The 47,467-nt window shown below is 53.2% G+C and carries 52 protein-coding genes; 20 read left to right on the top strand and 32 right to left on the bottom strand.

Features of this window, described 5'->3' with window-relative positions; genetic code table 11:
- The 5 genes from O6944_11295 to metG form a co-directional block, all read right to left on the bottom strand.
- Nucleotides 1-643 (bottom strand): RnfABCDGE type electron transport complex subunit D (locus O6944_11295; GenBank protein ID MCZ6719721.1); only part of this gene is annotated, 643 nt, incomplete at its 3' end.
- A gap of 56 nt (nucleotides 644-699) precedes the next feature.
- Nucleotides 700-2,280, bottom strand: coding sequence for an electron transport complex subunit RsxC (gene rsxC, locus O6944_11290; protein MCZ6719720.1), 1,581 nt, complete (start codon nucleotides 2,278-2,280; stop codon nucleotides 700-702).
- Entirely contained in the window at nucleotides 2,277-2,834 is a 558-nt protein-coding gene (gene rsxB, locus O6944_11285) for an electron transport complex subunit RsxB (protein ID MCZ6719719.1), read from the bottom strand. Before rsxB ends, rsxC begins: the two co-directional genes overlap by 4 nt.
- Nucleotides 2,831-3,412, bottom strand: coding sequence for an electron transport complex subunit RsxA (gene rsxA / locus O6944_11280; protein MCZ6719718.1), 582 nt, complete (start codon nucleotides 3,410-3,412; stop codon nucleotides 2,831-2,833). The genes rsxB and rsxA overlap by 4 nt, the downstream gene beginning before the upstream one ends.
- A 174-nt stretch (nucleotides 3,413-3,586) precedes the next feature.
- The gene (metG, locus tag O6944_11275) at nucleotides 3,587-5,638 is read right to left on the bottom strand and encodes a methionine--tRNA ligase (protein MCZ6719717.1); all 2,052 of its coding nucleotides are present in this window, start codon (nucleotides 5,636-5,638) and stop codon (nucleotides 3,587-3,589) included.
- Between the two features lie 184 nt (nucleotides 5,639-5,822).
- Between metG and apbC the strand changes: the two genes are divergently transcribed.
- The 3 genes from apbC to cysG all read left to right on the top strand — a co-directional run bounded on the left by apbC (nucleotide 5,823) and on the right by cysG (nucleotide 9,015).
- On the top strand, nucleotides 5,823-6,914 hold the full coding sequence (gene apbC, locus O6944_11270; GenBank protein MCZ6719716.1) for an iron-sulfur cluster carrier protein ApbC: 1,092 nt from the start codon (nucleotides 5,823-5,825) through the stop codon (nucleotides 6,912-6,914).
- Nucleotides 6,915-6,993: 79 nt separating this feature from the next.
- Nucleotides 6,994-7,560, top strand: a complete 567-nt coding sequence (gene dcd / locus O6944_11265) for a dCTP deaminase (GenBank protein ID MCZ6719715.1) — start codon at nucleotides 6,994-6,996, stop codon at nucleotides 7,558-7,560.
- A gap of 48 nt (nucleotides 7,561-7,608) precedes the next feature.
- Entirely contained in the window at nucleotides 7,609-9,015 is a 1,407-nt protein-coding gene (gene cysG, locus O6944_11260) for a siroheme synthase CysG (GenBank protein MCZ6719714.1), read from the top strand.
- Between the two features lie 72 nt (nucleotides 9,016-9,087).
- On the opposite strand, the gene O6944_11255 is transcribed toward cysG, so the two are convergent.
- From O6944_11255 to O6944_11210, 10 genes are all read right to left on the bottom strand, one after another.
- The gene (locus O6944_11255) at nucleotides 9,088-9,462 is read right to left on the bottom strand and encodes a 4a-hydroxytetrahydrobiopterin dehydratase (GenBank protein MCZ6719713.1); all 375 of its coding nucleotides are present in this window, start codon (nucleotides 9,460-9,462) and stop codon (nucleotides 9,088-9,090) included.
- 58 nt (nucleotides 9,463-9,520) lie between these two features.
- Nucleotides 9,521-9,934: a peptide-methionine (R)-S-oxide reductase MsrB gene (msrB, locus tag O6944_11250; GenBank protein MCZ6719712.1), complete on the bottom strand. Its 414-nt coding sequence runs from the start codon at nucleotides 9,932-9,934 to the stop codon at nucleotides 9,521-9,523.
- A 471-nt stretch (nucleotides 9,935-10,405) separates the two neighbouring features.
- Nucleotides 10,406-11,050: a hypothetical protein gene (locus O6944_11245; GenBank protein ID MCZ6719711.1), complete on the bottom strand. Its 645-nt coding sequence runs from the start codon at nucleotides 11,048-11,050 to the stop codon at nucleotides 10,406-10,408.
- 51 nt (nucleotides 11,051-11,101) lie between these two features.
- A complete protein-coding gene (locus O6944_11240) occupies nucleotides 11,102-11,605 on the bottom strand; it encodes a class I SAM-dependent methyltransferase (protein MCZ6719710.1) in 504 nt (167 codons plus the stop codon).
- 101 nt (nucleotides 11,606-11,706) lie between these two features.
- A complete protein-coding gene (locus O6944_11235) occupies nucleotides 11,707-12,348 on the bottom strand; it encodes a DUF938 domain-containing protein (GenBank protein MCZ6719709.1) in 642 nt (213 codons plus the stop codon).
- A 140-nt stretch (nucleotides 12,349-12,488) separates the two neighbouring features.
- Nucleotides 12,489-12,908: a type II toxin-antitoxin system death-on-curing family toxin gene (locus O6944_11230; GenBank protein ID MCZ6719708.1), complete on the bottom strand. Its 420-nt coding sequence runs from the start codon at nucleotides 12,906-12,908 to the stop codon at nucleotides 12,489-12,491.
- Nucleotides 12,908-13,165 (bottom strand): helix-turn-helix domain-containing protein, encoded by a 258-nt coding sequence (locus O6944_11225; protein ID MCZ6719707.1) that lies wholly within the window; start codon nucleotides 13,163-13,165, stop codon nucleotides 12,908-12,910. The genes O6944_11230 and O6944_11225 overlap by 1 nt, the downstream gene beginning before the upstream one ends.
- Before the next feature lie 1,278 nt (nucleotides 13,166-14,443).
- Nucleotides 14,444-15,499 carry a hypothetical protein gene (locus O6944_11220; GenBank protein ID MCZ6719706.1) on the bottom strand — a complete coding sequence of 352 codons (1,056 nt, stop codon included), beginning with the start codon at nucleotides 15,497-15,499 and terminating at the stop codon, nucleotides 14,444-14,446.
- Between the two features lie 2 nt (nucleotides 15,500-15,501).
- Nucleotides 15,502-15,819 carry a hypothetical protein gene (locus O6944_11215; protein MCZ6719705.1) on the bottom strand — a complete coding sequence of 106 codons (318 nt, stop codon included), beginning with the start codon at nucleotides 15,817-15,819 and terminating at the stop codon, nucleotides 15,502-15,504.
- Between the two features lie 300 nt (nucleotides 15,820-16,119).
- Nucleotides 16,120-16,617, bottom strand: coding sequence for a GFA family protein (locus O6944_11210; protein MCZ6719704.1), 498 nt, complete (start codon nucleotides 16,615-16,617; stop codon nucleotides 16,120-16,122).
- Nucleotides 16,618-16,946: 329 nt separating this feature from the next.
- Between O6944_11210 and O6944_11205 the strand changes: the two genes are divergently transcribed.
- Nucleotides 16,947-17,606 carry a peroxiredoxin gene (locus O6944_11205; protein ID MCZ6719703.1) on the top strand — a complete coding sequence of 220 codons (660 nt, stop codon included), beginning with the start codon at nucleotides 16,947-16,949 and terminating at the stop codon, nucleotides 17,604-17,606.
- 76 nt (nucleotides 17,607-17,682) lie between these two features.
- Here O6944_11205 and O6944_11200 read toward each other — a convergent pair whose 3' ends face one another.
- Entirely contained in the window at nucleotides 17,683-18,300 is a 618-nt protein-coding gene (locus tag O6944_11200) for a glutathione S-transferase (GenBank protein ID MCZ6719702.1), read from the bottom strand.
- A gap of 82 nt (nucleotides 18,301-18,382) precedes the next feature.
- The gene (locus O6944_11195) at nucleotides 18,383-18,631 is read right to left on the bottom strand and encodes an MFS transporter (GenBank protein MCZ6719701.1); all 249 of its coding nucleotides are present in this window, start codon (nucleotides 18,629-18,631) and stop codon (nucleotides 18,383-18,385) included.
- A 361-nt stretch (nucleotides 18,632-18,992) separates the two neighbouring features.
- Here O6944_11195 and ispG point away from each other — a divergent pair, with 361 nt between their 5' ends.
- Complete coding sequence (gene ispG, locus O6944_11190) at nucleotides 18,993-20,225, top strand: flavodoxin-dependent (E)-4-hydroxy-3-methylbut-2-enyl-diphosphate synthase (protein MCZ6719700.1); 1,233 nt, start codon at nucleotides 18,993-18,995, stop codon at nucleotides 20,223-20,225.
- Nucleotides 20,226-20,235: 10 nt separating this feature from the next.
- Here ispG and O6944_11185 read toward each other — a convergent pair whose 3' ends face one another.
- From O6944_11185 to tusD, 4 genes are read right to left on the bottom strand one after another with little or no spacing between them, the layout of a single operon-like run.
- Nucleotides 20,236-20,568 (bottom strand): TusE/DsrC/DsvC family sulfur relay protein, encoded by a 333-nt coding sequence (locus O6944_11185; protein ID MCZ6719699.1) that lies wholly within the window; start codon nucleotides 20,566-20,568, stop codon nucleotides 20,236-20,238.
- A gap of 29 nt (nucleotides 20,569-20,597) precedes the next feature.
- On the bottom strand, nucleotides 20,598-20,876 hold the full coding sequence (gene tusB, locus O6944_11180; GenBank protein MCZ6719698.1) for a sulfurtransferase complex subunit TusB: 279 nt from the start codon (nucleotides 20,874-20,876) through the stop codon (nucleotides 20,598-20,600).
- Between the two features lie 7 nt (nucleotides 20,877-20,883).
- A complete protein-coding gene (gene tusC, locus O6944_11175; protein MCZ6719697.1) occupies nucleotides 20,884-21,270 on the bottom strand; it encodes a sulfurtransferase complex subunit TusC in 387 nt (128 codons plus the stop codon).
- A 4-nt stretch (nucleotides 21,271-21,274) separates the two neighbouring features.
- A complete protein-coding gene (gene tusD, locus O6944_11170) occupies nucleotides 21,275-21,667 on the bottom strand; it encodes a sulfurtransferase complex subunit TusD (GenBank protein MCZ6719696.1) in 393 nt (130 codons plus the stop codon).
- A gap of 174 nt (nucleotides 21,668-21,841) precedes the next feature.
- Between tusD and O6944_11165 the strand changes: the two genes are divergently transcribed.
- From O6944_11165 to O6944_11155, 3 genes are read left to right on the top strand one after another with little or no spacing between them, the layout of a single operon-like run.
- Nucleotides 21,842-22,369 carry a hypothetical protein gene (locus O6944_11165; GenBank protein MCZ6719695.1) on the top strand — a complete coding sequence of 176 codons (528 nt, stop codon included), beginning with the start codon at nucleotides 21,842-21,844 and terminating at the stop codon, nucleotides 22,367-22,369.
- Between the two features lie 2 nt (nucleotides 22,370-22,371).
- Entirely contained in the window at nucleotides 22,372-23,739 is a 1,368-nt protein-coding gene (gene mpl / locus O6944_11160; protein MCZ6719694.1) for a UDP-N-acetylmuramate:L-alanyl-gamma-D-glutamyl-meso-diaminopimelate ligase, read from the top strand.
- Nucleotides 23,736-24,317 (top strand): LON peptidase substrate-binding domain-containing protein, encoded by a 582-nt coding sequence (locus O6944_11155; protein MCZ6719693.1) that lies wholly within the window; start codon nucleotides 23,736-23,738, stop codon nucleotides 24,315-24,317. The genes mpl and O6944_11155 overlap by 4 nt, the downstream gene beginning before the upstream one ends.
- A 74-nt stretch (nucleotides 24,318-24,391) precedes the next feature.
- Here the strand turns inward: O6944_11155 and O6944_11150 are convergent, their stop codons facing one another.
- Complete coding sequence (locus O6944_11150) at nucleotides 24,392-25,267, bottom strand: fumarylacetoacetate hydrolase family protein (GenBank protein MCZ6719692.1); 876 nt, start codon at nucleotides 25,265-25,267, stop codon at nucleotides 24,392-24,394.
- 141 nt (nucleotides 25,268-25,408) lie between these two features.
- Between O6944_11150 and O6944_11145 the strand changes: the two genes are divergently transcribed.
- Nucleotides 25,409-26,104, top strand: coding sequence for a class I SAM-dependent methyltransferase (locus O6944_11145; GenBank protein ID MCZ6719691.1), 696 nt, complete (start codon nucleotides 25,409-25,411; stop codon nucleotides 26,102-26,104).
- Nucleotides 26,105-26,148: 44 nt separating this feature from the next.
- Here the strand turns inward: O6944_11145 and O6944_11140 are convergent, their stop codons facing one another.
- A complete protein-coding gene (locus O6944_11140) occupies nucleotides 26,149-26,877 on the bottom strand; it encodes a hypothetical protein (GenBank protein MCZ6719690.1) in 729 nt (242 codons plus the stop codon).
- 181 nt (nucleotides 26,878-27,058) lie between these two features.
- Here O6944_11140 and O6944_11135 point away from each other — a divergent pair, with 181 nt between their 5' ends.
- From O6944_11135 to O6944_11105, 7 genes are all read left to right on the top strand, one after another.
- On the top strand, nucleotides 27,059-27,916 hold the full coding sequence (locus O6944_11135) for an SDR family NAD(P)-dependent oxidoreductase (protein MCZ6719689.1): 858 nt from the start codon (nucleotides 27,059-27,061) through the stop codon (nucleotides 27,914-27,916).
- 415 nt (nucleotides 27,917-28,331) lie between these two features.
- Nucleotides 28,332-30,578 (top strand): LPS assembly protein LptD, encoded by a 2,247-nt coding sequence (gene lptD, locus O6944_11130; protein ID MCZ6719688.1) that lies wholly within the window; start codon nucleotides 28,332-28,334, stop codon nucleotides 30,576-30,578.
- On the top strand, nucleotides 30,568-31,905 hold the full coding sequence (locus O6944_11125; GenBank protein ID MCZ6719687.1) for a peptidylprolyl isomerase: 1,338 nt from the start codon (nucleotides 30,568-30,570) through the stop codon (nucleotides 31,903-31,905). Before lptD ends, O6944_11125 begins: the two co-directional genes overlap by 11 nt.
- Nucleotides 31,898-32,953, top strand: a complete 1,056-nt coding sequence (pdxA, locus tag O6944_11120) for a 4-hydroxythreonine-4-phosphate dehydrogenase PdxA (protein ID MCZ6719686.1) — start codon at nucleotides 31,898-31,900, stop codon at nucleotides 32,951-32,953. The genes O6944_11125 and pdxA overlap by 8 nt, the downstream gene beginning before the upstream one ends.
- Nucleotides 32,950-33,744, top strand: a complete 795-nt coding sequence (gene rsmA / locus O6944_11115; GenBank protein MCZ6719685.1) for a 16S rRNA (adenine(1518)-N(6)/adenine(1519)-N(6))-dimethyltransferase RsmA — start codon at nucleotides 32,950-32,952, stop codon at nucleotides 33,742-33,744. Before pdxA ends, rsmA begins: the two co-directional genes overlap by 4 nt.
- Nucleotides 33,745-34,347: 603 nt before the next feature.
- The gene (locus O6944_11110; GenBank protein ID MCZ6719684.1) at nucleotides 34,348-34,884 is read left to right on the top strand and encodes a TRAP transporter small permease subunit; all 537 of its coding nucleotides are present in this window, start codon (nucleotides 34,348-34,350) and stop codon (nucleotides 34,882-34,884) included.
- Nucleotides 34,884-36,197: a TRAP transporter large permease subunit gene (locus O6944_11105; protein MCZ6719683.1), complete on the top strand. Its 1,314-nt coding sequence runs from the start codon at nucleotides 34,884-34,886 to the stop codon at nucleotides 36,195-36,197. The genes O6944_11110 and O6944_11105 overlap by 1 nt, the downstream gene beginning before the upstream one ends.
- A gap of 36 nt (nucleotides 36,198-36,233) precedes the next feature.
- Here O6944_11105 and aroE read toward each other — a convergent pair whose 3' ends face one another.
- From aroE to O6944_11070, 7 genes are all read right to left on the bottom strand, one after another.
- Nucleotides 36,234-37,091: a shikimate dehydrogenase gene (aroE, locus tag O6944_11100; protein MCZ6719682.1), complete on the bottom strand. Its 858-nt coding sequence runs from the start codon at nucleotides 37,089-37,091 to the stop codon at nucleotides 36,234-36,236.
- Between the two features lie 33 nt (nucleotides 37,092-37,124).
- The gene (locus tag O6944_11095; GenBank protein ID MCZ6719681.1) at nucleotides 37,125-38,180 is read right to left on the bottom strand and encodes a cyclic nucleotide-binding domain-containing protein; all 1,056 of its coding nucleotides are present in this window, start codon (nucleotides 38,178-38,180) and stop codon (nucleotides 37,125-37,127) included.
- 328 nt (nucleotides 38,181-38,508) lie between these two features.
- Nucleotides 38,509-39,816: an ammonium transporter gene (locus O6944_11090; GenBank protein MCZ6719680.1), complete on the bottom strand. Its 1,308-nt coding sequence runs from the start codon at nucleotides 39,814-39,816 to the stop codon at nucleotides 38,509-38,511.
- Between the two features lie 26 nt (nucleotides 39,817-39,842).
- Nucleotides 39,843-40,181, bottom strand: coding sequence for a P-II family nitrogen regulator (glnK, locus tag O6944_11085; protein ID MCZ6719679.1), 339 nt, complete (start codon nucleotides 40,179-40,181; stop codon nucleotides 39,843-39,845).
- A gap of 210 nt (nucleotides 40,182-40,391) precedes the next feature.
- Nucleotides 40,392-41,630, bottom strand: a complete 1,239-nt coding sequence (locus O6944_11080) for an ammonium transporter (GenBank protein ID MCZ6719678.1) — start codon at nucleotides 41,628-41,630, stop codon at nucleotides 40,392-40,394.
- 116 nt (nucleotides 41,631-41,746) lie between these two features.
- Complete coding sequence (gene glnK, locus O6944_11075) at nucleotides 41,747-42,085, bottom strand: P-II family nitrogen regulator (protein ID MCZ6719677.1); 339 nt, start codon at nucleotides 42,083-42,085, stop codon at nucleotides 41,747-41,749.
- A 60-nt stretch (nucleotides 42,086-42,145) separates the two neighbouring features.
- Nucleotides 42,146-42,922 carry a TorF family putative porin gene (locus O6944_11070; GenBank protein ID MCZ6719676.1) on the bottom strand — a complete coding sequence of 259 codons (777 nt, stop codon included), beginning with the start codon at nucleotides 42,920-42,922 and terminating at the stop codon, nucleotides 42,146-42,148.
- A 323-nt stretch (nucleotides 42,923-43,245) separates the two neighbouring features.
- Here O6944_11070 and O6944_11065 point away from each other — a divergent pair, with 323 nt between their 5' ends.
- From O6944_11065 to O6944_11050, 4 genes are all read left to right on the top strand, one after another.
- On the top strand, nucleotides 43,246-43,542 hold the full coding sequence (locus tag O6944_11065) for an accessory factor UbiK family protein (protein MCZ6719675.1): 297 nt from the start codon (nucleotides 43,246-43,248) through the stop codon (nucleotides 43,540-43,542).
- A gap of 174 nt (nucleotides 43,543-43,716) precedes the next feature.
- On the top strand, nucleotides 43,717-45,237 hold the full coding sequence (locus O6944_11060) for a YifB family Mg chelatase-like AAA ATPase (GenBank protein ID MCZ6719674.1): 1,521 nt from the start codon (nucleotides 43,717-43,719) through the stop codon (nucleotides 45,235-45,237).
- Between the two features lie 48 nt (nucleotides 45,238-45,285).
- Nucleotides 45,286-45,669, top strand: a complete 384-nt coding sequence (apaG, locus tag O6944_11055; GenBank protein ID MCZ6719673.1) for a Co2+/Mg2+ efflux protein ApaG — start codon at nucleotides 45,286-45,288, stop codon at nucleotides 45,667-45,669.
- A gap of 16 nt (nucleotides 45,670-45,685) precedes the next feature.
- Nucleotides 45,686-46,528, top strand: coding sequence for a symmetrical bis(5'-nucleosyl)-tetraphosphatase (locus O6944_11050; GenBank protein MCZ6719672.1), 843 nt, complete (start codon nucleotides 45,686-45,688; stop codon nucleotides 46,526-46,528).
- Here O6944_11050 and O6944_11045 read toward each other — a convergent pair.
- Nucleotides 46,525-47,013 carry a dihydrofolate reductase gene (locus O6944_11045; GenBank protein MCZ6719671.1) on the bottom strand — a complete coding sequence of 163 codons (489 nt, stop codon included), beginning with the start codon at nucleotides 47,011-47,013 and terminating at the stop codon, nucleotides 46,525-46,527. The two genes, O6944_11050 and O6944_11045, sit on opposite strands and share 4 nt — an antisense overlap.
- Before the next feature lie 16 nt (nucleotides 47,014-47,029).
- A partial coding sequence (gene thyA / locus O6944_11040; GenBank protein ID MCZ6719670.1) for a thymidylate synthase occupies nucleotides 47,030-47,467 on the bottom strand: 438 nt, incomplete at its 5' end.

Below are 47,467 nucleotides of genomic sequence, written 5' to 3'. Positions count from 1 at the left end.
GCCACTTGATGATTCTTTGGTACAACAACCACAGACCACCTACCAAATAGCCTATGCTCAACCACTCCCACCCTTTTCCACCGAATACACCAAAGATCGGTGCATCACGGGCCTCCGACACCGTTTGCATAAGTCCGAGCTCGGCTTTGATATGTGCCAGCGGTGTAGCGCTGCTCAATGCATCCAGGCTAAGTGCGCCTGCCGGGTGACCAGTAAAAATTATCAGCGCACTATCAATGAGACCCGGACGGATTTCACTTAAGATGTGCGGCAGCGGCCAAGTGGTCATCTGTGCCGGGAAAGAGATCAATGCTAATGCATAGCCGGCCATCGCCGGGTTAAACGGATTGTAACCGAGGCCACCAAATAGATGTTTTGCGACGACAATTGCGAAGGTAGTGGCAATGACCGTCGCCCACCACGGCACATAGGGCGGCATCGCCAGTGCCAGGAGCATGCCGGTAACCGCGGCGCTTCCATCGGTGAGAAATAGTTTAACGGCGCGCCTGCGAAGTCCCAGCATGATGCCCTCCAACGCAAGGGCCACGGTCACTGCGATCAGGCAATTGATCACAACGCCAAACCCGAAAAACCAAACGTAGATAACAACCCCCGGCACCAGCGCGTACAACACCTGGCGCATGATGGACGAGACCGAACGCGGCTCGGCGTCCCGTAGAGAGGGAGGTACGCTAGAGTTCATTCATCAGATCGAGAAGCCGATTTGCTGTCCGCGTCTATTGCAGTGCTTGGTTCTTTGCTGCGTCTAGCTTCACCGGCTCGAGCACGCTTTGCTTTCGTTCTTGCTATGGCTGCTTGAATATAGGCCCTTTTCTGTCCGCGATCCTCTTGTGTCCCACCAACTACAACTTCTTCCTTCTGCACAGGAGACTTGCGTGCCGGCTTTTCTTGCGCAAGGCGAACAGTCCTTGATTCGAACCGCCGACGCGCCAAATCCGCAGATTCCCTTGCCTCTTCTTCAACTGCGATTTCCGACTTTGCAAAGAAGAAATACTGGACGAGCGGGATGTTGCTTGGGCAAACGTGTGCACAACAGCCACAGTCAATACAATCAAAAAGATTGAAGTCTTGTGCTGTATCAAAGTCGTGCGCACGGGTGTACCAGTACAAATGCTGAGGAAGAAGATTGACCGGACAGACGTCAACGCAGTCACCACATCGAATACACGGCATCTCGGGACCCCTTTCAAGACTGTTGGTGACGAGGATGCAGTTCGTCGTCTTAGTCACGGGTACATTTTCATCGTGTACGGGAAGACCCATCATCGGACCGCCCATGATCACTTTCATAGGCGCACCGAGCTCACGTCCACACTGGTCAATCAGATCCCTAACAGGCGTCCCCAGGAGCGCCTGCACATTCCGGGGCCGCGCCACGCTACCGGTAACAGTCACATAGCGCGATACAAGTGGTTCACCGTATTCCAAGACACGGTAAACAGCCGCAGCCGTCGCCACATTGTGCATTACAATGCCAATGTGGATGGGCAGGCGCCCAATCGGCACCTCCTCACCGGTCAGCGTTAAGATCAACTGCTTTTCGCCGCCAGCCGGGTAGATGGCAGGAACCCTAGCCAGTTCAATGTCTGAACCTGACACTCGTTCCAGGGCCGCATAGGCTTCCGGCATATCATCCTCCACGGCAACGATACAACGCTTGGCCTTCACGGCATGAGCGATGATCCGCGCCCCACCAATGACCTCATCAGCCCGCTCACAGATCAGACGATCGTCACAGGTAATGTAGGGCTCGCACTCAACACCGTTGATAATCAATGTGTTCACAACATTCTCCGTACCCTCGTTAACCTTAACGTGGGACGGGAAGCCTGCACCACCCATGCCAACGATCCCAGCATCTCGAACGATATGGATGAGTGCATCCGGTTCCAACGATTCGTAGTCCTTCGGCGGCTTCTTTTCGATCCAAAGATCTTGGCCATCGGCTTCGATGACAACACACATAGCGCTGAGACCGGAAGGATGTGGAACGGGGTATTCTCCGACGTCTGCCACAGTGCCAGACGTGCTGGCATGGATAGGCACACTGACATAACTCTCGGCGCGTGCGATGACCTGCCCTTTTAAAACCTTGTCACCGATCTTGACGACGGGGTGAGATGTGATACCGATATGCTGTTGAAGGGGTAAATACAGGCGCACCGGGATCGCCGCCGGGATGGATGGCTCCCGATTAGATAGCGCCTTGTGCCCTGGAAGCTTTATCCCGCCGGGAAATTGCCACAGTTTCCGGCTCAAAAGCTGATCCTCGACGCATCTTGCGACCTTGGCCAACGCCAACTCGCAATCCCTTGGTTGACTTCCGTCATGCTTATGCAATCCACCGGGCAGGGCACGATACAGAGTTCACAGCCTGTGCATTCGGACGCGATCACCGCGTGCATCTGTTTCGGGGCACCCAATATTGCGTCAACGGGGCAGACTTGAATACATTTGAAGCAGCCTATGCACACGGCCTCATCGATAACGGCAACCTGCTTGGGCATCAAGGTGCCATAGTGCCGATCAAGAGGCTTGGGATCACGCCCGAGCAACTCAGCGAGGGCGATGATAGTGACAGCACCGCCAGGTGGGCACTGATTGATGTCGGCATCACCACGCGTAATAGCCTCGGCATAGGGCCGACAACCCGAATAGCCGCAGTCACCACATTGGGTTTGCGGTAGTAACGCATCGATCTTGTCGGTTAGAGATAAACTTCCCCTAGTAAACCGTGCTGCGGCGTAACCAAGTAACAAAGCCGCCCCAATCGCGAGCGTGCTCATTACCCAGAGTGCGCTGACGATGGTCATCCCTTCACTAGCCCGGCAAAGCCCATAAAGGCGATAGACATCAATCCGAGCGTTACCAACGCGATAGATGCTCCCTGAAACGGCCTTGGCACGTCGGCAACGGCAAGTCGCTCACGCAGACTTGAGAACAAAATCAACACGATCGAAAACCCAAGGCCGGCACCGAAGCCATAAACGCATGATTGGATGAAGCTGTGGGGCTCCTGAAGATTGATGAGTGCCACACCCAAGACCGCACAGTTAACAGCGGCAAGGGGCAAAAAGATCCCCAATAGATGATAGAAAGACGGACTTACCGCATCGATCGCCCACTGCGTGAACTGCGCTACAACCGCAACTACAAGGATAAATACAATGATGCGCAGATACTCAATACCTAGCGGGACCAAAAGGTACGTAAACACCAGGTAGCTACTTGCTGAGGCCAGCGTGAGAACAAACAGCGTCGCACAGGAAAGCCCGATGGCAGTTTCCACCTTACGCGACACCGCGTAGAAGGGGCACACACCGAGTAGTCGGTCGAGTACCAGATTATTTACCAGTACAGTGCTGGCGAGGATCAGCGCGTATTCGCTCACAAGATCGCATGCTACGGGGCCTTGATATTTCCAGCAAGTATGAACATCTGTTGTTACGGCGACAAGTACGATAGCAGCTGCTAGATACCCATTCTCCGCCACAAATCACAGACGCCCAATTTGGACAAACGTGTCCCGCCCCAAAGACACGCCAACTTCGGGAGTGATTCTAGCTTATTTGACCTTCATCCCAGGCTCGGCCCCGGGGTCCGGATGCAACAACCAGATGTCCTTGCCACCGGGCCCAGCGGCAAGCACCATGCCTTCGGATATACCAAAGCGCGTCTTGCGCGGCGCCAGGTTAGCTAACACGACCGTAAGCTTACCTTCAAGCTCCTCCGGTGAATAAGCAGCCTTAATACCTGCATACACAGAGCGCATCTCACCACCAAGATCTAACTCAAGGCGTAATAACTTGTCCGCACCCTCAACGTGTTCAGCCTTATTGATGCGTGCAATGCGCAAATCTAATTTGGCAAAGTCTTCGTGATTAATCTGCTCCACAGTTTTCTCGCTTACTTTCGAAGTAGGTGTCGGATTCGAGCCATTGTTCGATGAATCGCCCTCGGCGGCCGCAAGGTCGGACTTGGATGCCTCGATCATAGCGTTAACCTCTGAACCTTCAACTCGAGTCATTAACGGTTCAAATTTGCCAATGACATGATTAGTAAGAGGCTCTCCAATGCTATCCCAAGTCAATGGTTCAATCTTCAAGAATTTTTCGACCTTTGAAGCCATCACGGGTAAGACAGGCGCAAGGTAGCCCATCAGCACACGGAACAGATTGAACCCCATCGTGCAGATAGCCTGTAGCTCGCTGTCCTTGCCCTTTTCCTTTGCAATGACCCACGGCTTTCTTTCATCAATATATTGATTGGCCTTGTCCGCTAAGGCCATCACGTCTCGCATGGCCTTTGCATACTCACGTGACTCGTAAGCACTGGCGATCTCGTCGCCAGCGGCAATAAACGATTCAAGTAGTTCTGGCGCTGCAATGTCATCCGACAAGCGGCCGTCAAACCGTTTACTGATAAAGCCAGCACATCGGCTCGCAATATTCACGACCTTGCCTACGATGTCGGCATTGACTCGTTGAACGAAGTCCTCCAAGTTCAGATCAATATCATCGATGCCATTACCCAACTTACTGGCAAAATAGTAGCGCAGGAATTCTGGGTTCAGGTGATCGAGGTAGGCCCGTGCAGTGACGAAAGTGCCACGGGACTTTGACATCTTTCGCCCATTGACCGTTAAAAACCCATGGGCAAAGATGGCGGTTGGTGTACGTAGCCCGGCACCTTCCAGCATTGCGGGCCAAAACAGGGCGTGGAAATAGATAATATCCTTACCAATAAAGTGATACATCTCCGCCGTGCTCCCTGCACCAATAAAGGCATCGAAATCCAGTCCTTCCCGATTGCACAGCTGTTTGAAACTCGCAAGATATCCAATCGGCGCATCCAGCCAAACGTAGAAAAATTTGCCCGGAGCGTCCGGGATTTCGAAACCAAAATACGGTTCGTCTCGAGAGATATCCCATTCCCTAAGACCCGCTTGAAACCACTCTTCGAGCTTGTTGACTACTTCCAGTTGCAGATGCCCCGCCTGAGTCCACTTTTTTAACATCGCCTCGAAGTTGCCCAGCTTGAAAAAATAATGCTCGGATTCCTTCTCAACTGGCGTCGCACCAGAGAGGGCTGAAACCGGGTTTTTCAAATCAACAGGAGAGTACGTGGCACCACAGACCTCGCAGCTGTCCCCGTACTGGTCCGCCGATCCGCAATTGGGGCACTCACCGCGGATAAAGCGGTCCGGGAGAAACATCTTTTTCTGAGGGTCATAGGCCTGGCGAATCGTGCGGCGAGAGATATGGCCGGCATCGCGCAATCGCTCGTATAGGGTATTGGCAAGCGCGCGATTCTCGGGTGACCGCGTGGTGTGATAATTATCAAAATCAATAGCGAAGTCGGCGAAATCCGCCCGGTGCTCCCGGCCGACACGCTCAATTAATTGCTCGGGGCTGATGCCATCCTGCTGAGCTCGCAGCATGATCGGCGTCCCATGCGCATCATCCGCACAGACGTAATAGCACTCATGCCCACGCATCTTCTGGAAGCGCGCCCAGATATCTGTCTGGATGTACTCGACAAGATGGCCGATATGGATCGGCCCATTCGCATAGGGCAAGGCGCTGGTTACCAGAATCTTTCGGATCGGTTCCGACATGCCCCTTGTTTCACTGAAAAAAATGCGCGCCTAAGGTATCACCATGTGTCAGTCAGCGCCACCGACCGCCGTTACTGCCTCTGTGGGCAGGCGTTATGCACGCAGCGACCAGGTAAGACGGCCTACAGTATTTGTTGTAAAATGTCTCCCTCAGCAGTCTGAGGCCTAGAGCGACTCTCATCCCATGCCCGATATCACCCGTGAGCAGGTCGAAGCGGCCCTTTCCAAGTATCAGGAGCCCTACCTAGGGACTGATCTTGTCTCGGCCAAGTCAATAAAGGACATCACCGTTAAAGACGGCAATGTAACGGTGGACGTCGAACTCGGATACCCCGCAAAAGGCTATCAGGACCAGCTTATTGGAGACTTAAAGGAAACACTCGCCGGGATTGCCGGGATTGGAGAGGTCTCGGTAAACCTCCACAGTAATATTGCCATCCATGCCGTCCAGAAGGGCGTCACACCCCTACCCAACATCAAAAACATCATCGCTGTCGCGTCCGGTAAGGGCGGTGTCGGCAAATCCACGACTGCCGTGAATCTCGCCCTCGCCTTGCAGGCAGAAGGTGCGACAGTTGGCATCCTGGACGCAGATATTTATGGCCCCAGTCAGCCACGGATGCTTGGATGCCACGGGAAGCCCGAGACAACTGACGGCAAGTCCGTGCAACCCAAGATCAGCTACCATGTTCAGTCAATGTCCATTGGCTACCTTATCGAAGAAGACACGCCCATGATCTGGCGTGGCCCCATGGTTACGCAAGCACTGCAACAACTGCTCAGCGACACCAACTGGAAAGATGTTGATTATCTCGTAGTCGATTTGCCGCCAGGGACCGGTGACATTCAGCTCACCCTGAGCCAGAAGATCCCGGTAAGCGGCGCGGTGATTGTGACGACGCCCCAGGATATTGCCCTAGCGGACGCCCGCAAGGGCCTCAAAATGTTCGAGAAGGTGAACGTGCCCGTGCTCGGAATCGTCGAAAACATGAGTGTGCACGTCTGCAGCCAATGCGGGCACGAAGAACACATCTTTGGCGCAGGCGGTGCAGCGCGAATGGCCGAACAGTATGGTGTCGAGCTGCTCGGTGCCCTACCCCTTGACATCAACATACGGAAGGGGGTAGACAGTGGCCGGCCTACAGTTGCAATGGATCCGGACTCAAAGGCAACCCAAATTTATCTCGAAATTGCCAGGCGGGTTGCGGCAAAGCTTTCATTGCAAGCAAAGGACTATACGGCCAAGTTCCCAAAAATAGTGATTCAAAACAATTGAGGGTCACCATAGTACGATCAACGCCGACACTTCATTTCCTATGAACCACTATAATTGTTACTAATCAGCGACCAAGTTCTTGAGCGTAAAATCTGATAAATGGATCCGCCGTATGGTAAAAGAGTACGGCATGATTGAGCCCTTTGAGGCTTCGCAGGTAAGGCACAACGATAACGGCCGCCTGGTTTCCTATGGGACATCCAGTTACGGCTACGATGTCCGATGCGCCAACGAGTTCAAAGTGTTCACAAATATAAACTCCGCCATCGTCGATCCTAAAAATTTCGACGCCGATAGCTTCGTTGACGTTAAGGCCGACATCTGCATTATTCCGCCGAATTCATTTGCACTCGCCCGTACCGTGGAATATTTTCGTATCCCACGAAACATCCTTACGATCTGCGTTGGCAAGTCAACCTATGCCCGCTGCGGAATCATTGTCAATGTCACACCCCTTGAACCGGAGTGGGAAGGCCACGTTACGTTGGAGTTTTCCAACTCAACACCGCTTCCCGCCAAGATCTACGCCAACGAAGGCATAGCCCAGGTGCTCTTTCTTGAATCGGATGAAGTGTGCGAGACCTCCTACAAGGACAGGGAAGGGAAATACCAGGGACAGAAAGGTGTTACCTTGCCTAAGGCCTGAGTCGTTGAGGCCCATCTTCAACGCAACTGCGCTCTGCCTGCCCTCTTTATGACATTTCTCCCCATTGTCTTTAATGCAAAAGGTCGGCTGTGCCTCGTGGTGGGTGGCGGGGATGTCGCTGTACGGAAGATAGCTCGCCTCTTGCAAGCAGAAGCCCAGGTGCGGGTTGTTTCTCCGACGCTGAATGAAGAGCTCACGCAACTACTCGCAGATAACCGGATCGATCACAAGGCAAAAAATTTTTCCGCCAAGCACCTCGATGACTGCGCGCTCGTCATCGCGGCAACGGATGACGGCAAACTCAATCAACGTGTCTCCGAGCTTGCACAGGCACGCAATATCCCCGTCAACGTTGTTGATAGTCCAGAACTGTGCACTTTCATCATGCCTTCGATCGTTGACCGCGCACCTGTACAGATTGCGATATCGACGGGAGGTGCCTCACCGGTGCTGGCACGGCTTCTCCGCGCGCGCCTCGAAACGATGATACCTGCCGCATACGGACGCCTCGCAACCTTGATGGCCGATTTCCGTGGCAGAGTGAAGAAACGCTTCCCCAAGATGAGAGACCGTCGCCGGTTCTGGGAGCAGATCCTGCAGGGGCCGATCGCTGAAATGTTGTTCGCTGGACAGGACAAAGCCGCCCTAGCCGCCCTAGAAAGCGAACTGGACGAGACGGCCTCAAGCCCACAATCCGTGGGGGAGATCTATCTGGTGGGTGGTGGCCCCGGTGATCCAGACCTGCTGACATTTCGTGCGCTGCGGCTCATGCAGCAGGCTGACGTCGTGCTATATGACCGTCTGGTCGCCCCCGCCCTCCTAGAATTAACGCGCAAAGACGCCAAAAGGATCTACGTGGGCAAGGAGAAAGGCCAACATGCCATGGGGCAACAGGAGATAACCGAAATTTTGGTGCGGCTTGCCAAAGAAGGGAATCGGGTACTGCGCCTCAAGGGCGGTGATCCGTTCATATTTGGGCGGGGTGGTGAAGAGATCGAGACGCTTTCAGCAGAAGGCATTCCATTTCAGGTCGTACCAGGCATTACCGCCGCGTCCGGGTGCGCCTGCTATGCGGGCATCCCGCTTACCCATCGGGATCACGCCCACTCCTGCATTTTCGTCACAGCACACCTGAAAGATGGCTCGATGAACCTAAACTGGAACGCGCTCGTCCAGCCTAAGCAGACCATTGCAGTTTACATGGGTGTCCATGGGATAGATGTTCTATGTCGTGAATTGATCGCCCATGGGATGGGCGCCGGAACTCCCGCGGCGCTGGTTCAGCAGGGTACAACACAAAAACAGCGGGTGTTTGCTGCGACGTTACAAACGCTGCCCGAAATCATCAAGGAGCACGAAATTCACCCACCCAGTCTGATCATTGTGGGAGACGTCGTGAAACTCCACGAAAGTCTCGCGTGGTTCGAACCGGCAGACCCCGATCAACCAAACTAGACCGCTGCCCTCGGGCGGACCACCCTCTTGAGGGCTTCTCCAAGGACTGTGCCCCGTGGGGTTTCGCTTGAATCAAGTGCCTTGCGCCGTAATCGTCCCCGATTGGCCCTGTTCCCCCATAAATAAGTGGTCTACCTTGGCAGCGCAGATGAAATCGTTCTCAGACAAGCCATTGATTGCGTGGGTGGTATAGTGAACCACACAGCGGTTCCAACTGACTTCCATATCGGGATGGTGATCCTCGTGATGGGCGACCCAGGCGACCGCGTTTACAAAGGCCATCGTTTGATAATAATTCTTGAACTGATAGGTCTTGCTGATTCGGGTCCCTGCATCATCGAGAGACCAGCTTGCCACCTGGGCCCCCAATTCCAACGCTTGGGCCTTACCCAATGGTTGGACACCCCCTTCACAGGGCTTACAGCGTCTCTCGGCAAGGTCTGTCATAGCTCAAATAATCTATACGCATCAATCAGCGGGGCCCGGGCTAGGGTCGTGGATAAGTCTAGCTTTTTGATTGATCGCTTTTTTTCTCAAACGCTAGTGCGACAGAGTTAACACAGTAACGCTGATTTGCGGGTGCTGGGCCATCGTCGAACACGTGACCAAGATGGGCATCACAGGTCCGACAGAGCACCTCGATACGACGCATACCATCGCTATTGTCTGATTTCGCGCTGATGTTTTCTTCAGCGATCGGTGCCGAGAAGCTTGGCCAACCTGTCCCCGAATCAAACTTAGTCTCGGAGTGGAACAACGCCGTGCCACAACAGACACATAGGTAAACACCCTCTTCCTTGCAATCGTGATATTTGCCGCTAAAGGGCCGTTCTGTCCCTTTTTTCCTACAGACGGCGTACGCCTCAGGCGACAGCAACTGCCGCCACTCCTCATCTAATCGATTATGTTTATCGTCCACGACACGTTCAAACTGCTGAGTCGTCTAGATCTCTGTGCTGACTTAGACGGAATTTCCCACATCATAGCGCACTCGAGTGTTTCGAGCCTAGCTCAGACAAGCACAAACCCAATGAGGCGAGCACACGGCCGCGAGGACTCAGCAAAGGCGGCAAGGGATTTCATCGCGGCTGGGCCTGTGGGGGCCGAGGATCTCGGGGTAAAAAAGTGCCCGGTACTGCTCTAGGTGGGAGGAGGAGGGTAAGAGCAAGTACCGAGCAATAAGATCATCATGGGAGGTTATGATGAGCGGTTACAATATTAATAAAGATCGGATCTGAATACTGTGAATCAAATCACAAAAACAAAATTCCATCTCGTTAATGACCTTACTGATTCATGACGCACGTCACAAATCAAGAAATTTCTCTGGGAAGTGCTTCTAACACAGCCTATTCGGCTGGTAGTTAGCCCTTATAGAAGCGTCGATCTCTTAATCCGGGCTGTTGCCTGCGATGCTTGCCGTAGTCAATGGTAAAGACGCACGCACGTCCTGGCGATACTCTCTCTGGCGAGCGCTCTTTAGCATCTCCAGGGCCGCCTCGCGCTCACGGGAATCACGCTCGTGGGCGAGCAGCGTGAAGGTCAAAACCAAGTCATCAACACCGATGGCACCCTGAGTAAGGTACTTGTAGTCCCCTTCTGGTGCTGATTCATCAGACAAGTCAAAGAGATAGCCTGGCAGGTCCGTTCCTTCGATCGGCTTTAGCATCAATTCCTCTTCATCGGAGTGAACAAGGGCCTCCTCGCCGACCCGCTCGACCAGTTGTCTGATTGACTCTGGATGGCTGAGATCGCCGTCATAAGCCGTGTTCCAAAAGACCGTGACGAACAATTGGAAGCTTTTCGATTTAAGCGGAGAAAACGTGATCGAAGGAAACTGCTTATATAGAGGCTGGTAAAACACGGCCTGCCAGGGGACGGGAACATCCAGCGTGAGTACGCCATGATGTGGGATCGGGTACTCTTCGCTGACCGTCTCAAGCACATCATTGCCCTCTCCGGCGCCCAGCGGAGCCGAAGCGATTGCCAGCAGCAGCGATAGGCTAAGGGCTAACGATCGGCTGTGAGTGCCCATGCTTCTCCGGGGTGTTTCGTTAGGTCAGATGCCACGTTCTACATCACTATTTCATGAGACCTGTGGCTTGTAGGCCAAGGCGATCAGCGACTTTCGCAAAGAAGGGACCGCGTCCCGCAGCGCCGAGCCCACCGAACGGATCCGCTCCAGGCCGGTGCGCTGCCTTCTGGATTTGAGAAAGGAGACCCTGATATCGTCGAAGCCAGCACAGTCGAGCAGTAGATACAGCTCATCCCGGGTGAATTCCCGGTTATGCCGCATGGGGTAGAAGGAATGTCCCTTGTACAGTACCGACTCTTCATAGAGGTAGTGCTTCTTGTAATCAAAGGTGATGTTCTTACCGCGTAGGATCCGGCTCCTGTTTCGGAAACAGACGACGTTGGGTACGTCCACTTCCAGGATGCCACCTGGGTGCAGAACCCGCTTGATTTCAGCCATCGTTCCCAGTGATGAACCGACGAAATGTTCCAAGACCTGACAGCAGGTCACTACGTCGAAGGAGTCATCGGGAAAGGGAAATTCATCGATCTCGACGTTGCAATTTCTGAATTCAATCCCCTTCTCCTTGAAAATTTCCGGGCAATCCTACGGTCTGTCAAACATGTCCACCCCGGCGCAATCATATAGAGTCCAGGCGCTTCTCGGCGGCTAGTCACTTATTTGCGTGTGGCGGTCCCTTTCCGGAAAACGAGGCTAAAATTATTCGCCGGCATGTTAATCGTCTCACCATGCTCAAATCCGGCATCCTCGGCAAGCCGAACAACCTCTTCCATATCTCTAAGACCCCAATCCGGATTTCGCCCACGCAACTGCGCATCAAATGCTTCATTACTTGGCGCCGTGTGGCGCCCAAAACGCCGATAGGGTCCGTACAGATATAACACCCCGCCGTCAGAAAGCACATCGCTTGCACCGGCAAGCAGTGCTTCTGTTGCTGCCCATGGCGCGATGTGGACCATATTAATCGATAAGACCGCATCGACGTTGGGAACCGGCCAGGGGTGCCGACAGACATCCAGATCAACGGGGACATTCACATTGCTGAGCTTCTCCGCAGTTGCCCACAGGGATATGGACTCGCGAAATTCGCCATCGGGATCACTCGGCTGCCAGGTCAGCGCCGGCAGCGCACTCGCGAAATGCACTACGTGCTGCCCAGTGCCGCTCCCAATTTCGAGAACTAAACTCTTGGAAGGAAGAATGCGCTTCAGTATTTCAAGGATCGGCCCTTTGTTTCGTTCCGCCGACACACTGACCCAGCGGCCATCGAGGTGCCTTTCTGCGCCTTGCCCGAGCATTGGCTATTTATCGGTTGTTGCTATTGCTATTGTTGCTGCGTTCTACATCCTACCATTGGTTCTCAGAACATGTATTTTCCTTATCCCTATCACTAAGTGCTCTGCCCAGACTCAATATTTACATTGCCTAGATGCGCAGACTAGTCCATATCTTCTAGATGAAGTCGAACGAACTTCTCGATTGTCGCTACGACCTGATCTTTGAACTCCGATCGACTCTGTGCTACCCAAATTGTAAATTCATACAATTCCTGATTATGAATTTTCAGCCATTTGTCGTTAAAAAACAAAAACATGAGCAAGGTGGTTATAGCAATTCGTTTGTTACCATTCTGGAAAGGGTGATTTTTGATCATTAGGTAAAAGAGAAAGCCAGCCTTAGCGACCAGCGTCGGGTATAGGGCCTTGCTCGAAAATGTCTGAAACGGGGTTAACACACAGCTTTCAAGCACATTTGGAAACCGCGTGGAGAAATCCGGTATTGGCTCGTTGAAAGAGAGATGCTCTTGTGCGAGTTGGAACGCAAGGTATTCTACGTCCGCTATCGTGATGATTCTCACTACTCCTTGCTCAATTGTTTCAGGACCTCTCCATATTCCTTCACTGTTTTGCGAACAGCGGAGGCTATTCGTTCTTTTCCTTGGCTCGTTACTTTCTTGCCTAGGATGTCTGCGATAGTCCGGTCGGTAATAGCGTAGGTCCTACCTATTTTTGTGGCAGGGATCTGTCCTTTCTTGACTCGATTGTAGATCGCGGTACGGCTGACACCGAGGAGTTTGGCCAGTTCAGGGATAGTGACATATTTTTCAGTCGCCATAGTCCTACCTTAAACGATGATGTTAACCCAATGCTGTTAGGTTTACCTAGGTTAACTCTGTCTTCTTAGGTTTACCTAGGTTAACCAAGTGTTCCTATGTTAACATAGGTTAACGTTGTCTCTCTACGTTAACAAAAGAAAGAAACAGGCCTACATAAATTTAACCTATTGATTTACATAGATTACTTGAGAGTCGGGTGCGCCCAAACGGCCCTCTTGAGCCACATTGTCTCGTCCTATTGGATCACATTTCCTTAAAGGCCTCATTATTGGGTAAGTAGGGATCAGTTTGAAAAGATGTTGGCAGAATCTCGTATATACATGAGAATGATTCGCATTCGCACTTACTATAAAGTCCTCATCCATGCCCCATTCGAATCTTGCCCCCGCGGTTAGCAGACCGCCACGATCTTGTATCAGTGATCCGGGCTTTCGGAAACTTATAACGACGCGCGGTACGTACTTTGTCCCCTGGAATCCGGAGCCTGTCAAGAGCTCGCTCACCCACGAAAACATAACACCTTATGAGCTTTTGGCCGCTGACAAACGAGAAGTGCACTACCTAATCAGAGATCTTTTTCTACTTGCATGCAAGGAAGAAAATAACGAACGGGATTGATTCAAATGGACGCATTTCGGCACTTGCGCTATTCGCTCAAAAACTGCGGTCCATCCTAAAACTAAGACATGACACACATCGGTCTTAGGATACCAATTTGTCCGCTCAATGCACTAAACCGCACCATCACCCTGACCCACCCAGTCTCGATACGCTTCAAGCGGCTCTTTTTTATCTGACAACACAATATTCGTTTCACCCTTGTCCTATAGTCGCGGCGGCAATCGTCGAGCACCTAACCCTGTTATGCAATCATCCCCACATTGAACTCATACCAGCCCAAAACCGCGTCTTCGCTAAGTTACTCAATATCTGGCGGGCTTGCTTACCGAGTTGTGTGACAAGAACGTCGTTGAAAAATCTGAATTATAAAAATTGCCGAGTAACGCTTGAAGACCTCCGGACTGCTTTGCCGCGCCTTTTCCTAACAATGATCTATTGCCTTCAAACATTTTCCAGAGCGACCTACCAATCCAATATTGAAATAAGGATTGGCCATACCGCATCAATCCACATGCTATCTAGATGACCAGAATCCACGATATTTCTATTGCTCACCACACAATTCTCAAATGAAACAATATAGTAAATGAAGATGAGTTCGTTAATCTATAAACTGTTAACATTATGCCAATCTAGTGTCAGAGATCTGTATCAATTCACAATTTAGTGTCTTGATCACTTCCAGACGGTTGATCTTCAACATCCTTTTTATAATCAAGTACGTAGTCTTTCTTAAAGTTCACCTTATATGCACGTTTGAATTCATCCGTCTTTCTAAAGTCTCGGAAGAGCGGCCAAGTTCGAAAGTCCTCTTCACTAACCTCTTCTAATACCGCTGCCGAAGTCATAAGTTTCTCCGTTTTGGAGAGGCCTTCTTTAAGAACAGCAATAGCCAAATGATACTTTGGATGGAATGCTTCCCAATCGATAGGCTTAAGAACTTCTGAAAAGTTCTTACCACACTGCTTTAGTGCAATACAACGATTAATCACGAAATAATAATACATTTCACCACTGGAACGCAGATTTGTCGGCAAGCATTCGCCATAACAAAAGACAAGTTCCCCAAGCTCCCAGTCTTCACTCTCAAGCAGACGAATACCTAATTCGTTCAGTCGTTGATCCGCATACTCTAGTGCATCTGGGAAAAGTCGTCTAATCGTAGATTGCCCGATGCGAAGTCCTAATTCAAAGGTCCATCGTAAAGCATCGCGAAAATATTTATCTGCAGCAGGCAAATAAGTCCCTTCCTTCAATTCCGAATCTATGGAAATGCCCAGCGATTTACAGTTAGCAATATATTGCTTAGTTGTTTTCCCTCCAGAATGAACAAAAAGGTTTCTACGTTCTGCAACCTCAAGGAAACAATTGATCTCCTCAAAGTGCTCAAATAAGCCGAGCTTTAGTTTCTCGTCAAGAAATTTTAGCTGAATTACATGCGAGTCATGCATCAGAATGTCAACTTCTTTGGCAACGATTGCATCGAAAGCGCTGTCGAACGTTCCAAGTTCTAATAGGTCTTTATACGTGAGTGACTTGTCTGTACTCCTTAGCCACGCTTGATTATTTTTAAAGATTGCTGCAATTATCGGGGCTAAGAATTCATCGAATCGAGACACCAGCAAAACAATTAATTGTTCGGAAAACAGTTTCCTTGCAATCAACAGTTTCTTAATATTGAGCATCAGTGCTTTAACTTCCGACAAAGTCATCTTTAATGGTTTAGACGAGGCTTGTAGCTTGGAAACGACCGCCTCGACGCGTTTTTTCGTTCGGCGTCTTTATGCTCAAGGGCAGGCAATACAACCTGCTGCATTTCGAGTATGCACTCAAGATCGTTGAAAAAGCGGTCGCAATCGCGCCACAGAGAAACGTAAGGTGGAGGAGGTCGTTGAGCTTTCTTCTTCTTCTTTGATTGTTTTTTGGCAGCAACCTTTTTGCGCGTCGTTTTCTTTGACGCTTTTGATGTCACCCTTTTTTTTGCTGCGGTTTTCTTCCGCTGCATCACCTGAGTATTCTTGAAGTCCATCATGCTACTATATAGCGCGAGTAATCACATTAAAGTCTAGCTCAATCTCACTTGTATATTATTCGTGAATTAGTAGCAAGATTTATGAATAAAGATTGAGCAACCGCTGCGTCGCGTTATTTAGCCTTCGAAAAAACGTTCGCCCAAAACGGCGGCGCGCAGCCAGCTGATGCGTTGTGTGCGGTGTCTTTCACGATGACGTCTAGGCATTCTCCGGTTCCTCCACTAGTGTGTCGCGAAGAGTACAAACCTCTTACAACGATACATCGGTGTATACAGCGCGCGGGCTGCTTGGGCGGCAGGTTAGCAGTCAATATCTTCAAGGCCTAGACGCTGATGCCATTGTGCAAGCGACTCTTGTGGATACCCATCGAATGTCTGGTCCTTCGGTCCCGCTTTCACCTCGACCCAACTTGCTTTTGAACCCAGCATCATGTGTGTTCGCTCCGGCGGAACTGGCAGATCCGAATCTATGGCTGAGGCAACCGGATGCACGAGCTCGGGCCATCGGGGATCCCATGCCCAAAGCGCACTACCGCAATGCTTACAGAAGTTTCGCTCCGCCAAACTTTCTTCGATTTGACCCGTCTCAGGGTTCGGGATTTTTGCCCGGTAGGTGCCGATATGTTCCTTTCCCTTGACCTCAAGCGTCTCATATTCGGCACCTAGATTGATCGCGTAACCACCCCCGCCAGCGGTCTTTCGGCAGATCGAACAATAGCAGAGGTTGAATGGATATGGGTCGGCGGAACGGACTGTAAAACGCACGCTAGTGCAATGACATGAGCCTTCAAGTTGCATCTTCATTCTCCACGCTGGGAATTAACGGGCCAGCCCCCATTTTGCTACCTCAATCTCGCTTGTATTTTATATGGTTCATCGTATCTCCTCGTCATTGTTTTAAAATGCACGCATTTTGACTCTAGAATTCCCCGAAAAAGGGCTCGAATCACTTCATTCTTGCTTTTCAAAACATACGGTTACAGCGATGACATCGTTTCGGGCCTGTTCGAATTCGTCTCTCCATGAGTTGCCTTACCCTATGCGGAATTGCATAATTTATTGATGGGCTTTCACCCAAGTTAAGGCAGTTATCAAAGTTAACAAGCGGAACCCCGCTGGAGGTTACGATGCCATTACGCATAGGCGATGATGCGCCGGATTTTACCGCAGAGACAACGGAGGGAACGATAAACTTCCATGAATGGGTCGGAGACGGATGGGCCGTTCTCTTTTCCCATCCAAAGGATTTCACACCGGTTTGTACCACGGAGCTTGGCTACATGGCCGGACTGAAATCAGAATTTGATAAACGCAATTGCAAAACCATTGGTCTCAGTATCGATTCAGTCGACGACCATTCCGCATGGTCCAAGGATATCGAGGAAACCCAAGGACATGCAGTGAACTATCCAATTATCGGTGATACCGATCTAAAGGTCGCGAAGCTCTACGATATGATTCACCCGAACGCCTCAGGGAAGGCCAAGGAACGGACGGCGGTAGACAATGCAACGGTGCGCTCGGTATTCGTCATCGGGCCGGACAAGAAGATCAAGCTGATGATCACCTATCCCATGAGCACTGGCCGAAACTTCGACGAGGTCTTAAGGGTGCTTGACTCCATGCAGTTGACTGCGAAGCACAAAGTCGCCACACCGGTTAACTGGAAACAGGGCGAAGACGTCATCATCGTCCCGGCAGTGTCTGATGATGAAGCCAAGGAGAAATTCCCGCAGGGCTGGAAGGCGCCGAAACCGTATCTACGGATCGTGCCGCAACCGAAATAAGTCCATTCCAGCGTTACTTGAAAGAGCCGCCAAATGGCGGCTCTTTTCTTTTGAACGGAGCCTAGCAGAAGTCGGCTCAGCGACTCTCATAGTACGCGGCGATCTTGGGGTGCTTGTTCACGCGCTCCAAGTGTTCGACCAGTAGCGGCGCAATGCGGTCAGGCAGGTCCGTTGGAATGTAGTCCAACAATCCCGACCTCAGATTCCGGATCCAAACGAAGACCTTTAGGTCTGCCACCGTGAGTCGGTTATCAGCAAAATACTCACCGCCGGTCTGCTCAAGCCGCGTTTGCAGTCGCTCCAGATAGAAGCGTAGCGGGCCGTCGGCCAATGCTTGCCGAGCGGCCCTTTTTTCCTCTTCATTCTCTATCGTGAACGTTGCCACGACCTCGTTAACGATATCCTCGACGGTGTCCATCACCTCGTCACAAAGCGCCGCTTGCCAAGGATCGCTCGGATAGAGCCCAGCAAGCTTTCCGACATAACGGTTGATGGCGTTAGACTGAGTCAAGGTTTTGCCGTCGACCTCGAGAACCGGGACAGCGTGGAACGGCATCTCGGCCTTGACCGCAGGCCACTCGGCCAACGGCACGCGTCGGTCCTCGAACTCGATTCCGCCCATAAACATTGCGAGGCGCGCAGGCTCGCCACGGCCGCCGTGGAAGTCGAAGTAGGTCAACTTTAATTCGGGCATGGCTGGATTCTATTCAGTTTCAGTGCAGTATTTAGTCTCTGCTTGCACAATTATATTGCACTAGAGCTCCAATCCCACTTTTTTATCTCTCTATGAAGAACCAGCCCAACACGAAGACGGCAAGCGTAATCCCAGCCGTCACCAAGAACACGATCTGAAAATCGCCTGTCGTTGCTAAGAGCGTGCCGCATAGGGTCATCCCAATCGTGCCGCCGAGAAGCTGGGCGGTCAGATTGATTCCTGCCGCCTGGCCCTTTTTCTCCACCGGAACGGCGTTCATGACGGCCCGTCGGCTTGGCACATAGAGGAACGGCAGTGTCGCGCCGTTCACGGACCCCTGCGGGGACAACAACTGTCACCGGTAGATAGCGGAGTCTACTTCGCGTTCGCCTGGCTTGCGTTTAACCCCGATACTGAGATCTACGGCCTCGACTTGATCGCTTCTCCCTAGTCAGTCCTTCGGTAAAGCCCGCGCTTGGTGCCTGTCACTCAACCGCCTTGCGGCGAAGATCCCCCTCCCTCTATGTTGGGAAGTTGGCTATCATCATCAGTAAATCTTGCGATAGCCGTAGCCTGAAATAAGGGCAGAGCGGTACAATAAGGAGTTTGACGCGTTTACGGCCCACACGTTTGAGTCAGTAAGAACGCGCGAATCACCCATTTAATCGCGCAAATATCGCCGTCTATTCACTATGGCTACAAATCCTCAGAGCCATCAACAGCGTACCAGCGTGGCCGTTAAGGTTGGGTCCATCACCATTGGTGGTGGCGCACCTGTGGTCGTGCAGTCGATGACCAACACGGACACGGCGGACGCCGTGGCTACGGCCAAGCAAGTGCAACAGCTTGCGGCAGCAGGTTCGGAGCTGGTCCGCATCACAGTGAACACTGAAGATGCTGCAGGACAGGTCGCAAAGATCCGGGATCTTTTAGAGGTTGAAGATTGCCGCGTTCCGCTCATTGGCGATTTTCATTACAACGGCCATAAATTACTTACAGAATATCCCGACTGCGCAGAGGCACTCGCAAAATATCGTATCAATCCTGGCAACGTAGGTTTTGGTAGAAAACGTGACAGCCAGTTTGCAACAATGATAGAAATGGCAATCAAGTACGATAAACCCATACGTATTGGCGTGAACTGGGGCAGTCTGGATAGCGACCTGCTCACTAAAATGATGGACGAAAATGCCAAACTGGCTGAGCCCAAGGACGCCAATGAGGTCATGCGCGAAGCCCTCAATGTATCGGCGCTAACAAGCGCCCAGCGTGCTGAAGAAATCGGCCTGCCGCGCGACAGAATCATTCTCTCCTGTAAGGTCAGTGGCGTACAGGACCTTATCGCCGTTTACCGACAACTGGGCTCACGATGCGACTACGCGCTGCACTTGGGCCTTACGGAGGCCGGCATGGGCTCCAAGGGCATCGTCGCGTCAACAGCGGCAATGAGTGTTCTCCTGAATGAAGGGATTGGCGACACGATCCGAGTGTCACTGACTCCCGAACCCGGCGGCGACCGCAGTAAAGAAGTCATCGTCGCCCAAGAGATGCTCCAAACAATAGGTCTGCGCTCGTTTACACCACTGGTCACTGCCTGCCCGGGGTGCGGGCGTACCACAAGCACGTACTTTCAAGAGCTCGCGGACCAGATCCAAGCTTATGTCCGCAGCCAAATGCCAATCTGGCGAGAGAACTATGCCGGCGTGGAAGATATGACCCTGGCAGTTATGGGCTGCGTGGTGAACGGCCCGGGCGAGAGCAAACACGCGAATATTGGCATCAGCCTGCCTGGCACCGGCGAGGCGCCCGTGGCACCGGTATTTATCGACGGGGAAAAAGCGGTGACGCTCCGCGGTGAAAATATTGCCGAGGAATTTCAGCAGATGGTGGATGAGTACATCGAGAAGACGTATGCAAAAAAATAAACTGCCGCGATTAGATACAACTCGGCGGTTTTGGTAATCCCGCATACCGGGACGCTTGTCTTACTGGCCCTTCGGGAAACAAACTATAAAGATACCGGCTCGATCCTTTTTCCTCATCGAGCCTACTGCAAATTGCCTTGGCCAGGATGCGCATGATTGGGATGATCTTAAATTCGTCGTAATAATCGCGCATAAATCGAATTATCTCCCAATGGGCATCATTAAGTTGAATGTCATCCATAGCCGCCATGGCATTAGAAACTTGTTCATCCCATTCATCAAGATCAACCAGAAAACCCTCCGGGTCAGTCTCAATAATGCGCCCGTGTGCTTCAACTACCATTTAGGCCCAGCCATTGTATTCAAAATCCATCACAACCAAGATAGAATCCCCTTGTGCTCCGTAACTAATCGAACGAAGGCCCTATAATCGACATCCTTTACACCTTCTAACAATCTGCTTTGCTGCAATCCACGCGCTCTCAAGTCTGGGCCAAGCACGTAAACAGAGACACGCTGCATTGCCTGCGCCAAAATTTCACTTGCAACGCTGTCATTGGCGGCCGCGTAGACAGCGTCTTCAATCAACAATACGCTGCTTCCCTTTTCTGCAAGACGCAAACAAGTCTCAAGGCTATCACGCTCGTACATCGCAAAACTATAGGATCACATCCTGGCACGCCATAAGCTTACCCAGTGCCGCAGAGTCAATAATCTCGACTGGAATAATAAAATCAGCTGGACTCAACCCACGTTTTTCAACGGACTCCCTCTCCACAAAAACTTTCTCAATTTCGTAATCCTTCAGCGCCCGGTACACTGGAGAGAAATCTTTTATGCCGATCCCCGTTGTATCCTGGTTCTTCTTGAGCTGGTAAACACCGTCATCGATGAATACAAGGGTGACATGCTGCGCAAAGGCTGCCGCTGTCAGCGCTGCTTCAAGCAGCTCCCATGCGTAGATCGTGCCGTGGGGCGCCTTACGATGGACGAACATAAACCGCTTAGCAATCCCGCGCCCCACGCTTTCATCACCGTTATGCATTCCGTCAGTCCCCAAAAACGATGAATCGTTCCGCTACGATACCGGCATCAACAAGCTGTCCGAGTCCCGCGATCCGGAACCCCGGCGCCAGGTTTCCTGTAGCCTTAGCATTTCGCCGTGCTTCTTCTTCATCAAGGATCCCACGGCGCAGCGCCGTCGATGCACAAAGCACCAGATCAACATGGTGCTGATTAGCTAGTTCCGACCACCGCTTGATAATATTTCGGTCATCTTGTGGCGGGACACTTAGGCACGATGCGTTGTAAACGCCGTCGTGGTAGAAAACCACACGGTATATTTCGTGACCTTCCTCCAACGCAGCTTTGCCAAACTGGTACGCTGTATCAGACGCCTGATGCTGGTAAGGACCTTCATTAATGAGGATCGCGAACTTCATATGTTATATAGCAGCGAGGTTAACCGATCATAAACAACAACCTTTGGACATACGTAAGCAAGGCGGTGCGCGACAGGAAATTCACTATCGTGCGCCTTGGTCCCCGTGTAGCCCACCGGTATACGGTAGGTTATGATGTCGGCGATCAATTGGCTGCCTTGTATCTATTTCAGGATGTATACCGGAATTTTTACGCTTCTCCAGGCGTTCTTTGACATTTGCCGTCTCCGTTTAGGCCCCCAGGAGTTACCGGCATCGCCTTTTCTTTTAGCGGTCACCCTGCTGTTCTACACGGTCTGTGGCATAGGGCTGGCGCTCATTACCATACCCCCTTTCCAGGCGACCCTGTCCGGAATCACCGAGACTATACTGGTCGCCTTGCTTACCGTGGTCCTGCTCCGTGTTCGCAGCATGCCAGAACGTTGGATCCAGTCGCTGACGGCATTGGCGGGAACAGGGATCATCTTGAGCCTCATCGCCTTACCACTGTCACTCTGGCTTCATGAATTAAGAGCTGCTGAAGCCGATATCCGCGTACCTGGGTTGCTGTTATTCGCACTTGTGGTTTGGAACGTCGTGATCATGGCCCATATTCTGCGCCATGCACTCTCGACGTCGTTCGGCATCGGACTGCTACTGGCCGTTGGCTACCTTTGGATCATCGTTAGCACACTAAACGCATTGTTCCCCGTGATGGTGTAGGAATGCACATCCATATCCTTGGCATCTGCGGCAGTTTCATGGGTGGGGTTGCAATCCTTGCGAAGGCGCTCGGGCACCAGGTGAGCGGCTCAGATGCCAACGTCTACCCACCCATGAGCACGCAGCTTAAAGCACACGACATCGAGCTCATGGAAAGCTATACCGCGGCACTGCCCGATCCTGCACCGGACCTCGTGCTCGTCGGAAACGCGCTCTCGCGTGGCAATCCGGCCATAGAACACATATTGAATGAGGGGCTACCCTACACATCGGGTCCCGCGTGGCTGGCGGAAAACGTCTTGGGCGGGCGGTGGGTACTGGCCGTGGCGGGCACCCACGGCAAGACCACGACTGCTAGCGTCCTGGCTTGGTTACTGGAATCAGCAGGGATGAATCCCGGCTTTTTAGTCGGCGGGCTACCCGCTAATTTCGGCGTGTCTGCTCGGCTTGGCGGCCCCGATGTCTTCATCGTGGAGGCCGATGAGTACGACACGGCGTTCTGGGACAAGCGCTCAAAGTTCGTCCATTATCGGCCGCGGACCTTAGTCCTGACCAATATCGAGTATGATCATGCAGATATCTTCGCCGATCTTGCCGCTATCTTACGGCAATTCCACCATTTGGTCCGGACAGTGCCTGGCAACGGCCTGATCATCCTGCCCCATAACGATGAGGCCGTCACGACCATGCTGGCCATGGGCTGCTGGACCCCGCGCGAGGCCTTTGGCCGCTTCGAGAGCGACGGCGCCGACTGGCAGGCAGAGCCCCAGTGCCCGGACTTTAGTCGTTTTCGGGTGGGCCGAAACAGCACCACAATTGGAGAGGTCGAATGGCCGCTTATCGGCGAGCATAATGCCCTCAACGGCCTGGCTGCCATTGCAGCCGCGCAGCACGCCGGTATGGCCCCGGCGCAAGCGTGTGAGGCACTGAGGGGGTTCACCGGCGTGAAACGGCGTTTGGAGTGTCTCGCCGTGGTTGACGATATTCGCGTCTACGATGATTTCGCCCACCATCCGACCGCCATTCACAGCACCTTGACGGCACTCCGCCAACGCGTCGGCCATGACCGAATCATTGCGCTCTTCGAGCCCCGCTCGAACTCCATGCGCATGGGCGTCCACAAAGATGAATTGGCGGCGGCGCTGACTCAGGCCGATGCGGCGTTACTCTATCAGCCACCTGAACTCCGTTGGGAACTGAAGGAGGCAACAGCAGCGCTGGGAAACAAGCGTCATGTATTTCGCGACGTCGGCGCGATGCTTGAACATACGGTGAAATTTGCCCAACCCAGCGATCACATCCTGATCATGAGCAACGGGGCATTCGGCGGCATCCACGAGCGCCTGATCCAGGCGCTTCGTGAACGATGACCCACATCCCCCTCTTGCCATTACATACGGTCCTGTTTCCAGGCGGAACCTTGCCCCTTCGGATCTTCGAAGCACGCTATATCGACATGGTAAGTGAGTGTTTGCACACTGGCCGTGGCTTTGGTGTATGCCTCATTCGGCGAGGTAGTGAGGTAGGGGCAGCGGCTGTGAGCCACGAGGTTGGGACACTCGCAATGATCACAGATTGGGACCGGCGCCCCGACGGATTACTCGGCATCACCGCACGTGGGGAACGACGCTTTCGGATCCGGACACGGAGCGTAGCGGCAAATAACCTCATCCACGCGGGCGTCGAGTGGTTCCCAAACGAGCCCCCGGCAGAGCTGATTGACACCTATGAGCCCACGGCAACGCTTCTGCGGGACATTGTGGAACAGCTCGACCTTCCGTATCCGCCGACCTCAAAGCTCTATCGGGACGCCGTGTGGGTGGGCTACCGCTTGGCTGAACTCTTACCCGTAACGCCCCAAGAAAAACAGCTGCTTCTGGAAATGAATGACGCTGGACAGCGCCTGAAACAGCTTCAATCATTCGTAACAGCCCTTCATCTGGCCTAAGGTCGGCCAGCCAATTCCGCTGCTTGTCCCTCAATGCCACAAACGATCACTTGCGTTCGAGTGTGACCGACGCATCATAAACGTGCGGTATCGTCCGGCTCCTCAATCACTGGATTTTCGATAGCTCCTATCCTTTCTATTGTCACCCGCACAACATCACCTGCCTTGACATAACCCCGCGGGGTCATCATCACACCGACGCCGCTGCTGGTGCCAGTCGAGATGATATCCCCTGGTTCAAGCGTGAAGGCGGTGGATAAGACCTCGACCTGCTGAAAACAATTAAAAATCATATGCCGTGTATTAGTTGACTGGCGCCGCTCTTCGTTGACCCATGTCTCAATATCGAGCGCATGGGGATCACCGATTTCATCGGCTGTCACAATCCAGGGCCCCGTTGGACCATGGGTATCAAATGATTTCCCCAGCGTCCAAGTCGGCGAACGCGCTTGCCAGTCACGCACGGTGACATCGTTTACGATCAGATATCCTGCGATGACGTCACGGGCCCGTTCTCGCGGCACGTGGCGACAGCGGCGACCGATGACAAATCCCAGTTCGCCCTCGTAGTCGAGTTTCGCTGACACCCGTGGCGCGTGTATCGGATCATGCGGTCCGATAACGCATGTCGATTGTTTGTTAAAAAATGAAGGGAACTCAGGCCGTTCTAGCCCGGTCTCCTCAATATGGTCCGCATAGTTAAGCCCAATCGCAAGAAACTTCGGGGGGCGTAGGACTGGCGCCTCAAGATGTACTTCGGCAAGTGGTAGCGATGGCGCGCCACTTTGCTCAAGCGACCGCAGTACAGCCAATACTGGCTCACCGCCCTCCAGCACGTCAATCATGTTCTGCGGCAGATCGGCGTTCTCCACAGTAACATCCACGATCGCTTCATTCACCACGATCCCGACCCTTGTCACACCTTTATGTGTGAATGTTGCAAGTTTCATTGCGTCCCTTCAGCGAATCGTTTAGGTTCTGCACTATGGGCTGTCGAACAGATCTAATAACTATAACAGATGAAATGCGCCACTAATTGGGTGACCGCTACGATGCCAATCGATTCCCCTTCCAATTTGTACAATGGCGTTATGGAAGAACCGGATCCAAGACTCGAACAGGTCCATCGCCTTTTCTCCGGTACCGGCGAAACGTACGACTTCATGGTCAACTTCGCTACGTTCGGCATAGACCGGCGCTGGAAACGCCGAATCGTCGACCTCATTCCAGCAGGATGTGAACGCATATTGGACTTAGCCTGCGGAACCGGAATATCCACTTTGGAAATCGCCAGACGTTTTCCAAACTGTCATGTTGTTGGAGTCGAACTACGCGACGAGTATCTGGACATCGCACGGAAAAAGATCCAAACACTCGGTGTTGAAAATGTGGAACTCGTCCTATCTCGAGCCGAGGACTACCGAGCCGATGCGCCTTTTGACTGTGTGACCTCGTCTTACCTGGCTAAATACGCCGATCTAAAGGTTCTGACTCGTATGACAAGGAAGAATCTCAAGGACCGCGGTTTTCTACTCATGCACGATTTCACCTATCCGCCAAAGGCCTACCTGGTTTGGGTCTGGCGTCTCTATTTCGGCATGCTGCAGCACGTTGGAAGTCGCGTCTTTCCCGCATGGCGAGAGATCTATCATAGTCTCCCAAAACTCATCGAAGAGAGCCGTTGGATACCGGAACTAACCGAAGAACTTCAGCGCAACGGTTTTTACGAGATCCATGAGGAATACCTGACTGCATACGGCTCCGCAATCATTACCGCCCGAAAATAACTAGCCGCTACTGGCTTAACCGCTAAACGAGCGCACACCCACCCTTATCCGAGCCATCGCCATACCAACATGCCGGCGCCCAACAAGATAACCCCCAAGCTAATGCTCTTTAATATGGCTTCAAATACCTGGACCTGACCGTGATCAACAGTCTTTCCGTCTTCCGCCACCGTGCGCTTCATCGCCTTGTAAGGCCGTGAAGCCTTTATCTCAACGAGGCTCAACATTGCCGCCGCGCAAGCAACGAGGAGCACCGGGAATGAAATCTGATTGGTCTGTAAGACATAGCCTGCAAGAACAGGCAAGCTGCCCCATGAGAATGCAAACCAGCCATCACTGTGAAATCGCCCCTTAAACCATTCCAGATTGTAGGCCAGGAGAAAAAAGCCTTCCGGGATTGCGATCAGCCAAAGGAGTGGAGTATAGAGAATCATATAATAGGCACCGATCGCATATGCAGCTGAGACAGAGCCAATTGCGAGTATCCAGAGCGTCTTATCAGAAAAGATTCTACCCCAAGGTTTAATACCTTGACTGCCCAAGGCATCCAAAGCATGGGCGCCTATCCCTAATGCCAAGAAATAGACCACCAATATCGCGAGAACTCGATCCCAATAGATAGTTTCGGCCATCATGGACCCAATGACCGTGTAAGAAAGGACCATACCAGTGTAGGGTAAGAACAGCAGTCCAACAAAAACGCGGAACTTTATCGTACCAAAGCGAGGAACAAACCACTCGCTGCTTCGATCTTTCTTGTCTTTAGTGTTCATGCGGTATCGATACGCTCATCTCGGTGGGCTATGATCATGCGCAGCATTCCGAAACGATCGCACAGACAGCTTAGACTCTTCAAGGATATGTAAGTTATTTTAATCAGAAGCGTCAGCATATAACGAGTCGTACCTAGTACGCACGATATAGTGATGAGGCCGACAACATGGGGTACATAAGATGACACTTAACAATCCAGCCAACCGACCGATTCTTATCACCGGCTGCTCAAGTGGGATCGGTCGGTGCGTGGCAGAGGGCCTGCAAGCCCGCGGTTATGTTGTATACCCAACAGCGCGAAAATGGGAGGATGTTGAAGACCTCAAAGCCAACGGATTCGACGCACTGCAACTTGATCTCACCAACTCTTCGTCTATAAAAACGGCCGTCGAGTTGATGCTCGAGCGAACTCGGGGACGTATCTACGGTTTGTTTAATAACGGCGGTTTCGGACAGCCAGGTGCCGTAGAGGACCTATCGCGCGACGTATTGAGAGAACAATTTGAGGTGAACTTCCTAGGGACTCATGAACTTACTTGCCATGTGATTCCCGCCATGCGTGCCCAAGGTTTTGGGCGCATCATTCAAAACAGTTCGATGTTGGGATTTATAGCCCTTAAATATCGCGGGGCATATAACGCCAGTAAATATGCATTGGAAGGCTTGACGGATACCCTGCGTATGGAACTTAAAGGTACCGGCATCTTCGTGTCACTCATTGAGCCAGGACCTATCAAAAGTCGGTTTCGCGAAAATGCGTATGCAGCCTTCAAACGAAATATTGATGCAGAGAAAAGCACTCATCGCACGATTTACCAATCGATCGAAAAGCGTCTAGGCACTACAAAGCCAGATCCTTTTACCTTACCGGCCAATGCCGTGTTAAAGAAGGTGCTGCACGCGCTTGAAAGCGCTCGCCCGAAAGCACGATATTATGTAACGTTTCCCACCTACGTGTTCGCCTTGCTGCAGTGGATTTTGCCAAGCAGCATCCTAGATAGCGTGCTTATCCGCACATCGAGTCTCGAGAATCGCTGATCAACCAAGCTTTGCCGTCTTGTTGATCACACATCACGACTGGAACATGCTCGGGCACTTTCATTAGATCTTACATGACGCGGCAATCGCCGCCCCGTCAGGCGCTTAACGGGCTCAATATCAACGGCCTGCAGACGGGTGACGACGCATGTCGGTGGAAGCGCCTGCAAGGCCACACGGGTCACGTCCAAATAAGGAACCCCGCACGCCGCGCAGAACCAAGTCGCATTAAAACCGCAGCTCTCACTACTGTTTACCGCTGTTGCGGCCTTCCGGTGAGCTGCCGAAATTGTCGAGCCGACCAGATGGATCGAGCCCGCGTGTCGGAAGACACATGCCGACTCAAGGAACTCATTGAAGATGCTACCATTCTGTGCGATTTTAGAGTCCTCATACTAATAACGAGTTTCGCTCCATGGAACGGCCTTTTAAGACCCTCTTGATTGCCGCGTCATGTCTATATCCGTGCGCATCAGCACTCGTTTTAGCCGAAACAGTAGACCCGCGCTGGGCGCTCTGTGGACCGGCCACTGACATATCACCACGCCCAACCTTTGAGGCCATGGAAGGCGACGCGGAGGACGCTACCTACGTGACGGCAGACGAAGCCGAGGCCATAAAAGACGGTCCTTTGAGCTTCTGGGGCGACGTTGAAGTTACCCGCGGGCCCCGGCAACTGCGTGCTGACAAAGTTATCTACGATCAGAACGAGGAAACGGTTGACGTTGAAGGAAATATACAGTACTGGGACGAGAAATTAATACTCTCCGCCGAGCACGGGCATGTGGAACTCGATGACGATACCGGGGAGTTCGGTGGTGTTACCTATCGACTGTTAGATTGGCATGCACGGGGGCAGGCGGCTGATGCTTTCGTCGATGAAGACGAGCAATTTGCCGAATTCAAGAACGTTGATTATACCACCTGCCTGCCGGAGGACAACGATTGGCAACTCTCCGCCAAATATCTCAAGCTCGATTTCGAGTCGGAACGCGGCACTGCCAAGCATGTCATATTAAAGGTCAAAAACAAACCAGTATTCTATTTACCGTACATCAATTTTCCGATCAGCGACAGGCGCAAAACGGGTTTCCTGGCCCCGAGTTTCGGTAATACAAATAACTCAGGGATCGAGGTCAGGACGCCCTTCTACTGGAACATCTCACCAGCGATGGATGCGACGTTTGCCCCTCGGGGTATGAGTAAGCGCGGCGTGATGCTGATGGGGGAATACCGGTACCTATTAGAACGCGGTAACGGGCAGATTAATGGTGACTATTTACCGAGCGATAACGAGTTTCGAAACAAAGACAGACACCAGATCGCATTCACGCACAATCAAAGCTTTCTGGACCGTGGAAGACTCTTTCTCACCTATAATGATGTTTCGGACGATCAGTATTTTTCCGACTTTGGAAACAGCCTGAGCCTTTCCAGTGAACGCTTTCTCGAACGGAGAGGCGATGTTTCATACAGAGGCGATCGCTGGAACGTGCTTGGACGGGTGCAGAGCTTTCAGACAGTCGATCCAACCATTGCCCCCGATGACCGTCCCTATGAACGGCTTCCCCAGTTTTTGTTCAATGTGCCAACCCAAAACAGGAATAGGAAATTAAACCTCGACTTCACGGGCGAGGCCGTCAACTTCGATCGTACGCTCAGTGTGAACGGTGGGCGCTTTGATCTATACCCAAGCGTAAGTTATCCAAGGCGTACGATTTCGACCTTTCTCGAACCAAAAGTGAGTTTCCGATTCACACAGTATGCGCTTGATAGAACACAGAATTTTGATATGACACAAACGTTCACTGGTTCCCCGAACAGGGCCATCCCATATGTGAGCCTCGACAGTGGCGTGTTTTTTGAACGCGACGTGACAATGGGCGGTACGAACTTCCTGCAAACTTTAGAGCCACGCCTTTACTATTTATATGTACCCTTTGAAAATCAAAATGATCTGCCCGTGTTTGATACCGGTAATTTCACTTTCGAGTTCGACCAACTGTTCCGCCAGGATCGATTCACGGGCGCCGACCGGGTGGGGGATGCAAATCAGCTGTCATTGGCGGTCACGACGCGTTTTCTTCATGGCTCGAGCGGCGAGGAGATGACACAGTTCAGCCTTGGACAGCTATTTTTCTTTGAGGATCGTAAGGTGCAATTGCCTGGCGTAGCTCCTGAAACAGATCCTGTCTCGCCTTTCGTTGCCGACCTGAAAACAGAGTTGCCATGGGACTTGAGCGCACGCGGCGACCTGCAATGGAATCCGAACAACAGCATTTTCGAGAAGGGGGCCATCCATTTTGCGTACGATCACGATGATAGCCGAATCGTCAATGTCGCGTACCGGCTGCGCAGGTCATCGAACATAGAGCAAACGGACGTGAACGGGGTCTGGCCAGTCAGCGCGAATTGGAACTTCGTGGGGCGCTGGCTCTACTCGCTACAGGATGACCGGACGGTAGAGGTCTTTGGAGGGGTTGAATATAATACCTGTTGCTGGGGTTTCAGAGCGATAGCCCGCCGGTTCCTGGCCGATGTGAACGGCGACTTCCAAACTGGCTTCTTTATTCAGGTCGAATTAAAGGGCCTGGCTGGCCTTGGTAAAAAGACCACCACATTCCTCAAAGAGAACATCCCCGGGTATCATGATGAGTTCTAGCGCTAGCTTAGGACGCCACAATTTCCACCAATTCTTACGAGCGATTTTGATACCGTGGGTTGCCTGTACTCTCAATACTTGGGCTGGGGAACCACTTGATCACATCGTCGCTGTCGTCAATGACGATGTGATTATGCAGAGTGAGCTAGATAACAGATCACGTACAGTACAGGGACAACTTAGACAAAAAGGTACCGCGATCCCGCCACAATCGGTCTTGGAGAAACAAGTGCTGGAACGCCTCATTCTGATGAAGCTGCAGTTGCAGCTAGCACAGCAAACCGGGATCCGGGTCGATGATGAGACCTTGAACAAGGCCATTAACCAAATCGCGTCGAATAACGGCGTGTCATTGTCCCAGTTCCAGGCGATCCTTGAGCGTGATGATTACGATTACGGTGCATTCCGTGAAGACATCCGAGACGAGATCACCCTTACAAAACTCCGCCAACGCCAGATAGACAACAGGATCACAGTAACTGATCGAGAGATTGATAACTTTCTTACTACATATAAGAACCAAGGTGAAATCAACGCCGAATATCACCTTGCACATATATTGATCGCCGTGCCGGAGGCTGCATCGTCAGACCAAGTCCAAAAGAGTCAGGAAAAAGCTGAGGCTGTATTGGAACAACTAAGAGCGGATGCGGGGTTCAAGGAAACGGCCGTAGCCATGTCAGACGGGCAGCAAGCATTGGATGGTGGAGACCTGGGCTGGCGAAAAGGCGACCAGCTCCCAACGATCTTCGCTGACGTTGTACCAAAAATGAATAAGGGCGACGTAAGTGGTTTGATTCGAACCTCCAGCGGTTTCCATATTATTAAACTTCTAGACGTTCGTAGCGGCGATCAGCGTATGGTCACCCAGACCAAGGTCCGCCATATTCTGGTACGCCCCAGCGATATCACGTCCAATGAGGCTGCACGGACGCGCTTGGCGCAGCTCAAACAACGAATTGACGGGGGTGACGACTTCGCCCAGCTTGCACGTTCACATTCCGATGACACAGCTAGCGCCGTAAATGGTGGTGACTTGGGTTGGGTCAGCCCAGGGGACCTGGTACCCGAGTTCGAAGAAGAGATGCACTCCCTACAACCTGGTGAAACGAGTGAACCCGTCCGAACGCAGTTTGGCTGGCACATCATTCAGGTAAACGACCGACGCGATTACGACAGCACAGAGGAGGTGATGCGCGCCAAGGCATGGGAGGCCATCCGACAACGCAAGATTCAAGAAAACCAAGAAGCATGGTTGCGGCAGCTGCGCGACGAGGCGTATGTAGAGTACCGGCTGGATCCAGTGGAGCCGGAAGCGGATGAGTGATTCACTATCCTATCCACGCATTGCCATCACGCCCGGAGAACCGGCTGGGGTCGGACCAGACCTCGCTATCCAGGCAGCCCAACACACGTATCCCGCCGAACTTATTGCGATCGCGGATCCCGACCTCCTGGCCCGGCGCGCCGAGATCCTCAATATACCGTTGGAACTGACTTTTTATGATGCGCGCCGTCCTCCCGTCGCGCATCAATCCGGCAAACTGCTCGTGCTACCGGTCGCCACAGCATCTTTCCCCCAGTGCGGGCAACTTGAGGCGACCAACGCCCCCTATGTCATCGAAACGTTAAAAAAGGCGTGTAGAGGCTGCCTTGACGGATGGTTCGACGCGATGGTTACTGCACCGGTCCATAAAGGGATCATCAACGATGCGGGGATCCCGTTTACGGGGCACACTGAATTTCTTGCAAAGGAGACCGACATAGAAGTGCCTGTCATGATGCTTTGCGCAAGCGCGCTGCGCGTCGCCTTGGCTACGACCCACATGCCACTGGCAGAGGTCAGCGCGGCGATCACCAAGGATCGGCTGCAAGCCGTATTGCGCGTGCTTTGGCACGAACTCCATCATCGGTTTGCCATAGCCAATCCGTGCATCCTCGTATGCGGACTCAACCCGCATGCGGGAGAAGGTGGGCATTTGGGTCATGAGGAGATCAATGTCATCGTCCCTGTGCTGGAGAAGCTACGCATTGAAGGAATGTTGCTCATCGGTCCTGTTCCAGCCGACACAGCATTCACTCCCGAGCGACTTGAGGGAGCCGATGCTGTGCTGACTATGTATCACGATCAAGGCCTCCCAGTACTTAAGCACCAAGGTTTTGGTGAGGCTGTCAATATCACGCTGGGGCTCCCGATTATTCGCACGTCAGTTGACCACGGGGTCGCATTGGAACTCGCAGGCACGGGTCGAGCGCAGGCCAGCAGTCTGCTGGCGGCCATTAAGATGGCCTTGCAGCTGGCCAGAAGGAAAGGCACGCAACGCGTTCGAGGCTCCCACTACGAAAGCGTCAGTGCCTCAGCAGGCTCCACGTGACGAAGGCCCTAAAGAGCCACCATCGCCGGCGCAAGCGACTTGGTCAACATTTCCTGCACGATCCAAATATCATTGATCGGATAATCCGCGCCATCGCCCCGCAACCAGGTCAGCGAGTGGTTGAAATCGGGCCGGGTCACGGAGCACTGACCGTACCACTCATTAAGCATCTTGGGGCACTGGATGTGATAGAAGTCGATCGCGACCTAGCCTCGAGCTTAGACACGCATTGTCTAGAACTTGGCGCGCTACGCATACATGCCGTCGACGCGCTGAATTTCGATATCTGTAGTCTTGCGAAGGATAGTGAGTGCTTACGGGTGGTTGGCAATCTCCCCTATCACATCTCCACGCCGCTCTTATTCCATTTACTTAGGCACAGCGCTTGCATTAGCGACATGGTGTTGATGTTCCAAAAGGAGGTTGTGGACCGCCTTGCCGCGGAGCCAGGCTCGCCGGCCTATGGCCGGCTGTCCGTCATGGCGCAATATCATTGTTCTGTTGAACCGTATTTCACTGTCGGGCCAGGGGCATTCTCACCGCCGCCAAAGGTCGACTCCGCCATCGTCCGCCTTGTGCCACACAAAGAGCCGCCTGTTAAGATCTACGATGAAGCCCAGTTTAGCAATCTGGTAAGACAAGCCTTCGCCCACCGGCGAAAGACGCTGCGCAATTCGCTCAAAGCGTTACTTAGTGAAACGCAGATCCGCGAGGCGGGAGTCGACCCGGGCGTGCGCGCCGATACGCTCTCCCTCGATAGCTTTGCGGAGCTCGCAAACGCCGTAAAGTAAGATGGTAAGCCAATCAATCATTAAGGTGGCAGCTCGCCATGGATGGGTACGTTCAGGGGACTTCAGTATAATCCCCAACGGAGGGGGGACGCTCGGACGTCTCATGAGAATACACCAATACGAACAGTGTGCGTGTGGGGTCACGGGGCACATCAATCACAGCGTATGGTTATTTCCCGGTTTACATCCCCAAGATATGGGTGTCCGATAAGACGTAGGACGTTACCCACATTTACTGTGGATAAGTTTGTGCATTGTTTGAGACCAAAGCGCCAAAAGCCTTGCCAACGCACGCTTCTGAACAAAACGGCGAGAAATTGAACAATCTGATTTTCATTCGTAATTTCAATGGCTTATAAACTGTGACCGGGTACCGGTCTAGACTTTGTCTAACAGCACGCCCCCTCCAAGCCGCAACCCGAAGCCTGTGCATAAATTTTTCACCCCGAGCCCCAAGATGCCCGTGCGCCATGAGCCAGCGGACGCCACGCCCGCGGGCACCACGAAGCATGGACCTACGCGGCGCCCATCTCAGGGGGACGTCCCATTGCCCAACTCGGGCACAGAATCGTAGGGGGCCCCTCAGACGTTGACGGCATGTCGATGAAAGACCCATCCCCACTGCGCCGCGTGCTCTCCTGCACCGTCGCTGCCATTGACGCCACCAGCGAGCTGACCGGGCGGGCATGCGCTTGGCTCGTCATCGCCATGGTGCTGCTCATCAGCTTTGATGTCGCTATGCGGTATTTGTTTCATAGTGGATCGGTTGCGCTACAGGAACTCGAATGGCACCTGTTTGCGCTCATCTTTCTGATCGCAGCCGCGTATACCTTTAAACACGATGCACACGTGCGTCTGGATCTCTTCTATCAAAGCAAATGGATGAATGAGCGCCGACGGGCGTGGGTTAACCTGATCGGCGGGCTCGTAATCCTCGCACCCTTCGCTCTTTTGGTCATCGTGAGTTCCTGGCCGTTTGTGCACCAATCGTTGATTTATGCGGAAGGCTCGCCCGATCCGGGTGGCCTGCCGTACCGTTGGTTACTGAAAGCCGCGATTCCCGTCGGCTTTGTACTGCTCCTTATCCAAGGTCTGGCTGACATCCTCCGCAACCTCTTGAAGCTCACGGATCGACCCTGATGGAAATCTGGGCATTCGTGATGTTCTTCGCCCTCATGGCGGCGTTGATGTTTGGCTACCCGGTCGCCTTCACGCTTGGCTCAGTAGCGCTCATCTTCGGCGGGATCTTTCTAGGCCTCGATTTCTTCAATCTATTGCCCTTACGCATCTGGGGCGTAATGACTAATTTCACACTACTTGCGGTACCGTTATTCGTGTTTATGGGCGTTGTCTTGGAAAAGACTGGCCTGTCGGAAGACCTTCTGGAAACCATGGGGTTGCTGCTAGGACGAGTGCACGGAGGGTTAGCCTTATCGGTTGTGGTCGTCGGCGCACTCATGGCGGCAACCACTGGCGTCGTGGGTGCCACGGTGGTCACCATGGGAATCATTGCGCTCCCAGCCATGTTAAAGCATGGATATTCGTCTCCCCTTGCGACAGGGACCATCGCCGCATCAGGGACACTGGGCCAGATCATTCCCCCAAGCGTGGTCCTCATCATCCTAGGAGATGTCATTGGCGTGCCGGTTGGCCGATTGTTCATCGCTGCAGTGGTCCCTGGCTTGCTGCTTGTTCTGCTTTTCTTGATTGCCATCGCCGTCTTCTGCTGGCGCTGGCCAGGCGCTGCTCCGGCGCTTAGAACGACCGACTCTCGAGGACTGGTCACGCGTATGCTAAAAAGTCTCCTACCACCACTTGCATTGGTCGTTGCAGTACTTGGCTCGATTTTCTTCGGTATCGCGTCACCAACGGAGTCGGCCGCAGTAGGCGCGCTAGGGGCGCTACTGCTCGCTGCGCTGCACAGGCGTCTGAATCTTTCTGCCCTGCAAGACGCCATGCGCCAGACAACGCGTCTGACAAGCATGGTTTTCCTTATCCTGATCGGCGCGACCGCATTCGGGTTGGTATTTCGGGGGATGGGCGGTGATCATTTAGTAAACGACATCATGACCCAATTGCCCGGTGGAACCTGGGGATTTGTGCTGGTGAGCATGGTTTTGATCTTCATTCTTGGTTTTTTTCTCGACTTTCTCGAAATTACGTTTATTGTTGTTCCAATTTTAGGGCCAATCGCCGCTGTCTTAGGCATTGACCTCCTGTGGTTCACTATCCTGATTGCCGTCAACCTTCAAACATCTTTCCTTACCCCACCCTTCGGTTTCTCTCTGTTTTACCTGAAAGCAGTGTCACCGCCAGAGGTGAAGATCCAACACATCTACCGCGGAATTCTGCCTTTCGTTACATTACAGCTTGTCTGCCTCCTGCTCCTCGCAGCATTCCCCGGGATAGCCGTTTGGCTTCCGAACCTGATGGACAGACTTCAGGGATTTTAGTACACACTAAACCGCAAGCGATCACGCCGGTGCGTTTCATTTAGGCGAGTTGTTGCGCCGAATTGCCTCGATGACAGGACCTGTATCGGGTCGAATGCCACGCCAAAGTTGAAACGAATCCGCGGCCTGCTCCACCAACATACCCAGGCCGTCCAACGCCTTCTCAGCACCGTGCGCATCCGCCCAGCGAACAAATACTGTTGGCTCATCCGCGTACATCATATCGTAGCACCAGCCCCCAGGTATCAGGATGTCATCAGGAAGCGGCGGTACCTTACCCTCTAGACTCAATGACGTCCCATTAATTATGAGGTTAAATCGCTCGCTATTGAGCGCATCATATCCGCACGCATGAAGCTCACCGAGATCAGCAAAGAGACTGATCAATTCCTCTGCCTTGCGGACGGTCCGATTGGCCAGTACGAGCCTTACGGGTCCTTCAGCAAGTACCGGTTCCAGAATGCCCCGCACCGCGCCTCCGGCGCCCAAAACTAAAACATCACGGCCTTTGATGCAGCCGCCGTGATTGATCAGAATATCCTTGACCAGCCCTGCACCATCCGTATTGTCCCCATAACATTCGCCGCGCTCATCAAACCATAGCGTGTTAACAGCACAGGCGCGATTGGCATGCTGACTTCGGTGCTGGGCTAAAGACCACGCTTCCTGTTTAAAAGGCAGCGTTACATTAAGCCCCTTTCCGCCTGCCCTTTGAAACGTATCTAGCGCGCTCGGAAACCGTCCACGTTCAACAAAGATCGCCTGATAGACGATTGACTCGCCTGTCTGCTTGGCAAATGCTGCATGAATGAGAGGGGATTTACTGTGCGCAACGGGATTACCCATTACACAGTAGTTATCGTAATGAAGATCTAGAACGAAACTTTCCGACACGATGGCCGCAGTGATTCTCGTTACTCAGGAGCTTTACTGGTCAGAGCGAGCAACCAAACCTCCCTTGAGGACATAGGCCTGCAAACCTCGTTGGTTGAGCAGGAATGCAGCAGCAGAACTCCGGCGCCCCGTGTCACAGTAAACAATATATTTCCGGCTCGAATCTAAACCACCAGCTTTCAGCCGAAGCATGAACAGCGGTAGATTCATACTGCCTTCGATCGCCGAATTCTTATGCTCGCTTTCTAACCGCACGTCTAACCACGCCGCCCCATCTTTAATCATGGCGTCCGCTTCGGATTTTATAACCCAGTTCAATACCGGTTCCTTCAAAAGCTCATTGAAATCATCCTTGGAAAGCCGCATCAAGAAGCCGTCCGTTACCATGATCACGTTGGCATTCCGTTTGTCTTCTGAGAGCAACGCCTCCTCACCGAAGGCATCACCTTCAGATAATTGCGCCAGAGTTAGCTGTGCACCCGTCTTGGACGTGCGCGTGACCTTGCACTTGCCTGACTTGATGATGTAGTAGTAATCCCCTTCGTCGTTTTGTTTGATGATCATCTCGCCAGCCCGTGCGGGCACCTCCTGCATGCGCATGAACATGGCATGAATGTTAGCGGGAGGAACTTGCAAAAAAGCCTTCGATTGCAGGATGCGCGTCATCCAATCTCCATCGTCAGACGCTTCTTTATTTTCCCGTTGTAATTCATCTACCTCAATGCCGGCCATTTGGTCCCATGTCAACAAGATATCGAGCAGACTGCTATAAAATCGCGTGATCTTGCAGGGGGTCTTTGCCGTTGCTGTCCGTTGGCGGGGTTGCTGATTGGCGAGGGGGTGCTTGGCGATATCGGTACCGGATCGGATAACAGTTTCTTGACCCTTATTGGAAAATAGATTTACTTCGCCTTCCAGCAGGTAGACCACCTTACCGTCCTTCTCCCCCTGTTTAAATATTGTGTTACCCGGCGCGATTTCTTCAACCACGGCCTTACCCGCGAGCTCCTGAAAATTTTCCGGATTCAGCGCGCTCGGTGGTACCAGGGTTTTGAGTAACGCCTTATCAACTAGTTTTTGATTAGTCATAAAGTCCCTCGACAAGACTCACTATCAAAAGCCAACAACTTGCCGGCGGGTCATTCTATGCACTCCCCCCACATATTAACAGAGCCCCACGGCGCTACGCGTCGAATAACCCCGAGACGCCAGTCTTTATCCTGCCCTATCGGAAAACCGTGAGACATTCAGAAGACGGATGCCTTAGCGCTTCATCGACAAGCTTCGGAAAAGCCATGACCCGCCTCAGAATGACCTGCCGAAAAGCTGGAGGTCACGCCTACTGACAACAAGTAGTTACGAATTAAGCAAAAAGCGGGCGTTTATGCGCCCGCTTTTTGCCAGGTAGTCATACATTTTATAGATTGTAGCCGCGCTCGTCGTGCAGCACGAGATCGAGGCCTTCTGTCTCTTCGTCTTCCGTAACCCGCAGCCCAATGGTCGCGTCGATGATCTTTAAAATGATGTAACTCAGCACGCCGCACCAAATTAAGGTGGCCAACACGCCAACCAGCTGCGTCACAAACTGACCACCGATCCCAACGTCTTCCGCAAGACCCAAGCCGCCGAAGGCCCCAGCCGCAAATACGGCTGTCAACAATAACCCTAACGCGCCACCTACCCCGTGGACGGGAAAGACATCCAGCGAATCATCGATCTTGAGGGACCGTTTGATGAATTGCGTGGCAAAGTAACAAACTACACCCGCGGCGATGCCGATAATCAACGCACCCACGGGACCGACATAACCGGAGGCCGGCGTAATCGTAGCCAGCCCCGCCACCATTCCCGTGACGAGGCCAAGGACACTCGGCTTACCGTGCCTGATCCACTCACACGTCATCCATGACAGAGCCCCGGCCGCCGCAGCGGTGTGCGTCGCAACCATGGCCATCCCGGCGTTGCCGTCCGCGGCCAGGGCGCTGCCGGCGTTAAATCCAAACCAGCCGACCCAAAGCATGGCGGCACCGGCCACGGTTAGTGTCATGTTGTGCGGCGGCATTGCCGTATCGGGGAACCCCTTACGATTGCGCAACACCACGGCCGCCACGATGGCCGCCACGCCGCAGTTGATGTGCACGACGCTGCCGCCCGCAAAGTCCATGAACCCCAGCTCACCAAGCCAGCCGCCACCCCACACCCAGTGACAGACCGGCGCGTAGACCAGAATCATCCAGGCCGCGGTAAACCATAGCACCGCAGAGAATTTAATGCGCTCCGCGTAGCCGCCAATAACGAGCACGGGTGTAATGATGGCAAATGTCATCTGGAACATGAAAAACACGGTTTCTGGAATATCTCCGCTTAAACCATCCACCCCGACCCCGTCCAAAAGGACCTTGCCGGAACCAATCACCCTGTTCGCTGCGCCACCATCGCCAAACGCCAAGCCGTAGATAAACAGCAACCACAGGACGGACACCAGGCAGGTGATGGCAAAAGTCTGCATGAGCACAGAAAGCACATTCTTCCTGCGCACCATGCCACAATAAAACAGCGCCAGACCGGGGAGGGTCATTAACAGCACCAGTGCAGTGGACGTCAATAACCAGGCCGTATTACCCTCATTGAGCTCGCCATCGCCTTGGGCAAGAGCGAGCAACGGTAGCACTGATATGAGCGTACCGGTAACGAATACGATAATGCACTTGCAAAAAGCAGTCATAATTTCTCTCCTCCCCCTATTACGATTTACAGCGCGTCGGAGCCAGTTTCACCTGTACGGATGCGGATCACTTGTTCCAAATCGTAAACGAAGATCTTCCCATCCCCAATCTTGCCGGTATTTGCTGTTTTGCTGATGGCATCGAGCACCGCCTCCAGTATTTCATCACTAACTGCCAATTCGATCTTGACCTTTGGAAGAAAGTCGACGACATATTCTGCGCCACGGTAGAGTTCCGTGTGCCCTTTCTGCCGGCCGAAACCTTTGACTTCGGTGACGGTAAGTCCTTGGACCCCAACCTCCGACAAGGCGTCCCGGACATCGTCCAGTTTGAAGGGCTTTATAATCGTGGTGACTAATTTCATACGCAAATCCTCCTCACTATGGTAAGGGTCTGGCGACAGCCATAGATCAAATCATTACCCCCCCACGCTCACACTATATCGTAATCCGGCGCTCCTGAAACTACCCCATCCACGGGGATTTCGGACGCCCAAGCTTTGAGCCCCGCCGGCGGCGGCCATAAAAAACGGGCGCCGAAGCGCCCGTAGAACTTACGCAGAGGAGTGATTGCGCTACAAGTTGTAGCCGGCTTCGTCGTGCAGGATCAGATCGAGCCCCTCGGTTTCTTCATCTTGGGTGACCCGCAGACCCACCATCCCGTCGACAACCTTGAGAATGATAATGCTCGCTATAAAGCAATAGATGATCGTCGCCGCGACACCAACAAATTGCTTGCCAACCTGGGCGCCCATGCTGACGCCCTCCGCAAGGCCCGCGCCGCCCAATGCCGCATCGACAAAAACGCCTGTCAGGATAGCGCCGATGGTCCCGCCCACGGCGTGCACGCCGAAGACGTCCAGTGCATCGTCGTAACCCAAGGCCTTCTTGACTCGCACGGAGGCGACGTAACATCCAACGCCAGCGGTAACACCGATCACCAGCGCACCCATGGGCCCAACGAAGCCCGATGCGGGTGTGATGGCAACCAAGCCGGCCACTGCGCCGGAGGCAATACCCAAGGCACTGGGCTTCCCATGGGCCCACCACTCGGTAAACATCCACGTCAGTGCCGCCGTCGCAGTTGCGATCTGCGTCACAGCCATGGCCATTCCGGCAACACCGTCCGCGGCGAGCTGACTGCCGGCGTTGAAGCCGAACCAGCCCACCCACAACATGGACGCCCCGACGATCGTCAGGACCATACTATGGGGCGGCATGGCAGTGTGCCCATACCCTTTGCGCTTGCCGAGGACCAGCGCGGCCGCGAGACCCGCGATCCCGGCATTGATATGCACAACAGTGCCGCCAGCGAAATCCAAAACGCCCAAATTGCCGAGCCAACCGCCACCCCACACCCAGTGACAGATGGGCGCATACACCAAGGTGACCCAGAGGCCCATGAACCAGAGCAGGGCCGAGAACTTCATGCGCTCGGCAAACGCCCCGACGATCAAGGCTGGGGTGATAATGGCAAAGGTGAGCTGGAAGATGACGAACACGGTCTCCGGAATGGTACCGCTGAGGGTATCCACCCCGACCCCCTTCATGAAAGCCTTGCCGAGATTGCCTATGACGCTCCCTACGTCGTCCCCAAAGGCCAGACTGTAGGCGTACAGGACCCACAGCACGGTGACAAGACAGGCGATGGCAAAGCACTGCATCATGACGGACAGCGCATTCTTGCTGCGAACCATCCCAGCGTAAAACAGCGCAAGGCCCGGTATGGTCATGAATAACACCAAGGCCGTTGACGTGAGCATCCACGCGGTATCTCCAGAATTCAGCACGTCCTCAACTACCTCTTCAGCCATAACCAGCTCAGGCAGTAGATATACAAAGGCGGCAAGCAGGCCGCTTACAATATTTCTTTTCTTGCCCAATAGACTTTTAAAGCGTGTCATTTCATTCTCTCCTCAAAGCGCCCAGGTCATAGTGCTTCCGGTCCGGTCTCACCGGTACGGATGCGAACGACTTGTTGAAGGTCATACACAAAGATCTTTCCATCCCCGATCTTTCCGGTATTGGCGGCCTTGGTGATGCCATCAATCACCTGGTCGAGCTGATCGTCTGCGACGGCCACCTCGATCTTGGCCTTGGGCAGAAAGTCGACGACATACTCCGCACCACGGTAAAGCTCCGTGTGCCCCTTCTGACGGCCGAACCCTTTGACCTCACTGACAGTAAGACCCTGGACACCGGCCTCCGACAACGCATCGCGAACATCGTCCAGTTTGAAGGGTTTGATTATCGCTGTGACTAATTTCATCCGTTTTATCCCTCCCGAGGTTGGGCGCGGCCCCATCAACGAGCGGGGCCGAATTGTTAATCAAATACTCCCAGAGACCATGAAAACGATCCTGCCATCACAGATGCTGCCGCCGCCAAAGCACTCGGTGCTACTTAAGTCCGTATCGATGTACTTCAGCTCTAAGGTCATGAAACTGAGCTTTTCCCAAAAGTGCCCAGGGCTTTGCGATATCCCGACGCTCCATGTGTTGTAATCGGGCGTACCAAATGTCAGATTTTTCTGAATCCACTGCCGAGCAAGCTGAAAGCTGAGACCGAAGCCCGCTGGCAGGGCCGATGTCGCTAGCTCGCCGTAGAGCCAGGTGGCATCACCAGCCGCCCCGTAGTAGTCCGGGCTGTAGTTGAGGCCTGCCTTGGCGTCGACGGGCCCAAAGGCGTAGCCGAGAGAACCATACGCTTCGCCGTAATCGAAGCTGAGGGTACCTGGGCTGCTGGGATAGAAGTAGTAGAGGCCGCCGACATCCCAGTCAGCGCCCATGATTTGACCATTAAAGCCGCCGTAGAAGTCGATCTCGATGGTCGCTTCGTTCACCGGTATCAGTGCAGCCGCGTTTTCATTGAATTCCACATTGGAGGCCCACACCCCGGCATAAAATGCGGCCGGCTCGGAAAAATCGAAGCCATAGTCAAAGCCGCCCTGAATGGCGGGATCTTCATTGGTCTGGGAAATGCCTCGGAAGACATAGTCCGTTACGATGGCGACGTTTGCGCTAACGCTATGGGGTGAGTCCTCCGCATGAGCGAGCCCCACACCCGCGGTGAGGACCGCAACGAGAAATGTATTTAAGGTTTTCATCTGTATACTCCTCTTCACGTGCTTCTTAAAAACATCGAAGCCATTAAACTGTGCGTCAGCAATCGGTGAGCACAATCCGTGCCAAGCAGCGAACTTTCAGTATGTAATTGATTTACGGACCACCTTGACGCAATCCCTGAACGGATCTATCAGCCATCGTGCGAGAGCACGCACCTTCGTTGCGCACAAGTGGTCCGGGGTGCACCGTTTTAGTGCAGGGCAACTCGCTTGCTTTAGGCCAAGCATGGCGATAACTTGTCGAAATATTGACAGCGGCGGTTAGCGCCGCGGGCCTAAGCATTTGCGCGAGTGAAGCCCACAACATGTCCAATACTTGGCGGCTTGACGAAATCACGAAGTCCATCATCGAAGCCTTGCCGGCAGACACCCGGCAAATCACGCGCGACTTAAAGAAGAATCTCCGCGCTGCACTCAGCGCGTCTCTTGCCCGCCTCGATCTGGTCACGCGAGAGGAATTTGATGTGCAGGCGGCCCTTCTGGCACGGACCCGGGAACGCCTTGAGGAAATGGAGCGGCGTGTTGGGGAGCTTAAAGAGGCAAAGGGGAAAGGGAGCAATAGAGCCAGCTCAAAGTCGAAAGGCCGCAACAAGAAGCGCTAAAGCTCTAAAAAGGGGATCCGCAAAGCCCCTCTGCGTGTGCGATCATCGACATGCGTAACGTACAACGACGGGGCTGCGAGTCAGTATTATCGTATTCGTGAGCCGACAATTCGCTTAAGCGCAAAGCGATGCGAGGACGAAAACAAAAAGCCCTAGCGGCAACAAAAGCAGTCCATGTCCCTAGCCATCATCTACAGCCGGGCTCAAGTGGGGATCCATGCCCCGCTTGTAACCGTTGAGGTTCACCTTTCGAGCGGGCTCCCGGGTCTCTCCATCGTAGGCCTACCCGAGGCTGCGGTTAAGGAAAGCAAGGACCGCGTACGCAGCGCTTTGATCAATAACCGGTTCGATTTTCCATTACGACGCATTACCATCAATCTCGCGCCGGCAGATCTTCCTAAGGAAGGCGGTCGTTTTGATCTGCCCATTGCCCTCGGCATCCTTGCTGCGTCCGGCCAGATCCCAGTAACACCCCTCGCCAATTACGAATTCGTCGGTGAACTGGCACTGACTGGCGAGTTGCGTCTTATTCGCGGGGTATTACCGGTGGCACTGGCTGCGCGCGGCGCACGACGCAGCCTCATTGTTCCAGAAGAAAATGCCGACGAAGCAGCGCTGGTTGCGGGCGCAACCGTATTGCCGAGCAAGCACCTCCTTGAGGTCTGCGCCCATCTGAGCAATCACACTGAAATCCCCGCGCACACGAGTACGTTCAAGGTCCCGCAACCTCACAATACCGACGACCTGTCAGATGTGCGGGCTCAGCACCACGCGAAACGCGCGCTTGAGATCGCCGCGGCCGGGGGGCACAACCTTTTGATGATCGGGCCGCCTGGGACCGGCAAGACAATGCTAGCCAGTCGCCTATCTGGGATCTTGCCACCCATGACCGAAGACCAAGCATTGAGCGCCGCCGCAGTGGCCTCTGTCAGTACGCTCGGCTTCAACATGGCGCAGTGGAAACAACGCCCCTTTCGTTCACCCCACCATACGGCATCCGGGGTGGCGCTGGTCGGCGGCGGCAGCCATCCGGGCCCTGGAGAGATCTCCCTGGCCCATAACGGTGTACTGTTTCTAGATGAGCTCCCGGAATTTGATCGACGCGTCTTGGAAGTGCTCCGGCAGCCGATGGAGTCTGGGCACATCACCATATCCCGCGCCGCCCATCAGGCGGACTTCCCAGCGCGCTTCCAGCTGATTGCTTCCATGAATCCTTGCCCTTGCGGCTACCTTGGCGATCGCAGCGGCCGGTGCCACTGTACTATTGACCAAGTGCAACGGTACCGGAGCAGGATATCGGGGCCGCTGCTTGACCGCATCGATATGCACATCGAGGTCCCCAGCGTAGCACGTGAGGTTTTATTGGATCAAAACAGGTCAAGGAGCGACACCAGTCGCGCAGTACAAGCACGTGTGCAATCGGCTTATCAGCGCCAGCTCGATCGCGCTGGTAAGTCGAACGGGCAACTCAACAATCGTGAAGTTGAGCGATTCTGTCGCTTGAGCAAGTCTGATTTAAACTTGCTGGAATCCGCCATCGAGCGGTTAGGCCTCTCGGCACGCGCCATGCACCGGATCCTGAAAGTTGCTCGAACCGTCGCGGACCTTTCCGGCAACGATACTATTGAAACACCTCATCTTAGCGAAGCGATTTCATATCGGCGCCTGGAACGGTTGGAGTTGCAGACTGCATAGTTCCACTGCTGCTTGCGCGCTTCATGCGATTCAGGTGAAATGAACGCCATGGCAGAACAACCGGTATATAAGATTTCCGTCGAGGTGGAAAGCGCCTACGTTGAAGACCAGTCTGTACCGGAGCTTAACCGTTATGTATTCGCATACACGATTACCATAAAAAATATGGGCAACATCCCCGCCAAGTTGTTAACGCGCCACTGGATCATTACCGATGCAAACGAGAAGGTCCAAGAGGTTCGCGGTGAAGGAGTAGTTGGCGAGCAGCCCTATTTGCGACCGAGTGAGGCTTACCGTTATACAAGTGCAGCCATGTTAGAAACGCCGGTCGGTTGCATGCAAGGAACGTATCAAATGCTTGCCGATGATGGTGTGGAATTTGACGCAGAGATCCCCGCCTTCAGCCTATCGACTCCAACGTCACTTCACTAGCGCTTCTTAGCATACGATGGCAACCTACGCCGTTGGCGATATACAAGGTTGTTACAGCGAATTTCTGACGCTCCTTGATCGCATCCAATTTGCTCCGGCGACTGACCGGCTCTGGCTTACCGGCGATCTCGTTAACCGCGGGCCACAATCGCTGGAGGTGTTACGATTTGTCAAAGATCTTGGAGAAAGCGCCACCACCGTACTGGGAAACCATGATCTTCACCTATTGTCTGTTGCACACGCACATAATAACAAGGTCCGTTCTAACCCGACGCTCGACGGTGTCTTAGCCGCGCCCGACTCACAAGCGCTGCTCGATTGGCTCCGGCACCTGCCGCTCATCCATCACGATGCATTACTCGGTTTCACACTCATCCATGCAGGGCTACCACCCCAATGGGATCTCACCTTAGCTCGGCAATGTGCGGTGGAAGTTACATCCGCATTGAGGGGCGCAGACTACCCAGTCTATTTGGATAATATGTACGGGAATCAGCCCGATTGCTGGTCAGAGGAGCTAAGCGGCTGGGACAGGCTGCGGTTTATCACTAACTGCTTCACCCGTTTGCGCTTTTGCGACAAAGTTGGACGTCTGGCCCTCGAAGAGAAAGGGCCACCAGTGGATGGCACTTCCGCGCTTATTCCCTGGTTCGAGATCACCGGACGTCGCAGCCAGGACCTGCAGATCATCTTCGGACACTGGTCCACCTTGCACTTGGCTGACAAGCATTATGAGTCACAGGGAGTCCATCCGCTTGACACCGGCTGCGTATGGGGCGGGCAATTAACAGCCGTACGATTAGATGATTTGCAGTACTTCAGCGTCCCTTGCAAAGCGCGTGCACAGACTAGTGATTAGGGCCGCCGTTCCAGGATCACAAAGCTATAAGCAATAGGGTTCCTGTCATCATTAGGGAACGCCGCTCGTTGCACCTCGTGCCATTGCCCCACGTCATAGGGAGGGAATACTACGTCGCCACCAACATCGGCATGGACTTCGGTGAGATAAATACGATCAGCATGGACTAATGTTTGCGCATAAAGCTCTGCGCCCCCGATGACCATCACCTCATCCACTTGGCCCGCTTCCACAAATGCCTCTTCCAAGGAGCGGACAATGACAGATCCAGGCGCTTGAAAATCACGGTCCCGGGTGACCACGATGTTCTTCCGTCCCGGCAACGCTCGGCCGATTGCTTGATGGGTCCTGCGGCCCATCACAATCGGCTTGCCCATCGTGATTGAGCGAAAGTGTTGCAAATCCGCGGGCAGGTGCCAGGGCAGCGCGCCATTAGCACCAATCACACAATTCTCGTCCATGGCAACGACGATGGAAATGATCATCGCAACAGTATCCAATCTACACTGCGATCGGAGCCCGTATCGCCGGGTGGTATTGATAACCCACTAACTCAAAGTCGTCGTAGGAAAAATCAAACAACGAATTGACCTCACTACTTATCTGCATCTTTGGCGATGGATAGGGGACCCTCGATAATTGCAGTTCTGCCTGCTCCATATGATTCAAGTAAAGGTGGGCATCGCCAAACGTGTGCACGAACTCGCCAGGTTCGAGTCCTGTAATCTGCGCAATCATCATCGTCAATAGCGAATAGGATGCAATATTGAAGGGAACTCCCAGGAAAATATCTGCGCTTCGTTGATAGAGCTGGCATGATAGCTTCCCGTCTGCGACATAAAATTGAAAAAAAACATGACAAGGTGCGAGCGCCATTTCATCAATCTCACCCACGTTCCATGCACTGACAACTAGGCGACGCGAATCGGGGTTTTCCCT

This window comes from Gammaproteobacteria bacterium (genome assembly GCA_027296625.1).
Classification (GTDB): domain Bacteria; phylum Pseudomonadota; class Gammaproteobacteria; order JAKEHO01; family JAKEHO01; genus JAKEHO01.
The sequence above is the reverse complement of the archived record's forward strand: the minus strand, read 5'-3'. Positions and strand labels throughout refer to the sequence as shown.

Excerpts from the sequence above, each read along its gene's own strand:
- rsxB (MCZ6719719.1), bottom strand. The coding sequence starts at position 2,834 with ATGACCATCGTCAGCGCACTCTGGGTAATGAGCACGCTCGCGATTGGG.
- metG (MCZ6719717.1), bottom strand. The coding sequence starts at position 5,638 with ATGTCGGAACCGATCCGAAAGATTCTGGTAACCAGCGCCTTGCCCTAT.
- apbC (MCZ6719716.1), top strand. The coding sequence starts at position 5,823 with ATGCCCGATATCACCCGTGAGCAGGTCGAAGCGGCCCTTTCCAAGTAT.
- cysG (MCZ6719714.1), top strand. The coding sequence starts at position 7,609 with ATGACATTTCTCCCCATTGTCTTTAATGCAAAAGGTCGGCTGTGCCTC.
- O6944_11255 (MCZ6719713.1), bottom strand. The coding sequence starts at position 9,462 with ATGACAGACCTTGCCGAGAGACGCTGTAAGCCCTGTGAAGGGGGTGTC.
- O6944_11245 (MCZ6719711.1), bottom strand. The coding sequence starts at position 11,050 with ATGGGCACTCACAGCCGATCGTTAGCCCTTAGCCTATCGCTGCTGCTG.
- O6944_11235 (MCZ6719709.1), bottom strand. The coding sequence starts at position 12,348 with ATGCTCGGGCAAGGCGCAGAAAGGCACCTCGATGGCCGCTGGGTCAGT.
- O6944_11225 (MCZ6719707.1), bottom strand. The coding sequence starts at position 13,165 with ATGGCGACTGAAAAATATGTCACTATCCCTGAACTGGCCAAACTCCTC.
- O6944_11220 (MCZ6719706.1), bottom strand. The coding sequence starts at position 15,499 with ATGACTTTGTCGGAAGTTAAAGCACTGATGCTCAATATTAAGAAACTG.
- O6944_11215 (MCZ6719705.1), bottom strand. The coding sequence starts at position 15,819 with ATGATGGACTTCAAGAATACTCAGGTGATGCAGCGGAAGAAAACCGCA.
- O6944_11210 (MCZ6719704.1), bottom strand. The coding sequence starts at position 16,617 with ATGCAACTTGAAGGCTCATGTCATTGCACTAGCGTGCGTTTTACAGTC.
- O6944_11205 (MCZ6719703.1), top strand. The coding sequence starts at position 16,947 with ATGCCATTACGCATAGGCGATGATGCGCCGGATTTTACCGCAGAGACA.
- O6944_11200 (MCZ6719702.1), bottom strand. The coding sequence starts at position 18,300 with ATGCCCGAATTAAAGTTGACCTACTTCGACTTCCACGGCGGCCGTGGC.
- ispG (MCZ6719700.1), top strand. The coding sequence starts at position 18,993 with ATGGCTACAAATCCTCAGAGCCATCAACAGCGTACCAGCGTGGCCGTT.
- O6944_11185 (MCZ6719699.1), bottom strand. The coding sequence starts at position 20,568 with ATGGTAGTTGAAGCACACGGGCGCATTATTGAGACTGACCCGGAGGGT.
- tusB (MCZ6719698.1), bottom strand. The coding sequence starts at position 20,876 with ATGTACGAGCGTGATAGCCTTGAGACTTGTTTGCGTCTTGCAGAAAAG.
- tusC (MCZ6719697.1), bottom strand. The coding sequence starts at position 21,270 with ATGCATAACGGTGATGAAAGCGTGGGGCGCGGGATTGCTAAGCGGTTT.
- tusD (MCZ6719696.1), bottom strand. The coding sequence starts at position 21,667 with ATGAAGTTCGCGATCCTCATTAATGAAGGTCCTTACCAGCATCAGGCG.
- O6944_11165 (MCZ6719695.1), top strand. The coding sequence starts at position 21,842 with ATGTATACCGGAATTTTTACGCTTCTCCAGGCGTTCTTTGACATTTGC.
- mpl (MCZ6719694.1), top strand. The coding sequence starts at position 22,372 with ATGCACATCCATATCCTTGGCATCTGCGGCAGTTTCATGGGTGGGGTT.
- O6944_11155 (MCZ6719693.1), top strand. The coding sequence starts at position 23,736 with ATGACCCACATCCCCCTCTTGCCATTACATACGGTCCTGTTTCCAGGC.
- O6944_11150 (MCZ6719692.1), bottom strand. The coding sequence starts at position 25,267 with ATGAAACTTGCAACATTCACACATAAAGGTGTGACAAGGGTCGGGATC.
- O6944_11145 (MCZ6719691.1), top strand. The coding sequence starts at position 25,409 with ATGGAAGAACCGGATCCAAGACTCGAACAGGTCCATCGCCTTTTCTCC.
- O6944_11140 (MCZ6719690.1), bottom strand. The coding sequence starts at position 26,877 with ATGAACACTAAAGACAAGAAAGATCGAAGCAGCGAGTGGTTTGTTCCT.
- O6944_11135 (MCZ6719689.1), top strand. The coding sequence starts at position 27,059 with ATGACACTTAACAATCCAGCCAACCGACCGATTCTTATCACCGGCTGC.
- lptD (MCZ6719688.1), top strand. The coding sequence starts at position 28,332 with ATGGAACGGCCTTTTAAGACCCTCTTGATTGCCGCGTCATGTCTATAT.
- O6944_11125 (MCZ6719687.1), top strand. The coding sequence starts at position 30,568 with ATGAGTTCTAGCGCTAGCTTAGGACGCCACAATTTCCACCAATTCTTA.
- pdxA (MCZ6719686.1), top strand. The coding sequence starts at position 31,898 with ATGAGTGATTCACTATCCTATCCACGCATTGCCATCACGCCCGGAGAA.
- O6944_11110 (MCZ6719684.1), top strand. The coding sequence starts at position 34,348 with ATGAAAGACCCATCCCCACTGCGCCGCGTGCTCTCCTGCACCGTCGCT.
- O6944_11105 (MCZ6719683.1), top strand. The coding sequence starts at position 34,884 with ATGGAAATCTGGGCATTCGTGATGTTCTTCGCCCTCATGGCGGCGTTG.
- O6944_11095 (MCZ6719681.1), bottom strand. The coding sequence starts at position 38,180 with ATGACTAATCAAAAACTAGTTGATAAGGCGTTACTCAAAACCCTGGTA.
- O6944_11090 (MCZ6719680.1), bottom strand. The coding sequence starts at position 39,816 with ATGACTGCTTTTTGCAAGTGCATTATCGTATTCGTTACCGGTACGCTC.
- glnK (MCZ6719679.1), bottom strand. The coding sequence starts at position 40,181 with ATGAAATTAGTCACCACGATTATAAAGCCCTTCAAACTGGACGATGTC.
- O6944_11080 (MCZ6719678.1), bottom strand. The coding sequence starts at position 41,630 with ATGGCTGAAGAGGTAGTTGAGGACGTGCTGAATTCTGGAGATACCGCG.
- glnK (MCZ6719677.1), bottom strand. The coding sequence starts at position 42,085 with ATGAAATTAGTCACAGCGATAATCAAACCCTTCAAACTGGACGATGTT.
- O6944_11070 (MCZ6719676.1), bottom strand. The coding sequence starts at position 42,922 with ATGAAAACCTTAAATACATTTCTCGTTGCGGTCCTCACCGCGGGTGTG.
- O6944_11065 (MCZ6719675.1), top strand. The coding sequence starts at position 43,246 with ATGTCCAATACTTGGCGGCTTGACGAAATCACGAAGTCCATCATCGAA.
- O6944_11060 (MCZ6719674.1), top strand. The coding sequence starts at position 43,717 with ATGTCCCTAGCCATCATCTACAGCCGGGCTCAAGTGGGGATCCATGCC.
- apaG (MCZ6719673.1), top strand. The coding sequence starts at position 45,286 with ATGGCAGAACAACCGGTATATAAGATTTCCGTCGAGGTGGAAAGCGCC.
- O6944_11050 (MCZ6719672.1), top strand. The coding sequence starts at position 45,686 with ATGGCAACCTACGCCGTTGGCGATATACAAGGTTGTTACAGCGAATTT.
- O6944_11045 (MCZ6719671.1), bottom strand. The coding sequence starts at position 47,013 with ATGATCATTTCCATCGTCGTTGCCATGGACGAGAATTGTGTGATTGGT.